The following is a 56,196-nucleotide window of genomic DNA, read 5'->3' as shown; positions in this document are numbered from 1 at the left end:
ATCGCGTCCGCTCGCCAAGTAGCGCAGCGCCTTCGTACACCTTCCAGGAGGATCACACGCACATGGACAAGCCACGCTACATCGTCGATATCGTCATTGCGGCGCCGGGAACACCGCTTCTCGACCCGGTAACGCAGCAGCCGCTGCGTAATCCGGATGGTTCCCCGCAGACATCCGGGCCGGGGCACATGTTCTACGTCCTGCGAGCACCGGGAAAAGATCCGGCGAGCTACGGCTTTGCACCGATCGAGCACGGCAGCGTGAACGGACCGGGCGACATCGTGGACAGCGATGCAAAGACCTACAAGAACCCGCATTACACGCGCTCTCTGGAAATCACCGAAGCCCAGTACAACAAGCTCAGAGCGTTCGGCGACGATCCAGTGGCGCACGGCTTCAGCAAGCACTATGCCGACGTGCGTCACAACTGCGTGGACTTCACCTGGGACGCATTGAATCATGCCGGCATCCAGCGCAAGCACAGCCTGGACGTGAACAGCATCGGCGGCCCCGTCGGCCAGTTGCTGCCCGATGTCCGCATTCCGCTGGGCATCCAGTCACAGGGCAAGGACGGCTATCGTCCGCTGCGCAACATCCATGGCGTGGACAGCATTGAGCCCCCTTTCCCCAACAGCGAACTCAACCGCACCATCACTCATCCCCTGCCCGAGCGCACCCTGAAGCAGCACCTGCTCAGCGAAGTCGATAATGTCGATGGTCGCATCGGCGAGCGCCTGGCCGCGGACGCGCGCGCACCGGGGCATAGCCTTCATGCCTTGGACCAGAAAGTGCGTACCGCACTCGACCAGGCCAGCGAACAGCAGGGACTGCCCCCCGGACAGGAGCATGAACGACTGGCCGGCCATCTGACCCACGCGGCAGTGCAGGCCGGCTTCAGCGAAAAGGACACGCTGCAGGTGGCATTCAGTTCAAACAGCACCGCCGAGGCACCCGGCTACGTATTCCTGCATCGCAGCGGCGACACCGCCTCGCCGGACCCTGCCGCCAATCGCCAGCGCCTGTCCCTGCTCGATACGCAGCAGGGCGACGCGGATACGCTGTATCAGCAGGCCAACGTGCAGCAGCAATCCCGCGACGCAAGCCGGCTGGCGCAGGACGAGCAACAGGCACAACAGCAGGCGTCGCCGCGCATGGCCTGACCCAGCCGCATCAGGCGCAGACACCGTTCCCGCATCAACTCACGTACTGCGCCTGACCGTTCCCGAACGACCAGTTCTCCTTCTTCACTTCCACCAGATTGATGAACACATCCTCGCGGCGGATGCCCACCGCCGCATGCAGGCCATCGGCAATGCCCAGGTACAACGCCTTCTTCTGCTCCAGCGTGCGCCCTTCGTTCCAGGTGATCTGGATACAGATGAAGTCGTCGGTGCGATCCACGCCCAGGTAACCGGGGTCGTAGATCAGCGTGCCGGGCGCGTGTTCCTGGAAGATCTGGAAGCGATCGTTTTCCGGCACGCCCACCGCGCGCATGGCCTGGTAGATGGTTTCGCCGACGCGTTGCAGGTAGTCGGCGGATTTACCTTTGCGAAGATCGATGCGGGCGAGCGGCATGGTGGCACTCCAGAGTGGATGGGCACGGCAACGGGCTGAGACTACGCCTGCCCGGGGCGGCGGGACAGCGCAGGGATGGAACCCTCTGGCTCCATGCGTGGCATGGTCCCGCCTCAGCCGCGCGGGGTGACGCGATTGCCGTGGCGGCGTCGCTCTGGAGTCATCTCGTGCACGGTTGGCAGGGGCGGCGATGTGCGCCATCAGTGATGGGCCGCACTACTCGCAGGTGTCGGACGGCACACAACGGGAAATGTCTGGCCTGCCTAGGGACGGTTGATAACTTTCCTTACAGACCGATGTGATTGCCCGGCCAGATGATCGCCGCGCCGAGGCAAGACGCCTTGGCCGGGATTGGCGTCTCGAATAAACGAATGAACACCCATCGCTGCGGTTTGCGCCGCAGCAGAGAGAATGTATCGATTGCCTCCATGGCGGCCGGTGCGTGGGGATCGACAGATCCGCCAGGCCTTCTTCTCGATGGGAGTTCGTTTGCCTTGGCACGCCAACCCGCACCGTCCGCCACCTTCACTCCGGAAGGTGGCCCTACGCCAGTGAGGGTTTCGCCATGACCAACCGCACCGCCGTCCATCCCCGCCTGCACACCCTGATCGGCGACGTCGCGGCCGATGTGCCGGAAGACCTCGCACGCGAGATCGAGTGCGCCCTGAACGAACAGAACCTTCCGGCGCAGTCGGCCACGTTCTTCGCCCGTCTCAATGCGATCAACCATGCCGACGGTGATGACGGACAGCCGTGCATCAGCCTCACCCTCGGCGCCAGCAATCACGCTTCGTTGCGCCGCTCGCTATCTGGGCTCGGCGCGTTGCTCGATCTGCTGCAGGCCGCCGACCATGCGCGCAACGAAGGCGGCCCGGACGAACAGTTGGGCGCCTTCCATATCGACGGACTGATCGTGGCCGCACGACAACTGGTGCGCGAGGCACATCATTGCCTCTCCAGCGGCGACGCCTGACCGGCCCGGATACGCTCCCGCTACAATCGCGCAGGGAGCGCAGGAGACCGCAATGGACGCCGAACACCTGGAGTACTTCAAGGCCGCACTGGAAGGCCGCGCAACCGTGGGCTGGAACGTCTGGTTCGCCGCCAACCAGCACGCGCTGGCACAACAGCTGAGCCGCCCTGCACTGCTGCGCCTGAAGTTCAGCACACTGGATGAAGCCGAACGCCTGCTGGCCGAGGCCGGCATCGTGCCCTGCAGCACAGCGGGCAAGCGCTACGAAATGTACTGCGCGCAGTTCTCGCCGGAAGTGGTGGACGCGAACGGTCGCCCGCTACCGGCGATCTGGCGCGCGGCGCACGGCGGTGCCATCGGCCTACTGGCCGAGGGCGAGCCGGAGGCCGGCCAAGCGAAGCTGCTCGCGGAGTTCCGCCGCGTCCGCAAGCGCGGGCTGCAGCAGGCCCACGAATGGTTGGCCGATCTGTGCTTTGAAGGCGAGATGGAGCTGACCGGCGGCAATGCCGAGGTGGGCCGTAGCCTGCTGGCGGTGGTGGTGCAGGCCGGCAGCGGCCACGACCTGCTGGATGCCACGGCGATGATGGCGCGCGAGCTGCTGGAGGAGCATGGCTGAGGCCGCGTGATGCCTACGAGGGTGGCTTACAGATGTGCACCATCTACATGCACGAGTCCGTGTCGATCCAGCTGCTGAAGGAACGGACACCGAGTAAAGGTCGGGGCAAGCCGGCGGTGGCCCTGGCAATACCGGCAGCGTGGGCGGCGCCAGCGCGGGCAGCGTCCTCAGCGTCGTGACCACGCGACGGGAGGGTGGAGGTCGAAAGTTGGAGAACGTCCCCCTCGACACGCCCCCCTCTTCTTCGCGCTTCCACAGAATTCAAATTTCAGGCCTGTACAAGAACCGTTCCGAGCCGGCCAATCCCGACTCTATCGGCACGCCCTACAAAGGAATGACCGCCGCCCGGGCCAGGGTCTGGAAAGAGTGCGCCACAAACATGCCCTGGCTCAACGCCCCGCACCGCCTGCTGCTACGCCAGGTCTGCATCCTGGCCGCGCGCATGGAGACGGGCAAAGACCTCAGCGTATCGTCCACGCATGCCCTTAGCGCGATGCTCTCCAAGCTGGGGCGACGCCAACCGATGAATCCAAGGTCTGCCATCCACCTACGGAGGAGGACGCGGACGAATAGCCCTTCCACTGAGGGCACGCGGCGGCTCCCCATGGCAGAATCGACTCCAACATGGACAAGGGGAAGGCGCGATGGCGATGTGTCCGCTTTCAATTGATTGGGGTAACGTTGCGGACTGGGCTGCCGTAGTGGTCGCGGCAATTGCTGCGGGCGCTACACTTTGGGCGGTGGTTGTCGCTATGCGTACAAGCAGCACGGCAGTGGAGGAAGCACGCCGTATGCGCCAGGAAGACCGCCACGTTCGAACCAAAGCCGAACGCGACAGGGCGTTAGCACGAGCCATCGTACTCGACCACGAGCTCTATATTCTCGGCGGGGAGATCCGACGTATTGCTGATGGGCTTGCTGCTCCTGTGTCGCAAGCAGATCCGGTGCAAGCGCGAACCTGGGCCGCCAAGCAAATGCCAGTAGATCCCCTCCCAATGCTCACGCGCTTCGCTGACGACCTAGATGCGTTCGGCACAGAGGGAGCGGCTGATTTACTGTCCGCCCTTAGCAGCTGGTACGTCAATCGAACGTTACTTGAGGAGAGCCGCTTTGATGGCGAAGAAGCACCTCAGATAGGCAGAGACCTAGTTTCCATCGTGAGTGCATTCCGCACTTTCCTTGCGGTGCTTCGAGTAGCCCGTAATCTGACGCATCACTGGGCGACTGAAGGAAAAGGCGGCTTGGCCGAGACCGACTTCTGAGATTCGGCTCATACCGCTACCTCCGTAGCCCCTGAATCTCGCCGAGTCTGGCCAGCTGGACCTGAGTCTTGTTGCTGGTTGAGCGCCTAGGCCTCATGCTCTTCCCCACAGGACTATGAAGGGAAAACGCATGTCCGAAATATTTGCTGCGGTGCTAGGCGCCCTGGTGGTGTGGATCACCACTTACTTTTCTGAACAAAGGAAATCTTCCGCCGTCAGGAAGAAAGACGCATCGCACCTCGGCGTGCTGGTGCTTGTCCGTCTAGAGAGATTCATCTCTGAGTGCTACGCCGCGTCGAGAGACAACGGAACGGCATTGGGACAGGCGGCGGGAAGGCATGCCAGTGGCGAAGACTACTTCTATCCTCAGACTGAAGTTCCTCACTTTCAGATTGACGATTTGGGAGTGGAGTGGCGATCAATCTCGTCGACGCTCATGTATTCAGTTCACTCGATACAGCTGCTCCTTCGGGATGCCGAAACGTATCTCGCTCATGTGCAAGAGATGGGGGACTTCGAAGGAACGGATTACATGGCAGCGCGCCAGGAAAGGTACACGGAGATCGGGGTGAAGGCGGCTGACATAGCCGGAGCGCTCAGAATGGAAACGAAAATACCCGCAAAGCCTTACGGGAAATGGAGCGCGGAGAGCCAACTGCGAGAGCAGCATGCTGTGTACGAGGCACAGAACGAAGCCCAGAGGGAAGCCCATGCTGACTTCCTCGCCCAATCCAACCCTTGAATTGCTTGCTGATCCTTGAGCAGCCGTTTCCCGCGTGCACCGGCAGGAAAGAGATCCTTGACAATTCGACGGACGCGACGAAGGCATCACCGCGCGTGTAGTAACCGGGATGCCAAGCAGGAGAGTAGTCGGCAACAGCTGGCACCCACCCAGAGGGCTGAGGCACCGGAAACCCAACAACGACCGCAGCGTCTGTTGGGACGTGTAACAGGTGGGGTTGGACCACATGAAGCTCGGCGAGCTAATCCACTGGAGGCGCACAGCAGGATGATCACCTCACAACTAAAAAGGCCCCGTCAACAATAGACGGGGCCTTCTCTACACAACTAGGGCAGCAGCGTCTTTAGATGCTCGCGCGCTCGCTCTTGACATGGTTCATAGGATTCTCCAGTGGGCTTATCAGGTGTGGGGGGCCAGATTCTTTACACCACCAGCGTGCTTGGCCCTTTTTGCACGCTGCTCCTCACGCTCGGCTTCTACGCGATCTTCTTCAATCCACTTATCGGCCAATCTCTCAAATTCAAGATAGAGAGTACTGTTGCGTTGCTGATGATGCGCCAAGAGTGGCTTAAAAACTGTGTAAATTCTGTTAATTCTTGACTTTTCCAAAGCCTTCACATAGGCGGCATCAATCACACCGCAATTGACGGCTCCGCACAGTTGCTCGAAATCGTCCAGATACAAGGCGATGACTTGGCTGTCCGAGGGAGACAGCACAATGGCTTGCACGTGCTCGGCGAGAATTGCAGTGCCTTCGCTCAAATGACTCGATGCCTGAATTCTCTCCATCACAGCAAACATATTGGCTCGTCTCTCAGAGCTTGGACAGTCTGCGAAGAACTGATGGTACGAGTGAAGCTTGTTCCATCGCGCAGTGTCTTTGCTCTGCTTCCACATCAAGAGCAAGGAGGTCAAGCCTAACGTAACGACGATGAACTGACCCAGCTGAAAAGCTTGCTCGAAGCTCAATGGCTTTTCTTTCGGCCAATACGTGTCTACGAGGAAAATGGACACCCGAAGGATCACGAGCACACAAGCTATGACGGCCAAGGCGATGACCGCTCGCAGAACATTCCTTTTCCAGCGTTCGCTCATCCGGCTCCCCCTGCCAGGCTCAGGCTAAGTCTTAACCACAGGACTACAATTGCGCAACCGCCGCCGATCCTATGGCCGTTCCGCTACTACCTTGCAGTTACGAAAAAACCGGCATAAGCCGGCTTCTTCTGCAACACACTGAATTTAAATGGTGGGCGGTACAGGGATCGAACCTGTGACCCTTGCCGTGTGAAGGCAATGCTCTACCGCTGAGCTAACCGCCCGGTGTGTTGCTGAGCCGCTCATTATAGGGGCTTTTCAGAGGCCGTCAACAGTTTTTCACATTCGTGTTCACGGGTGTTTCGAGGTCGCCGTCGGGCATGGCCCGGCGCCCCTCACATCGTATGGGTCGGCTTGTCCGAGCCGGTCAGGCCGGCCAGCAGGGTCTCGATCTTGTGGCGTACGCCCTCGCCTTCGGCACCGTCGGCCAGCTGCACGCCGATGCCGGCGGTACGGTTGCCCTGCGCGCCGGCCGGGGTCACCCAGATCACCTTGCCGGCCACCGGCAGGCGCTCGCTGGAATCGGGCAGGGTCAGCAGCAGGAACACCTCGTCGCCCAGGAAATAGCGCTTGGGTGTGGGCACGAAGATGCCGCCATTCTTCACGAACGGCATGTACGCGCTGTACAGCGCGGCTTTGTCCTTCACAGCCAGGGACAGGATGCCCTGGCGGGCGTTGCTGGCACTCATCGATTTCCCCTTGCGGCAGGCCGCTCGTTCACCTTGTTCCAGGCCAGCAGCAACTCGACCACCGCAAGGTCTGCACGCACCGTGGTGCGCAGCAGGTCGCGGGTGCGGTTGGCCGCATCGAACCAGGCTGCAAGCTTGTGCAATCGCTCCGGCGCGGTCAAGGCATCGGTGCTGGCCTGGGCCAGCGCCAGGTCGGCAGCGAAGCGCAGGCGCAGCGCCGCGTTGTCATCACCACACCACTTCTGCGCCAGCTCCACCGCGCCGGTCTTGCCGGCGGCCAGCTGTTCCAGATCTCGACCGACTTCGCGGCGCAGGCTCAGGCCGTCTTCGCGCAGCCAGTTGTCGGCCTGCCCGGGATGGCCGCGGGCGGCCTCCAGCGCTTCGCGCGCCGATGCTTCGCTGTGGCCCTGCTGCTGCAGCCAGGCCAATGCTTCGTGCTGCGGCGGCAGCTTGAATTCCAGGCGCTGGCAACGGCTGCGGATGGTCTGCGGCAGGCGTGCCGGGTCGCTGCTGATCAGCCACAGGTAGCGTCCGGGCTGCGGCTCTTCCAGGGTTTTCAGCAGCGCATTGGCGGCCGAACGGTTGATCGCATCGGCCGGATCGACGATCACCACCTGCGCCACGCCGTACTGCGGGGTCAGCGCGAGCTTGTCGGTGATCTCGCGCACCTGCTCGATGACGATCTCGGTACGCAGCTTGTCGCCGCTCTTGTTCGGAATGAAGCTGACCAGCTGCAGGTCCGGATGGGTGCCGGCGGCGATCAGCTGGCGCGTACGCGTGGCGTGCGTTGCATCACCCTGCGCCAGCACGTGGTCGGCCAGCGCCAGCGCCACCTCGCGCTTGCCCAGCCCGGCCGGGCCGCAGATCAGCAGGCCATGACCGAGGCGACCCGCATCGAGCGCGGCCACGGTCTGGTCGAACGCGCGCTGCTGCCACGGCGAAAACGTGCTCATGCGCCCTCCCCGTCCTGCAGCCAACGCTCGATACGTGCGACCACATCGGCGGCCACGCGTTCCTGCACCTGGCCGGCGTCGATCAGCGCGAAGCGCTGCGGGTCCTGCTGTGCGCGGCTGCGGAACACTTCGCGCACGCGCTGGAAGAAATCGTCCTGCTCGCTCTCGATGCGGTCCGGCCACAGGTCACGACCGTTGGCGCGCGCGCGGCCGACGGCCACATCCACGTCCAGCAGCAGGGTCAGCCCTGGCAGCAGGCCGACCGCGCGGCGCTCCAGGTCGGCAATCCACTGCGGGTCAAGCCCGCGGCCACCGCCCTGGTAGGCATAGCTGGAATCGGTGAAGCGATCGCTCAGCACATAGGCACCGCGCTGCAGCGCCGGTCGGATCACCTGGCGCACATGCTGGGCGCGTGCGGCGAACACCAGCAGCAGCTCGGCTTCGGCGCTGAGCGGCTCAGCGGCGATTTCGGCATCGGGCTTCAGCACCAGGCCGCGGATGCGCTCGGCCAGTGGCGTACCGCCCGGCTCGCGGGTCAGCACCACCTCGTGGCCGTGGCTGCGCAGGCAGTCACGGATGGCATTGATGGCGGTGGTCTTGCCGGCGCCTTCGCCGCCTTCCAGGCTGACGAAACGCGGGTGGCGAAGCAGCGCGGGACTCATTGCGCCGGGGTCTCCTGGGTACGTTGCTGGCGCAGCTGCTGCAGGTAGCGGGCTACGGCGGCGTTGTGCTGGTCCAGGCTGGGCGAGAACACGTGCGCGCCGCTGCCATCGCCCACGGCGACGAAGTACAGCGCGTCGCCCGGTGCCGGCTGTGCGGCCGCCATCAGCGCATCGCGGCTGGGCATGGCGATCGGGGTCGGGGTCAGGCCGGCACGGGTATAGGTGTTGTACGGCGTATCGGTGGTCAGGTCGCGACGGCGGATGTTGCCGTCATACGCAGCACCGAGGCCGTAGATCACGGTCGGGTCGGTCTGCAGGCGCATGCCGATCTTCAGGCGGCGCGTGAACACGCCGGCGATCTGCGGTCGTTCGCTGGCCAGCGCGGTTTCCTTCTCGATGATCGAGGCCAGCGTCAGCAGCTCGTAGGGCGTGTTGATCGGCAGGTCCGGCGCGCGGCTTTCCCAGGCTTCGTCCAGCGCCTTTTCCATCGCGGCGTGGGCGCGCTTGAGCACGTCCAGATCACTGTCGCCGCGCTGGTAAACGTAGGTCTCCGGCAGGAAGCGGCCTTCCGGATGCTGGCCACCGAAGCCGAGGCGCTGCATCAACGCAGCGTCATCCAGGGTATCGGTGGTGTGCAGCAGCGGCTCGGCGCGCTTGAGCGCGGCACGCAACTGGCGGATGTTCCAGCCCTCGACAATCGTGACCCGGTGCTGCAGCACCTTGCCGGCACGCATGCGCAGCAGCAGCTCGCGCGGGGTCAGATCGCCACTGAGCGCATACTCGCCCACCTTCAGTTTGCCGGCCGCATCGAGCTGGCGCGCCAGCAACTGCCACTGGGTATCCTGGCCCTCGTCCACGCCGGCCTCGCGCAGCTTGCGCAGCACGCTGTTCATGCCATCGCCGCTGGCGATGACCACGCTCTCGGCGGTCGGGGTGATCGGGGCATCGGCGAACCGGGTCTGCTGGTAGAAGAACCACGCGCCCGCGCCGGCCACGACGGCGCCCAGCACCACCACCAGCGTTACCACGAACAGACACCCGCGCTTGGCTCCCGCCATGGACTACCTCTGAACTCGATTCCGTCGTGCAGGATACCGTGCCGGTGGATTGGGGTCATGACCGGGGCCACACACCCGTGCCGACCAACGGTCGGCACCCACCACAACACTGGCACCCACCGGTTCGGTAGTGCCGGCCGCTGGCCGGCAAGCGCGTGGATCGTGGATGAATAAGGTTGCCGGCCAGCGGCCGGCACTACCCCTGCTGGCCGAGCGCGCGCAGCAGGCCTCGGGCCTTGGCGCGGGTCTCGTCCAGTTCCTTGTCCGGGTCCGAATCGACCACGATGCCGGCGCCGGTGCGGAAGCTGACCTGGTGGCCATCCACTTCGGCGGTGCGGATCAGGATGTTCAGGTCCAGGTCGCCGTCGCGGTTCAGCCAGCCGAACGCGCCGGTGTAGGCACCGCGCGGCACCTGCTCCAGCTCGCTGATGATCTGCATGCAGCGCACCTTGGGGCAGCCGGTGATGGTGCCACCGGGGAACGTGGCGGCGATCACCTCGCCGGGGGTGACCTCCGGGCGCAGGTGGCCGCTGACGTTGCTGACGATGTGGTGCACGTGCGCGTAGCTCTCCACGGTCATCAGCTCGTCGACCACCACGGTACCGGGCAGGCAGATGCGGCCCAGGTCGTTGCGCTCCAGGTCGATCAGCATCACGTGTTCGGCGCGCTCCTTGGGGTGGCCGACCAGCTCCTGGATGCGCGCGGCATCATCGTCCCCCTCGAAGCGCGGACGCGTGCCGGCAATCGGACGGGTCTGCGCATGCCCGGCATGCACCGACACCAGCCGCTCCGGCGAGGAACTGACCACATGGCGGCCGTGCGCGCTGAACAGGCCGGCGAACGGTGCCGGATTGGCGCGGCGCAGCTGCGCGTACAGCGCCTGCGGGCTGACCGGCGCGGCAAACTGCGCGCTCCAGCGCCGCGACAGGTTCACCTGGAACACATCGCCGGCACGCAGGTACTCGATTACCCGGCGCACACCGTCGGTGAAACGTTGCGGCGCATCCTCGCCTACCGCCTGCGGCGGCTGCCAGCCCTGCCCGGCTTCGGGCAGCGCGGCCGTGGCCAGTGCCACCAGCGCATCCAGCAACGTCTGCTCGCCGCCTTCTGCGATGACGAAGCTGGCGTCGTTGTGGTGGTCGTGCAGCACCGCGGCCGGGCAGCGCAGCGCCAGCGCGGTCGGGCGGCCATCCTCGCGTGCGCGCGCCGGCAGCACCAGTTCGATCTGGCTGGCCACTTCGTAATCGAGCATCAACGCCCAGCCGCCGCGGAACGGCAGGCTGTGGCTGCCGTCATGCGGCAGGCGGTCGCGCTGCCAGGCACGGTCCAGCACCTGCAGGAAGCTGCCGGCGTGCACCGCGTCGTGCTGGTCGCGCACCTGGCCATCCGCATCCAGTCGCAGGCCATCGCCCTGCGCGGCCAGCAGCAGGCTCCAGCGGCCCTGCGCGGTGCCCGAGGCAGTGGATTCCATCAGCAGCGGGAAGCGCGCCGGGTCATGCTGCTGCAGGGCCAGCAGATCGATCGGGTGCGGCAGCGGGTGGATCAGCGGTGCGTGGGTCATGGCAGCCAGTTCTGGGGTTCAGATGCACGGAAGCCGCCTTGCGGCGGCTCCGTAGAACGCGGCGTCGAGCATGGCCCGACGCTACACCTCGGTCAGACGCGCTTGAAGACCAGCGTGCCGTTGGTGCCGCCGAAGCCGAAACCATTGGACATCACCACGTCGACCTTGGCCTGGCGTGCTTCGTTGGGCACATAGTCCAGGTCGCAGCCTTCGCCCGGCTGCTGCAGGTTGATGGTCGGCGGGATGACGTTGTCCTGCAGTGCCATCACCGAGAAGATCGCTTCCACGCCGCCGGCAGCACCCAGCAGGTGGCCGGTCATCGACTTGGTGGAGCTGACCATCATCTTGTAGGCGTGGTCGCCGAAGGCGGTCTTCATCGCCATCGTCTCGCCCAGGTCGCCCAGCGGCGTGGAGGTGCCGTGCGCGTTGAGGTAACCCACCTGTTCCGGGGTCACGCCCGCGTCCTTCATGGCCATGGCCATGCAGCGCGCGGCGCCTTCGCCGTTCTCGCTCGGTGCGGTCATGTGGTACGCGTCGGAGCTGGCGCCGAAGCCGGCCAGTTCGCAGTAGATCTTCGCGCCACGTGCCTTGGCGTGCTCGTACTCTTCCAGGATCAGGATGCCGGCGCCGTCGCCCAGCACGAAGCCGTCACGGTCCTTGTCCCACGGGCGCGAGGCCTGTTCCGGGGCGTCATTGCGGGTACTCATGGCCTTCATCGCGCAGAAACCGCCCACGGCGGTCGGCGACGAGCCACGTTCGGCACCACCGACCACCATCACGTCGGCGTCGCCGTACTGGATCATGCGCATCGCGGTGCCGATCGAGTGGTTCGAGGTCGCGCACGCCGACACCGCCGAGAACGACGGGCCCTTCAGGCCGGTGATGATGCTCAGCTGGCCCGGCAGCATGTTGATGATGGTCTTGGGCACGTAGAAGGGCGAGATCTTCTTGCCCTCATGGAACTCGATGGTCTGCTCTTCGATGCCGAGCAGGCCGCCGATGCCGGCGCCGACGATGGCGCCGATGCGCTCGGCATTGGCGTCGGTGATCTCCAGGCCCGAGTCGTGCAGGGCCATGAACGAGGCACCGAGGCCGTAATGGATGAACGGGTCCATCTTCTTGGCATCCTTGCCGCTGACCCGGAACTTGCCGAACAGTTCATTGTCGGCGGTGATGTCGAATCCCTTGACCTCACCGGCAATCTTGGTGGTGAACCGATCCAGATAGGCATCAGAAACGTTGGTCAGCGGACCGATGCCCGAACGACCGTGGGTGATGCCTTCCCAGCTGCTGGCCAGATCATTGCCCAACGGCGAGACGATACCCAGGCCGGTTACGACGACGCGACGCTTCATTGCTGATTCTCCTGGCCCGGCTGATTTCAACGGGCAACGCGGTTTGCTTCGGTGTGATGCCCAAACACACGGGGCCGCAACAGCGGCCCCATGGGGTGCGGTGCGCGGCGAGCGTGGCCCGCGCGCGCACTGCCGTCTGACATCAGGCCTTGACGTGGGCCTTGATGTAGTCGATGGCGGCCTGCACGGTGCTGATCTTCTCGGCTTCTTCGTCCGGGATCTCGCACTCGAATTCTTCTTCCAGGGCCATCACCAGCTCGACGGTGTCCAGCGAGTCAGCGCCCAGGTCATCGACGAACGATGCGCTGTTGGTGACTTCTTCTTCCTTGACGCCAAGCTGTTCGACGACGATTTTCTTGACGCGTTCTTCGATGGTGCTCATGGGATCTCGCTCCAGATGGAGTTGTGGTTCAAAAGTGGTCGCCATCAAGGGCGATGGCCGTGGGATAGTGTAGTGGAAACCGGCGCGGCCTTGCATTGCAGCAAAAACCTCCGCAGATCAACCACTTGCGGCGCAATCCCTGCGCCCCTTGCTTACGGCATGTACATGCCGCCGTTCACATGGAGGGTTTCGCCGGTGATGTAACCGGCAGCCGGGCTGGCCAGGAAGGCCACCGCATGGGCGATGTCTTCCGGCGATCCCAGGCGTTCGAGGGCGATGTCGTTGATCAGCGCGGTGCGCGCTTCTTCCGGCAACGCCTTGGTCATGTCGGTGTCGATGAAGCCAGGTGCGACAACATTGACGGTGACGCCGCGCGAACCGATTTCCTTGGCCAGCGACTTGCTGAAGCCGATGATGCCGGCCTTGGCCGCGGCGTAGTTGGCCTGGCCGGCATTGCCGGTCACGCCCACCACCGATGCGATGTTGATGATGCGGCCCTTGCGCGCCTTCATCATGCCGCGCATCACCGCCTTGCTGGTGCGGAACACGCTGGTCAGGTTGGTGTCGATGATCGACGCCCAGTCCTCGTCCTTCATGCGCATCAGCAGGTTGTCGCGGGTGATGCCGGCATTGTTGACCAGGATCGAGATCGGGCCGAATTCCTTGGCGATGCCATCGAGCACGCTGTCCAGCGCGGCGGCATCGGTGACGTTCAGCGCGCGGCCGTGACCACCGTGGGCGGCCAGGCGTTCGCCGATCGCGGCAGCGCCGGATTCGGTGGTGGCGGTACCGATGACGGTGGCGCCCTGGGCGGCCAGCAGATCGGCGATGGCGGCACCGATGCCACGGCTGGCGCCGGTGACCAGTGCGATTTCACCCTGCAGGGGCTTGCTCATGATGTTTTCCTCAGGCTGGGGCGACCGCCGCACCCGTGCCGCTTGCAGCGGCGACCGGCACGGTCGGCAGGAACAGGGGAATCAGGCCGACCACGCCTCGCGGGCGGCTTCGAAGTCGCCCGGAGTGGCCAGCGGACGGCCGTCGATGGCCTTGTCGATGCGCTTGACCAGGCCGGTCAGCACCTTGCCCGGGCCGCACTCGGCGATCCGGGTGACGCCACGGGCAGCCAGCGCCTGCACGCACCCGGTCCACTGTACCGGCTGGTACAGCTGCTGGACCAGCGCGGTGCGGAGGGCGTCCACGCCGTCGTGCACCCGGGCATCGACGTTCTGGATCACCGGCAGCTGCGGCGCCTGCCAGGACAGGCCGGCCATCACCTCGGCCAGGCGGTTGGCGGCTTCGCGCATCAGCGGGGTGTGCGAGGGCACGCTGACGGCCAGCTTGACCGCCTTGCGCACGCCCTTCTCGGCCAGCAGCGCCAGCGCACGGTCGACCGCGTCGGCGTCGCCACCGATCACGATCTGGCCCGGCGAATTGAAGTTGGCCGGCACCACCACCTGGCTGCCCGCCGCTTCGGCGCAGACGTCCAGCACCAGCTGGTCTTCGGCGCCGAGCACGGCGGCCATGGCGCCGACACCGGCCGGTGCGGCTTCCTGCATCAGCTGGCCGCGCAGGCGCACCAGGTGCGCACCGTCATGCAGGCTCAGCGCGCCTGCGGCAACCAGGGCGGTGTACTCGCCCAGGCTGTGGCCGGCCAGCACCGACGGGCGCGGACCGCCCACGGCGTTCCAGGCGCGCCACACGCCGATGCTTGCCGCCAGCAGGGCCGGCTGGGTGTATTCGGTACGGTTGAGCATTTCCTCCGGGCCACCCTGGGACAGCGCCCACAGGTCGACGCCGGCACCATCGGATGCCTCGGTGAAGGCTTCACGCACCTGCGGGTGCAGTTCGGCCAGCTCGGCCACCATGCCCACAGACTGCGAGCCCTGGCCGGGGAAGACAAAAGCGAGGGTGGATACGGTCACGCGGTCATCCGCTTGTTGCAATCGAAGCGGGCCATGATAAGGGCGAATCCGCTGTGTCGTCTGTACGTGCGCGTATGCAGGCGTATGGAGCGCGGCCGGGCAAGCGCAACGGGGTCAGATCCCTTTTCCGCAGGAAAAGGGATCTGACCCCTGTCAGCCATCAGCAGAACAGCTGCAGCACGTCCAGATCGCCGTCGGCGAGGAAATCCACGCACAGCCCCACCAGCATCAGCACCCCGGCCGTACTGGCGCCGTGGGTGATGAAGATCGAATGGGCCAGCGCGCGCGCTGAACGCCCCAGCTTCATGCAGACCCGGGCCAGGCTGCGCAGGCGGCCACTGACCGCATGCACGTGCTCGCGTACCGGCGCCTGAACGTCGCCCATCGCTTCGGCCATCATCGCCTGCAGGTGCTCGGGGCGGTCGGCGTAGTACTTGGCCACGCCATAGCCGAACATCAGCCAGTCACGGGCCTGCGCTTCGGACAGGTCCATCACTTCCAGCGGATCTTCCTCGAAGTCGATGAAGCCGACCTTCTCGCCATCCCAGGTGAGGTTGCGCGGCAAGGGCTGGCCGAAATAGGCCCCGCGCGCATGCGCCTGGGCGATGGACTGCATCGCCGCCATCACCAGCCGATCGCGGCCGGCCTCATCGGCTTCACGCAGGCAGGTATTGAACGAGCTGCCGTTGTCGCCGATCACCAGTGCAGCGTGGCCGGTGCCCAGCACGTCGGGCACGTTCACGCCCTGTGCCTGCAGTTCCCCCAGGCGCCGGGCTTCGGTTTCGCGTGCCGCATCGCCGCCGCGATGCGGTGGCGGGCGCAGCGCATCCAGATGGAAACGGCGCGCAACAAAATTGAGCAGGCCCAGGGCCATTGCCCGGCTTCCCTTGCCGTACTGCTTCAGCCAGGCACGTTGCCCTTCGATGACGATGGGCTCAACCATGACAGGTCCTCCTTAAACGCGTTACGGCCCCGGAGGGGCCGTAACGACAAGACTTCACATTGTCGTAACTTGCACTATCAATAGCGCAGCAGGGCCGAACCCCACGTGAAGCCGCCGCCGAAGGCCTCCAGCAGCAGCAGCTGGCCACGCTCGACCTTGCCCGAACGCACCGCGGCGTCCAGCGCCAGCGGCACCGAGCCGGAGGAGGTGTTGCCGTGCTTGTCGACGGTCACCACGACCTGGTCCATCGACATCTCCAGGCGCTTGGCGGTGGCTTCGATGATGCGCAGGTTGGCCTGGTGCGGGATCAGCCAGTCCAGGTCGGACTTGTCCAGGCCGTTGGCAGCCAGGGTCTCGTCCACGACCGAGTCCAGCGCCTTGACGGCGTACTTGAACACGTCGTTGCCCTTCATGTTGATGGTGCCACCGCCGTTGGCGCCGTCCTTGAAGCCGGTCGAAACACCGACCGGGTTCCACAGCAGTTCCTTCTTGCTGCCATCGGCATGCAGGTGGGTGCTGAGGATGCCGGTCTCTTCGTCGGCCTTCAGCACGACAGCGCCGGCGCCATCACCGAACAGCACGCAGGTGGTGCGATCGTTCCAGTCGACCATGCGGGTCAGCGTTTCGGTGCCGATCACCAGCACGTGCTTGCAGTCGCCGGAGCGGATGAACTTGTCGGCCACGCCCAGCGCGAACACGAAGCCGGAACAGGCCGCATTGACGTCGAAGGCAGGGCACCCCGCCACACCGAGCTTGGCCTGGATCAGGCACGCGGTGGACGGAAAAATGAGGTCAGGCGTGGTCGTACCGACCACGATCATGTCGAGCTGCGAGGCATCGATGCCTGCGGCTTCCAGCGCGCGCAGGGCGGCGTTGTAGCCGAGGTCGCTGGTGGTTTCGCCTTCGGCCGCGATGTGCCGTTCACGAATGCCGGTGCGCGACTGGATCCACTCGTCCGAGGTTTCGACCATTTTTTCCAGGTCGGCGTTGGTCAGGACTTTTTCCGGCAAATAGCTGCCGGTGCCCGCGATCCTCGAGTAGATCCGCTTGCTCATCATGTTTCCTGTTGCGCGGGCCGCCGATCACCGGCACGCCCGGGAAAGAAGGCAAAGGCCGCTGCCCGGAGGCAGCGGCCTTCCCGGCACATCAATCTTCTTCGACGGCCGAGGTCTTGGTCTGGATGACCTTCTTGCCGCGGTAGAAACCATCGGCAGTGATGTGGTGACGCAGATGCACTTCGCCGGTGGTCGGGTCGGTCGACAGCTGCTTGGCGCTCAGGGCGTCATGCGAACGGCGCTGGCCGCGGCGGGACGGGGTAACACGGGATTTCTGCACAGCCATGGGATTGCTCCAAACTCGGTTCGTTTTGCTTCGTCGTATCGTCGCGCAGGACGCCAGCGCCCAGCACACTTTCGCTTTCGCCGCAGCCGCCGACGACAATCCGGCTGCTATTGTTTCTTCAGTGCCGCCAACGCCGCGAACGGGTTGGCCTTCTTCGTTTCTTCTTCGCTCGGTGCCCAGTCCTTGTCGACTGCTTCACCGTCGGGCGACAGCGGCACCACAGGCACCGCCAGCACCAGCTCGTCCTCGACCAGGTCCAGCGGACGCAGCTGGCCGTCTTCCGGCACCAGCAACGCCTCGTATTCCTCCGGCAGGGACGATTCCTCGTCCTCGTCGCGGATCAGGCCAAGCCTCTGGGTCACCTTCACCGGCAACAGGAATCGCTGCATGCTGCGCTGACAGGTCAGCGGCAACGCGGTGTCGATGGTCAGTTCCACATAGGATACCCGCAAGACGTCGTCGCGACCGAATTCAAGCGAGTAGACACACTCGCCGTCGGTATCTGCGACCAACCCTTGCAGGCGGGTCAATTCAGCCAGGGGCACCTGACCGTCGAAGCGCCTTCGCGCTACAACCATCCGCCAGGCATCCAGCGTTTCGGGCACGTTCGCGGACATAAGCCGCTGAATACTAAGGATCGCGGTGTCTGCTGTCAAATGCCTGCCCTGCAGGACTTGCCGCGGGCGGCGCAGGCGGGCCAGACTGCCGCGCCCTGCCCCGGTATTGTCACATGCCACTGGTCCTGGCCTCCACCTCCCGCTACCGCCGCGAACTGCTGCAACGGCTGGGCCTGCCCTTCGACTGCGCACGCCCGAAGGTGGATGAAACCCCGTTGAACGGCAAAGCTCCGCTGGCGCTGGCCACGCGCCTGGCGGCCGCCAAGGCCGCCGACGTGGCCGCCCGCCATCCGGGCGCCTGGGTGATCGGCTCGGACCAGGTGGCCGACCTGAACGGCCAGCCGCTGGGCAAGCCGGGCACGGCCGAGGCCGCCTGTGCGCAGCTGGCAGCGATGTCCGGGCAAACGGTGCGCTTTCACACGGCAATCAGTCTCAGGCGCGATGGAGAATCCTTCGCCGCAGTGGATCTGACCGAAGTACGCTTCCGCGCGCTGGACCCGCTGGAGATCGCCCGTTATGTCGCCGCTGAGCAGCCACTGGACTGCGCCGGCAGCTTCAAGTGCGAGGGCCTGGGCATCAGCCTGTTCGAGGCGATCGACAACCGCGACCCGACCGCGCTGGTCGGCCTGCCGTTGATCGCGCTGTGCGGACTGCTGCGCAGGGCCGGATTCGCGGTGCCGTGAACGGTAGAGCCGAGCATCGGCTCGGCTCGACAGGACCAGAGGACGTCAGCGCACCTCGAACGGCTGCTCCTGCCACGCCTCCACGCTGCCATCGCGCCCGTACAGGCGCAGGCCGAGCCAATGCCGCCCCGGTGCCAGCGTGGCGGTATCCAGCGAGGCATCAAAGCCCACCGACGGATGCTGCGGGTCGGTACTGCCCGGCCAGGCGGGGCGGACGTCGAACACGCGCCCGTAGCGCGCATCACCGATCGGGCGGCCGTCGACCAGCACTTCGATGCGTGCCAGGCCGACGCCATCCTTGAAGGCCCAGCCCTTGATCGCCAGCGTTCCGGAAACCGTCTGACCATTGGACGGCGCATCCAGCCACGCCATCGCCGGCGTCACGCACGGCCCCGGTGCACGCTGCGCCGGCAACCGGAACAACAGGAACCGCTGGAAACCATGGTCGCTGCTGACCACGCGCGGCGCGGGCAACGGCCCGACCTGCTCGCAGATGGTGTGATAGCGCGCCAGCAGATCGCGGTAGCGCTGGTCGCTGGGTGACAGCACCAGCAACATCGGCGTATTGCGCGGGCCTTCGTGCAGCAGGTTCCACTGCGCCAGCTGCGCGGTCCGCCCATGCTTGTCATTGAGCGGATGCGGCAACACCTGGATATCACCGTCGCCCAGCTGGAAGCCCAGTTCGGCACCGACCTTGAAGTTGCCCGCCAGGACACGCGTGCCGGGCGGCATCTGGCGCAGCTCGTCGCGCACCGCCACGGCCAGCGGTTGCCAGCCGGCGAAGTTGCGCGGGTAGTACTTGCTGCCCGCCATCTGCTCGCGCAGCGCCGGCGTGGACGCCATCAGGTAGTAGCCGAAGGCCAGCACGGTACCCGCCGCCGCCAGCCACCAGCCGGTACGGCGCAGCCAGCGCGGCCAGCCATTGAGCACCACCGGTACCGCCACCAGCAGTGCCAGGTAGCCCGGCAGCGGCCAGTGGAAACTGATGCGTTCGACATCGGTGAAGAAACCCAACAGGAAAATGCCCGCCGTCGATACACCGCCCACCAGGCCGAAGTAGCGCCACTGCACCCGCGCGCCGCCGCCGCTGCGGGTGCCGGCCAGCGCGACCTTCCACATCGCGATGCACAGGATCGGCGTGACCAGCATCGGCTGGATCACCAGGAACCACAGTCCCTCCCACTCGAACGCCCACGGGTGGCGCTCCACCACCTGGAACTTCAGGCCGGCATCATGGTTGTCCGCGTTCCAGGCCAGCAGCGGCAGCCAGGCCAGCACACCCACCGCCAGCGCCACCCATACGCGCGGATCGGCCAGCATGCGACGCCCCTGCGGCAACGCCAGCAGCGCGATGAACCCGACGCCGATGACACCGATGAAGCGGTAGTGGCTGAGCGCACCGATCAGCAGGCCCAGCGCCAGCTTCATCGCCGATGATGCATCCACGCTGTGCAGCAGGCGTGCGCCGGCGTGCAGGCAGATCACTGCGGCCAGCGCCATGGGCACGTCCGGCACCGCCAGCAGGCCCAGCGTGGCCGACAGCGGCATCAGCAGGGTCAGGCTGCCCGCCTGCCACCCGGCAACGTTGCCGAACCAGCGTGTGGCGATGCGCACCACCAGCAACGGCAACAGCGCACCGATGGCCAGGAACGGCAATCGCAATGCGAGTACGTGATGACCGCCGATCTCCACACCCAGGCGTGCCAGCCAGGCGGTCAGCCCCGGCAGATCGGAATAGGCAGCGGCCAGGTGCTGGCCTTCCTGCCAGTAGAACGCTTCGTCGACGAACAGCGGCAGGCGCGCAGCCACCACCAGCTTGGCCGCTGTGACCAGCGTCCACAACCAGAGAAATATCGTCCGCGCGCGCTGTTCGCCTTGCATTGCTCTATGGATAATCGAATGGATTCCAGACCTGAGACGATCATGCCAGCCTCGTCCCCCAATCCCAGCATGCTAACCGATCAACTGCGCCAGGCCCTGCGGGAGGCACAGGATCAGGTGAACGCACTGGTGCTGGGCAAGGTGCCGGAAGTCAGGCTGGCCTTTGTCGCCCTGCTTTCCGGCGGCCACCTGCTCATCGAGGATCTGCCTGGCCTGGGCAAGACCACGCTCGCGCATGCGCTGGCCAGCAGCCTCGGCCTCAGCTTCCAGCGCGTGCAGTTCACCTCCGACCTGTTGCCGGCCGATGTGCTTGGCGTATCGGTGTACGAGGCCGGCAGCCGCCAGTTCCAGTTCCATCCCGGCCCGGTGTTCACCCACGTGCTGCTGGCCGATGAAATCAACCGCGCACCGCCGCGCACGCAGAGCGCGTTGCTGGAGGCGATGGCCGAGCAGCAGGTCACCCTGGACGGACAGACGCATCCGCTGCCCGATCCGTTCTTCGTCATCGCCACGCAGAACCCGGTCGACCTGTCCGGCACCTTCCCGTTGCCGGATTCGCAGCTGGACCGTTTCCTGCTGCGCCTGGCAATGGGCTACCCGAGCGCGCAGGCCGAGCGCGAACTGCTGCGTGGCAGCGATCGCCGCGACCTGATCGCGCGCGCGGTGCCGAAGCTGGACGACACCCAGGTGCGTGCGTTGCGTGAAGCGGTTGGCCAGGTGCACGCCAGCGACGCGCTGGTCGACTACGTGCAGGCGCTGCTGACCCGCAGCCGCCAGCATGCCGGGGTCCGCGTGGGCCTGTCGCCGCGTGCCGGGCTGGCCCTGCTGCGCGCCGCCAGGGCGCACGCGCTGCTGCTCGGCCGCGGGCACGTGGTTCCCGAGGACGTGCAGACCCTGTTCGTGGCGGTGGCCGGCCATCGCCTGGTGGCCGAGGCCGAATCCAGTTCCGGGCCGGCACTGGCGCGCGCGATCCTGCAGACCGTCGCGGTGGACTGAAGGTGGCCACTCGCTGGGCACGCATGCAGCTGCTGGCACGCCCACGCAGGCCCGAAGCCCTGCCGCAGCGACTGGATCGCCATCGCATCTATGTACTGCCGACGCGCTTCGGCCTGTTCGTCGCCACCCTGCTGTCAGCGATGTTGCTGGGCGCACTGAACTACAACAACAACCCGGCCCTGCTGCTGGCGCTGCTGTTGGCCGCAGCGGCGATCGCCAGCGCCATCGCCGCGCACCTGCAGCTGTCCGGCCTGCAGATCGATGCAATCTCCGCCGAACCGGTACCGGCCGGGCAGCCGCTGCGCCTGCGCGTGGACCTTTCGCTGCGCGACCCGCGCGCGCGCCATGGGCTGCACCTGCAGCTGGCGGGAAGCGAGGCCTGGGTCGCGCTGCCGGCGCAGGGTCGCGGCGAAGTGGAGCTGGATGTCCCCAGCGAGCGCCGCGGCTGGCTGGAACTGCCCCGCATCCGCCTGTCCAGTACGCAACCGCTGGGGCTGGTGCGCGCGTGGTCGTGGGTGTGGCCGGAACAGCCGCTGCTGGTTTACCCGCTGGCCGAGGCCCAGGCACCGCCCCTCCCGGAAAGTGGCAGCGATCCCCTGCACACCCGCGCCCACGCCACGGGCGAAGAGCTGCATCAGCTGCGCCCCTATCGTGCCGGCGACGCCCCGCGCAGCATTGCCTGGAAGCACTCGGCACGCCGTGACAGCCTGCTGGTGCGCGAGTACGAGAAGCCGATCGGCATCGAAGTGGTACTGGACTGGCGCACGCTGGCGCCGCTGGCGCATGAGGCGCGCATCGCGCGGCTGGCACGCTGGGTCGACATGGCCGAGCGCGAGGGCCGGCGCTACACACTGCTGCTTCCGGCGCATCCGCCATTGGGTCCCGGCCAAGGCGCCAGCCACCACCACCTGTGCCTGCGCGCGCTGGCGTTGATGCCCCATGACTGAGCCCGCCGTCCTGCTTGATCGCAACGCCCGCAGCTGGACCCTGGCCAGCGCTGCGCTCGCGCTGTTGCCGCTGCTGCTGCAGCTGCCACCGGTGCTCGCCCTGGTGATCGCGATCGCCGCCGTACTGACCGCGGCACTCGCGTGGCGGCGGGTGCTGCCGATGCCGGTGCGCCTGCTGCTGGTACTGGCCATGCTGGCAACGATCGTCTGGCAGATGGGCATGGTGCGGCCGGGGCGTGACACCGGCTGTGCGCTGCTGGCGGCGATGCTGGCGATCAAATCCAGCGAACTGCGCAACCTGCGCGATGCACGCAGCCTGCTGGGGTTCGCACTGTTCTCGCCGTTCGCGGCCTTCCTGCTCGACCAGGGGCCGCTGACCACGGGGCTGGCGGCGCTGGCCGCCGTTGTCGCGCTGTTGGCCCTGCAGCGCCTGGCCCAGGACGAAGGCCGCAGCCCACGCCAGCCACTGCGTGGACAACTGCGTGGTGTCGGCCGCTTGCTGGGCATCGGCCTGCCGCTGGCACTGGCCTGCTTCTGGCTGTTCCCGCGCTTGTCCACGCCGTTGTGGGGCGTGCCCGAACGGGCGGTGGGCACGCCGGGCCTGGCCGACAGCATGGCACCGGACCAGTGGCTGGACCTGATGGCCGACGACACCCCGGCGCTGCGCGTGCAGTTCTTCGGCGCGGTACCCGAGCCCGCGCAGCGCTATTGGCGCGGCCCGGTGCTGACCTCCTTCGATGGCCACCGCTGGAGCCGCGACCACGCCGCGGCCCGGCGGTCCGCTCCCGTGGTCCAGGCGGCGGCACCGGGATGGGACTACCAGATCGACTACGAGCCTACCGACCGTCGCCTGCTGGTGGCACTGGACCTGCCCAGCCGCGCACCGGAGGGCAGCAGCTTCGATGCCGACATGAGCCTGCGCAGCGACCGCACGCTGTCCGCGCTCAGCCGCTGGCGGCTGCATTCGGCGCCACCGCAACGGTTCGACACCGATCTTTCGCCCTATCTGCGCCGCGCCGCGTTGCAGCTTCCGCCGGGCTTCAATCCACGTACCGCCCAGCTCGCACGGCAATGGCGGCAGGAGGCTGGCAACGATGACGAGGCCATCGTCCGTCGCGCGCTGCAGTGGATCACCCGCGATTTCTCCTACACGCTCGATGCCCCGGTGGCCGGGCGCGATCCGGTCGACGATTTCCTGTTCAACTACAAGGCCGGCTTCTGCCAGCACTTCAGCTCGGCCTTCGTGGTGCTGATGCGCAACGCCGGCATTCCGGCTCGGGTGGTGACCGGCTTCGCCGGCGGCACCCGCAACCGCATCGGCGACTACTGGGTGGTGAGGCGCATGGATGCCCACGCCTGGGCCGAAGTCTGGCTGCCACAACGCGGCTGGGTCCGGGTCGACCCGACCGCGGCCGTGGCGCCGGAGCGCATCCTGGACACGCTGGACGACCGCCTGCAGGCCGACACCGATACCCCGCTGCAGCAGCGCTGGCTGCAGCTGGGGCAGATGGGCGACTGGCTGCGCCGCGGCTGGAACGACCTGGTGCTGTCCTTTGACGCGCGCCGCCAGCAGCAGCTGCTCAAGCCATTCGGGCTGGATGACCTCGGGCCGGCGCAGCTGGTGGCTGGCCTGGTGGTGGCTGCGCTGCTGGCGCTGGCGTGGATGGCCTGGCTGCTGGCCCGCGGCGAGCGCGAACGCGACCCGCTGCTGCGCGCCTGGCACCGGCTGGGTCGGCGGTATGCGCGCCTCGGGCTGGCTCGCGAGCCCTGCGAGACCGCGCGGGACTGGGCACGGCGGGTGCACGCCCGGCGCCCCGATCCGGCCCTGCTCGCGCTCAGCCAGCGTTTCGCCGACGCGCGCTACGCTGGAACTTGCACCGACCTCGCTTCATTATTGCGGGACCTGCGCAGGCATCGCCCGACTTCCGGAGCCTCCCCATGAACACCAAGTTCCTCCTCACCGCTGTGGCCACGCTGGCCCTGTCGGCCTGCGCCACGGCCCCCAAGCCGCTGCAGGGACAGTTCAGCCTGGTTTCCCCGCGCGACTCGGTCGCCACCCAGCAGGTCGGCACGCCGGTCCGATGGGGCGGCCGCATCATCGAAACCAAGCCCGGCCAGGGCGAGACCTGCTTCCAGATGATCTCGCGCCCGCTCAACGCCAGTGGCCGCCCGAACACCACCTCGTCCGATGCCAGCGATGGCCGCTTCATTGCCTGCCGCGCCGGTTTCTACGACCCGGCCGTGTTTGAAGCCGGCCGCGACGTGACCTTCATCGGCAAGATCGACGGCTACCAGAACACCCGCATCGGCGAGTACGACTATCGCCTGCCCAAGCTGTCGGCCGATGTGATCTACCTGTGGCCGGAACAGCGCCAGGTCGATGTGGTGCCCTACCCTTACGGCCCGTGGGGCCCGGGCCCGTATGGCCCGTACTGGGGCGGCTATGGCCGCTGGGGCTGGTGGTGATCTGATCGCCAACCGCCACGCGTGATCGGAAAAGGCCGCCTTCGGGCGGCCTTTTTTCATCCGTGCATGGCGTGGCTCTACTGCGGGGCAAGGGTGGAGGCCGGGCGCATCAGCGCCCCGGCGCGCCGAAATGGCCCAGCGGGGCACCCGCCAACAGGTGCATGTGGATGTGGAACACGGTTTGCCCGGCATGCTCGCGGCAGTTCATCACGATGCGGTAGCCGTCCTGCGCGAACCCTTCGCGGCGCGCATATTCGGCGGCAGCCAGGGCGAGCTTGCCGATCAGGTGCGCCTGCGATGGCTGCAGGTCGTCCAGGGTCGGGATGATCTCGTTCTTCGGAATGAACAGGACGTGCACCGGCGCCTGCGGTGCGATGTCCTTGAAACCGAGCACCTCGTCATCCTCATAGACGATGGTGGCCGGGATCTCGCGACGGATGATCTTGCTGAAGAGGGTTTCGTTGCTCATGGTCGGCCTCGGCGGGAGTGTCTTCCGCATTGTAGGCCGGTCGCGCCGGGCGCTGCCCGGCGCCTGCTCAATCGCGGAATTCGCTGCGCGTTCCAAACGCGTGCGACAGCGTGCCGCGGTCAACGTATTCAAGCTCGCCGCCCAGCGGCAGGCCCTGCGCCAGCCGGCTGGGCTGCACCTTGCGCGCGCGCGCCAGCTGCGCAAGGTAGTGCGCGGTGGCTTCGCCTTCGACGGTGGCACTGGTGGCGATGATCAGCTCCTGCACCTCACCTTCGGCCAGCCGTTGTTCCAGCTGCTCCAGGCCCAGCTCGCGCGGGCCGACGCCATCGAGCGGCGACAACCGGCCCTGCAGCACGAAGTAGACACCGCGGAAGCCGGTGGCGTTTTCGATGGCCAGGCGGTCGGCCGGCGATTCGACCACGCACAGCTGGCTGCGCTCGCGGCTGCTGTTGGCGCAGGTCGGGCACAGCTCGGTTTCGCTGAAGTCGCGGCACTGCGCGCAGTGGCCGATGCGCTCCACCGCCAGGGCCAGCGTCTCGGCCAGGCGCTGGCCACCTTCGCGCTCGCGTTCGAGCAGGTGGTAGGCCATGCGCTGTGCGGTCTTCTGGCCTACGCCAGGCAGCACCCGCAGCGCGTCGATCAATTGTTCAAGCAGGGGTGCGGACACGGCGGCGTGCTTTCATGGCGTCGAGCAAGCTCGACGGCTACAGATTCCGTGGCACCCGCTTGCACGGGTGCCACGCTGGCAATCAGAACGGCAGCTTCATGCCCGGCGGCAGCTGCATGCCGGCGGTGGCCGAACCCATCTTCGACTTCGACTCGGCGTCGATCTTGTTCGAGGCGTCGTTGAAGGCGGCGGCGATCAGGTCTTCCAGCATCTCCGGGTCGCTGGTCAGCGACGGGTCGATGCGCACCTTGCGGCATTCCTTGGCACCGGTCAGGGTCACGCTGACCATGCCGCCGCCGGCGCTGCCGGTCACTTCGATCCGGGCGATTTCTTCCTGGGCCTTCTGCAGGTTTTCCTGCATCTTCTGGGCCTGCTGCATCAGTTGGGCGATGTTTCCGCGCATGGTGTCTTACTCGTCAAAAGAACGGATGGAATCGGAAACAACCCGCGCGCCGTGCTGTTGGATCAGCACCTGCACTTCCGGGTCGTCCATGAAAACGGCCTCTGCCACCTGCTGCCGCTCGCCGCGCTGGCGGTCGGCCCGCTGATGCAGGGTCTCGGCCGGAACGTGTTCGGTTTCCACGGTCTCGACCACGATCTTCGGCGCCTGGCCGAGGGCCTTCTGCAGCATCTCGCCGAGGGCAGCCAGCGCGCGCTCCGAGCGCAGGTATTCAAATCCGGGCGAAAGGCCCAGTTTCAAGGTCCCGTGCTGGCAGCTGATGAACGCGGCGTTGGCAGCCAGCTGCCGCGAGGGGCCGCTGAGGCCACTGGTGGCCACCAGGTCCAGCCAGTCTTCGGCAGTGGCCAGCTCGCTGACACCGTCCGGCGGCGCTACATCACGCACCGGGGCGGGTTCGACCGGCGCAATGGCAATGCCTTCGGCGCGGAACGGACGCTCCGGCCGCGCAGGCTCGCCAGCGACTGCGGCGGGAGCCGGAGGCTCATGCCAGGGCGCGACCATGGCCGCGTCCGGGCCCGCCATCTCCGCGGCCAGCGCCTCATCACGCGCCTCCGCGTCCTGGGTGGCCCACGGTGGCAGGTCGTCGCTTGCCGCCTCCGCCTTCACTGGCGGCGGCGACTCGGGTTCCTCCACCGGAACCGGCTCGGGCTCAGGCGTCGGATCCGGCTCCGGCTGCGGGGCCGGCTCCGGTTCGGGATCAGGTTCGCGCGGAACGGCCTGTACCGGAGCGGCCACCTGCGCCGCCACGGCCGGGCTGGCCGAAGCAGCGGCAGCGGCCGGCGTCGCTTCGTGGCTACCGGCACCGCCGCCGCCACCGGCAGCGTTGCCACCTGCCGTGCCGCCCGCCGCACCGTCGATCGCCTTCGGCACCGGCGGTACCGCTGCGGCCGGACGGAACGCCAGCATGCGCAGCACCGCCATCTCGAAGCCCGCGCGCGGGCTCGGTGCCAGCGGCAGGTCGCGACGGCCGTTCAGGGCCATCTGGTACCAGAGCTGCACCACTTCCGGGCGCAGGCGCTCGGCGAATGCCGCCACATCCAGGCCTTCCGCAACAGCGGCGCCCGGCACCAGCTGCTGCACCTGGATGCGGTGCAGCCCTTCGGCCAGCGCTTCCAGCACGCCACTCCAGTCCGGCGAGAACTCGGCCAGCGCCGCGACCACCTGCAGCAGCCACGGGCCATCGCCCTCGGCCAGCGCATCCAGCATCGCCGCCACCTGGGTGCGGTCCACGGTGCCCAGCATGGTGCGCACCACGTCCTCGCGCAGCGCGCCGCCGGCATAGGCGATCGCCTGGTCCAGCAGCGACAGGCCATCGCGCAGGCTGCCGTCAGCAGCCTTGGCCAGCTGCACGATGGCACTGCCGTCGGCCTCGATCGCTTCGGCCGCCAGGATGCGGGTCATCTGGCCCTGGATCTGGTCTTCATCCAGGCGCTTGAGGTTGAACTGCAGGCAGCGGCTGAGCACGGTGACCGGCAGCTTCTGCGGATCGGTGGTGGCCAGCAGGAACTTGACGTGCTCCGGTGGCTCTTCCAGCGTCTTCAGCAGCGCGTTGAACGCCGCCTTGGACAGCATGTGCACTTCGTCGATCAGGTAGACCTTGTACTTGCCGCGCGAGGGCATGTACTGCGCGTTCTCGATCACCTCGCGCACGTCGTCCACGCCGGTGTTGGACGCGGCGTCGATTTCCAGCAGGTCGATGTAGCGGCCGGCGTCGATGTCCAGGCAGGCTGCACACTGGCCGCAGGGGTCGGCGCTGGTGCCCTGCTCGCAGTTCAGCGACTTGGCGAAGATGCGCGCGATGGTGGTCTTGCCCACGCCGCGGGTGCCGGTGAACAGGAACGCGTGGTGGACCCGGCCGCTGTCCAGCGCATTGCTGAGCGCACGGACCACGTGTTCCTGGCCCACCAGCTCGGCAAAACGCTTCGGACGCCACTTGCGGGCAAGGACGAGATAGGACATCAGGCCACCGTTTTCCATCGGATGTTCCATTGTGCCATGCCTGTCCAGCCCCCTCGCCAACATCGCCCCCGGATGTGTTGCCTGGCCGGGGTGCTTGTGTCCGGCCGCGCCGCCCGCTAGAATCTGCGCCCCTGCTGAGGCGTTTGCCGATGGCAGGATCCGGAGAGGTGTCCGAGTGGTTGAAGGAGCACGCCTGGAAAGTGTGTAAGCGTCTAAACCGCGCTTCGGGGGTTCGAATCCCCCTCTCTCCGCCAGCATTACATAAGCCCCTGTTTTTACAGGGGCTTTTTTGTTGGCGGAGAAGTCGCGGGCAGGGCACAAATCGGGGCACATCCCGATGGCTTTCCCTCACTACCTCACCCGCACCGCGTCGGGCCGTTTCGTGTTTCGTATCCGCGTCCCTGCTGACCTGCGGGCCGCTGTCGGGCGCGACTTCATCAAGCGCCCACTGGGTGCCAACCTGCTGACCGCACGCCTTGCCGCACTTGAATTGTCGGGCCGCTATGCTGCGGTTTTCGATGAGTTGCGGGGCGGCATGGAAAAGAAAATCAGCGTGGCCGACGTGGTGGCCAGCGTGGCTAAAAACGGGGCCAAGCGGTATGAAATCGACCTCCCTGGCGGCGGCAGACTGCGCGCCAACGATGCCGCTGACCATGCCCGAGCGATGGAAGCCTTGGAAGCTATCGGGCGCTTCGATTTCGCTCCGCGTGCCGCCTTGGTTGAGCCAGCTGCCCCGCCGCCCGTCGCCGAGACCATCACACTGGCTAAAGCAGGCGAGGCATGGCTAAAGAGTTTGGAGGCCACTACCCGGCCAAAGACCCTGACCATCAAAAAAACTGCCGTGACAGCGCTGGCGGACTATCTAGGTGTAAGTCGGCAAGTTCACACCATCGCGCGCCCGGATATGGCGCGTTTCTACCAACACCTGCGCGATGGCGGAGCGGCTACGCCCACGGTGTTCAACAAACAGTCTTACCTCGGCGGCGCTGGCGGCTTTTTCGCGTGGGCGCAGGCGTCGGGCCATTACCCGGCCGGTGACAACCCTGCGCAGGGCCATATCCGCTACACGACAAAAGAAAAGCGGCAACGCAAGAAGTTAGGGTTCAAGCCGTTCGATCAGCAGCAAATCGGCGCCCTCTACTCTCCTGCGAACTTTGCCCGATTGTCACCGGGAGCAAAATGGGCGGCCCTGATCGGCCTTTACACCGGTGCGCGGGCCGGCGAAGTTGGGCAACTGCTGACCCTTGACGTAGCCGAGGTGGATGGCGTCCCCTCCTTTCGTTTCTGCGACGAAGGAGACCACCAAAGTGTAAAGACGGAAGTGTCGAACCGCGTGGTTCCCATCCACTCGGATCTGCTTTCGTTAGGCTTTCTCGAATATGTGGACAGCTTGCGTGGCCGGGGCGACTGGCGCGTTTTCCCGCAAGCTTCCGCAACCGCTAAAAACGGCGCAGGAAACTGGATTAGCAAAGCGTTCGGCTACTACCTCGGCAACCTGTCGGGCGAATGGAAGCCAGCAAAGCGAGGGTTCCATAGCCTGCGCAAAACAGTCATTCAAGAAATGCAGGGGGCCGGTGTGCCGTCGGAGCTTCGCGTTCAAATCACCGGGCACGAACTCGACGACGAACACCACAGCACCTACAGCCGGGACTTTACCGCAGCGGAGAAACTCGCCGGTGTGGGTAACTCGCCAGGGCTGTCAGTGCTGGCTTACGGCTTGGACTTGGACGCGCTGCGCCCGCTACTGACTGAAGCCGTGAGTAGGCGACAGGCAAGGACGCCGGGGCGCAAGCCTTCGGCAGCAGCAACAGCACGCAAACGCTCGGCGACCTCTGGCGGTAAGTAGAGGTCAAGCCGTTTGAGGGTGGCGCGGCGGCGACGGATATGCTCGGCGGTTGGCATGTGCCTAACGTAGCGGGCAATCCGGAAACGGCAAGGGGGTGTCTTGCCAAGTTCCGGATTCATGGTTGCATGGAGGTATAGCCTTTCCATCAGAAACCGCCCGCCAATGTTTTTTAGTCGTAAATCAGCCAAGCCAAGCTCTTCCCCATTGTCGGTCACGAAAGTGACCGACAATGGGGGGAGTGACCGAAATGGTGCAAACCATTTTGGGCGCTCCCGTGTCCGTAGCGGGAGCGAAGGACACACGGCCCGGAGCGAAAGCGTAGGGACGGCGGAGCGTGCGGGAGCACGCGGAGCGCAGCACGGCGGGAGCCGTGCGGCTCGTGCGCCCGAGGCCCAACCGGCGGCCGTGGCCGACGGCTGGGCGAGGACGCACGACGCGGCGCTGAGGCAGCGGGAGCGGTCAGCACGGCAGGCGGCGCAACGCGACGGCAAGCCGTGGACCCTTCACGCAGATCAGCAGACGCGGGCCGTGCTGGCCGAGTGCCCCCGGCGCGAGGTCGGCACGGACACAGCGGTCAAGTATCGGCGAGCCTACGACAACCTGCGAGCCTCCGGCCTGACAGCGCTGGAGGCGGCTAGCACACGCGCACACTACGACTTTCTGCGCACGGCCTGCCGGTTCTGCATGGCGGAGGACGCGCGGGAATGGCGGGCAGCGAGTGAGCGGGCGATGAAGCGTGGCGACCTCGCCAGCGCCCAGCGTCGCACGGAACGCGCTTTCCGGCTGGCGGCGGTGCTGGATGAGATGTTCCTTCAGCCGGGCCGTCTGACGTGGAAGGACAAACCGGAAGCGGAACGTAAGCCTTCAAAATCGAAGCGCAACACGCGCGCGCCGTCGCCAGACTTGGCGGCGGGCGCGCTGCTGGGGCAGCAACAGCGCGTCCAGGAGCGCCATGGCGAGCGGTTGATTGTGCTGGCCTTGACCGGCTGCCGACCTGCTGAACTGCGCAACGGCGTGCGGCTGGAAGCCTTGCGCAGCAAGGGCGGACGGATGGTACTCCGAGCTACTTTGCTGGGTGCGAAGTGGAACGGCGGGAACCGGGGCCACCATGACCGCGTGCTTCAATTCCCCGCAGATAGCGGGGCGGCGGCAGTGCTGGCGGCTCAGGTGAAGGCGGCGGGCGGAAAATGGGCATTGAAAACGACGGACGCGGACGTGCGCAGCCTCAATCGCGCCCTGCGTGCGGGAGTTGGTATGTCGTGCTACTCGTTCCGCCATCAGGTCGCCAGCGAGCTAAAAGAGCAGGTGGCCACCGGTCAAAAGTCAGCGGAGGAGGCGGCGGCGGCCATGGGCCACGCCAGCACTGCGTCGTTGGCCTTCTATGGCAAGCGGTCGCATGCACGGGGTGGCCGGAAGCTGCGGGCGGTGGCGTCGGACAAAGTGCGTTCGATGCCGGTGACGTTCGCCGCCAAAGCAGCGGCCCGCGCTGCGCGGGCCGCAAGAGCGGGGATTGGGGCTGCGCCCCGTCCAGCCGCAGCGGCGGCACCGCCGCCGCCACGGGCGGCCATGTCCAAGCCGGTCGGGCCGCTGGCGAAGGGGCCAAGGCCACCAGGTCGATAGACCTAGTGGCCGGTGGTCGGCTACACTGCGCACCCGGTGGCACACAGCAGGGCACAATTCGGTTTGTGTTTTGCCAGCGAGAACAGGGGGTTAGGCTGGACTCAACTGCCTCCCCCTCTCTCCGCCAGATAAATGAAGAAGCCGCCCCCTGGGCGGCTTTTTTATTGGGCTGGCGGGAAGCGCCGCAGGTACTACCGGACTGAACAGGCCCTGCCGCCGTGGCCGGTCCAACGGCCCGCCCGCCGACGCCGCGCGATCCGCCGCGAGTCATCTGCGCCGGAGCAGTCCGCGCACGCAGGCGCCGACGAACGCCAGCCCCAGCAGCACCCACACGACCGTCATTCCCCACAGCGCACCGAACGTATCCAGGACCGGCTCCAGCCGCGGTTGCGCCGGGTCGTACAGCACGCGTACCGGCTGCCCGGGCTCATAGCCGAAGATCATGCCGCCCTGCGGGTACGAGACGCGTTGGCCGGTCGCGGTGGTGAACGCGACCTGCGGATGCGATCCGCCGGCGTTCAGGCGCTCGACCTGGCCATCAACGGCCTGCGCGACCTGCAGGAACTCAAGGCGATGCGTCACCTCGAAGGCGGCCACGGCAAGGATCAACAGACCCACCGTGCCAAACAGCAGGCCGCGCATGATCGGGGCAGGCCGGAAAAAAGAAGGTTCGGGCATCGCTGGGCAGCTCCGTTGCAGGCGGGAACACGAATGGGGCCGGCGGATCCTGCCGCGCGGTCAGTCCCACGTGTCGACAGCATAGCCCAGAAGCCATCGCGCCCCACTGCACGCCATCGCGACCGGATGCGCCTCGCCATTGCCCGCCACCGACGCACCCGCCTGGTAAAGGCGCCTGCGTTCCGCACGGTCATTCGAGCGGGGAGACGTCAGCTGTAAAAGGATCGGCATCGCTCCATGTACCCTGGAACGCTTCGCCCCCTCCCAACGCCTGGATGGTTGAAATGCAGCCGGGCAACTCCATGGCCTTTCCCATGAACCTCCGCCTCTACCGCCCCGCAGATGCCCGCGCCTGCCTGTCGATGTTCGACAGCAACGTGCCCACCTACTTCGCGCCCGAAGAGCGCAGCGACTTTGAACGCTTCCTGCGCGAACAGGCCGTGGACTGCGCATTCCAGGTCATCGAGCGCGACGGCAGCATCGTGGCCTGTGGCGGCCTGTCGCGACGCGGCGACAGCAGTGCCGGCTTCTGCTGGGGCATGGTGCAGCGCGCGCTGCACCGGCAGGGACTGGGCCGCGAACTGGCGCTGGCTCGCCTGCGCCAGGCCGAAGCGGATCCCTCGATCAAGCGCATCACGCTCAGCACCAGCCAGCACACCCAGGGCTTCTATGCTGGCCTGGGCTTCCAGGTGACGCGGATCGTGTCCAATGGCCACGGCGCCGGGATCGACGCCGTGGAGATGGAGCGGAGGGTCTAGCCCTCCGCCCGCTCTGGATCCACGCGAGCCTGGATCCAACGTCGCCGCGCTTTCCTCAGAAGCCCACGCGCAGGTTGATCTGCCCACCCACATCGCGGCGGCCGTCGCCATGCTGGCCCTGTACGAACATCGACAGCTGGCTGTTGCGGCCAAGGCCGACCGCCACGCCAAGCTGGCTGACCAGCGCATTGCGTGCCATCACCGCACTGTAGACATCGAAGGCATTGCCGCCCACCGCGAAGCGGTTGCGGCTGGCCACATCGGTGTCACCCGAGGCGTGCTGCCAGCCGAGGCCGACGGTCAGCTGCGCCGGGAAGCGCTCGCCGCTGCCCACGTCCCAACGGCCGCGCACGCCCACCGTGCTGACATTGAGCGTGTCCTTGCCGCCTTCCAGCACCAGTGCGGCGCTGCCGCCCTGCTCCACGGCACGATCACTGTCGACCCAGTGCCGGGTGAACTGCACATACGGCTGCAGTTGGGTCCTGCCATGGGTCCAGGTCCAGCTGCCCTCCACCTGCGCAATGGTCACGTCCGAATCCTGGCGGCTGTACAGGGTCTGGCTCAGCAGCGGCACCTCACGCGTGGTGCGCGTGCGGTAGTCACCGCGCGACACGCTGCCACCGACCGCGAAGCCGTTGTTCCATTGTCCCTGCGCGTACAGGCCGAACGTGTTGCCACGCAGGCGGGCCCGCGAACTGCGATCGTACAGGCGCGTATCCAGCCGTTCGTTGCCGGCCGCCGCACCCAGCACCACGTGCTCGCCCAGCTGCCAGTCCACGCCCGCCATCACCGCATTGCGGTTGGAGCGGATGTCGGCACCGTTGCCGTCACCGTCCTGGCGGAACACCTTGCCGCTGCCGGCCAGCCAGGCCGAAGCGCGCTCGCCCCGCACGGTCGGCAGTTCGCTGCCCAGGCGCTGGCGGATGCCCTCCTCCAGGTAGTTGTCATACAGCAGCACCGCGCGGCTGGCCGCATGCACTTCGCCTGACAGCTGGTCGAAGGCGCTGCGCGCAGTGGCCGCGTCGTAGAGCAGCACCGTGTTGTACAGGCCCAGCGCCGGGCCACTCTGCGGCAGGCTGTCCAGCGCTGCGGCAGTGTTGTACTGGTTGCGCGTCGTCGCTGCGGTGGTGAATGCCGCAGTCTGCGCCACGTCGATCTGCAGGTTGGCGGTGTTGGCCGTATAGACCGGCGTGATCGTCAGGAAGGCCGACGGCGAGGTTGCCGCAGCGAACTGCCCGCTCACGCCACCCCCAGCATTGACCACCGTGTACTGCTGGCCCTGCTGGTAGCTGGTGCTCGGCGAGATGGTGTTCACCCGCACCGTACTGCCACCCACATTGGCACTGCCGCCCACCTTTACCGTGTCGCTGCCGGTGGCCCCCAGATCGATGCCCAGCGTGCTGCCCGGCGACAGCGTCAGGTTGCCGCCGACGGTGATCGTTCCGGTGCCATTGCCGGCACCGCCGCCATTGCCCGGGCCATTGCCCGGCGACAGCACGCCACCGCTGGATACGGTCACGCCACCGCCGGTACCGCCGATGGTGCCGGTGCCGGAGAGCGTGGTGCCACTGCCGATGGTCCACTGGCCGCCGATGTTGCCGGTGACGTGCAGGCCACCGCCGGTGACCTGGCCCGTGCCGCTGAAGCCAGCACTGTTGCCGCCCAGATTCAGGCTGCCCGGGCCGGCCTGCACGATGCTGCCGCCACCACTGATGCTGCCGCCGAGCGTGGTGGTGCCACCGGTGTTGATCACCAGGCCACCGTTGTTGGTGATGTTGCCGGTGATCGCGCCGCTGGCGCCACCGTTGCCGACCTGCACGGTGCCGCCGGCATTGATGGTGGTACCGCCGGTGTAGGCGTTGTTGCCGGTCAGGACCAGGGTGCCGGCACCTGCCTGGGTCAGGCCACCGCTGCCGCTGATCGTGCCGCCCACCGTGGTGTTGCCGCCGACGTTGAACACCAGGCTGCCGTTGTTGGCAACGTTGCCGGTGATCGCACCGCTCGCGCCACCGTTGCCGACCTGCAGCGTGCCGCCGGTGTTGATGGTGGTGCCACCGGTATAGGTGTTGTTGCCGGTCAGGACCACGGTGCCGGTGCCGGCCTGGGTCAGGCCGCCGCTGCCGCTGATGGCGCCGCCGACGGTGGTGTTGCCACCCACGTTGAACACCAGGCTGCCGTTGTTGACGACACTGCCGCCGATCGCACCGGTCGCACCGCCATTGCCGACCTGCAGGGTGCCACCGGCATTGATGGTGGTCGGGCCGGTGTAGGTGTTGTTGCCGGTCAGGGTCAGCGTGCCGCTGCCGGCCTGGGTCAGCCCGCCACTGCCGCTGATGGTGCCGCCCAGCGTGGTGTTGCCGGCCACGTTGGAGAGCAGCGTGCCGTTGTTGATGACATCACCGACGATCGAGCCCGTCGCACCGCCATTGCCCAGCTGCAGCGTACCGCCGGCGTTGATGGTGGTGCCGCCGGTATAGGTGTTGGTCCCGGTCAGCAGCAGCGTGCCGCTGCCGGCCTGGGTCAGGCCGCCGCTGCCACTGAGGGTGCCGCCCAGCGTGGTGTTGCCGGCCACGTTGGAAATCAACGCGCCATTGTTGGTGATATCGCCGGCGATGGCACCGGTCGCGCCGCCGTTGCCCACCTGCAGCGTGCCGCCGGCATTGATGGTGGTCCCGCCGGTGTAGGTGTTGTTGCCCACCAGGGTCAGCACACCGCTGCCGGCCTGGGTCAGGCCACCACTGCCGCTGATCGCGCCGCCGACCGTGGTGTTGCCGCCGACGTTGAACACCAGGCTGCCGTTGTTGGCAACGTTGCCGGTGATCGCGCCGGTCGCACCGCCATTGCCCACCTGCAGGGTGCCACCGGCATTGATGGTGGTGCCGCCGGTATAGGTGTTGTTGCCGGTCAGGGTCAGCGTGCCGCTGCCGGCCTGGGTCAGGCCACCGCTGCCACTGATGGTGCCACCGAGCGTGGTGTTGCCGGCCACGTTGGACACCAGCGCACCGTTGTTGGTGATATCGCCAACGATCGCACCGGTCGCACCACCGTTGCCGATCTGCAGCGTGCCGCCGGCATTGATGGCGGTCCCTCCGGTGTAGGTGTTGTTGCCGGTCAGCACCAGCGTGCCGCTGCCGGCCTGGGTCAGGCTGCCGCTGCCACTCACCACTGCGCCCACGGTGGCCGTCGTGCCCAGGTTGTAGACCAGGCTGCCGTTGTTGGTGATGTCGCCCAGCACCGAACCGCTGCTGCCGCCGTTGCCGATCTGCAGCGTGCTGCCACCGTTGATGGTGGTGCCTCCGGTATAGGTGTTGTCGCCACTCAGGGTCAGCGTGCCGGTACCGCCCTGCACCAGGCCGCCGGTACCACTGAGCACGCCGGCAAAGGTCGTGCTGGCATTGTTGCCGCCGGTGGTCAGGGTTGCACCGCCCAGCACCACGCTGGAACCGGTCACGCCGGCCAGGCCTCCGATGCTCTGGCTGCCACCGGCGCTGATATCCAGCGTGCCCGCACCGGCCAGGTTGACCGTGCTGGCACCGGACAGGCTGCCGCCGGCCGCAACTGCCAGCGTGCCGCTGTTGATGGTGGTGGTGCCGGTATAGCTGCTGGCACCGCCCAGGGTGACTGTCGCCGCGCCATCCTTCAGCAGGCCACCGGCACCACTGATCGGGCCGTTGAAGGTCAGCGCGTTGCTGCCAGCCAGGGTCAGCGTGCCGCTGGCCAGCTGCACGGTGTTGGCCAGGGTCAACGCGCTGGTGCCATCCAGGCTGGCGTCACCGCCTACGGTCAGCGCGCCGGTGCCCAGCGATCCGTCGTTGCCCAGCAGCAGGCCACCGGCGTTGAGGGTCACGCCGCCGGTGAAGACGTTGACGCCCGTCAAGCCCTGGATGCCTGCGCCGTTCTTTACCAGGCCACCGGCCCCTCCGATGGTGCCAGCGAACGTGGTATTGCCCACGCCATTGAGGGTCAGCGTGCTGCCGCCCAGCGCCACGGTCGAACCTGCCACGCCTGCCAGCGAACCGATCGCCTGCGCACCACCCGCGCTGATGTCGAAGGTGGTACCGGCGTTGGCCAGGGTGACCGCACCGGTCGCGGCCAGGCTGCCGCCGGCACCGATCGCCAGCGTGCCGGCGTTGATGGTGGTGCCACCGGTGAAGGTGTTGGTACCGGTCAACGTCTGCGTTCCCGAACCTTCCTTGATCAGGCCACCGGAGCCGGCCACCGAACCACTGAACGTACCGTTGGTGGCATCACCGATCGTCAGCGTGTTGGCACCCAGGTTCACCGTACCGTTGCCGACCAGCGTGCCGAACTGCTGCGTGCCGCTGCCCGCTGACAGATCGAAGGTCGCACCCGAGGCCAGGTTGACGATGCCGCTGGCGTGCAGGCTCGCGCCCGCGCCCAGTGCCAGCGTACCAGCGTTGATGTTGGTGCCACCGGTATAGGTATTGGTGCCGTTCAAGGTCAGCGTTGCGGCGCCCTCCTTGGTCAGGCTGCCAGTGCCGCTCAGGTTGCCGTTGAGGGTGAGGTTGTTGCTGCCGAGGACGGTCAACGCGTTGTTGAGGGTGAAGTTGTTGGCGAGGGTGACCGCGGTGTTCGAATCGAGCGTCGCAGCGCCTGCGACCGTCACCGCACCGGTGCCCAACGCAGCATTGTTGCCCACCACCAGGCCGCCGGCGTTGAGCGTTACGCCGCCGCTGAAGGTGCTGACGCCGTTGAGCGTCTGCACGCCTGCGCCGTTCTTGACCAGGCCGCCGTTGCCACTGATCGCACCGCTGAAGGTGCTGTCCACGGTGCCGCCCAGGGTCAGCGTGCTGCCGCCCAGCGCCACCGTACTGCCGGCGACGCCGGCCAGCGAGCCGATGGCCTGGTTGCCCGCCGAAATGTCGAACGTGCCGGCACCGGCCAGGTTCACCGCGCCGGTCGCGGCGAGGCTGCCACCGGCGCCGATCGCCAGCGTGCCGCTGTTGATGGTGGTGCCACCGGTGTAGGTGTTGGCGCCGGTCAGGGTCACGGTGGCCGCACCGTCCTTGATCAGCCCGCCCGTGCCGGAGATCACGCCGCCCAGGGTCAGCGCCTGGCTGCCGAGCAGACCGAGGTTGGCGCCGCCGGCAAGCCCGATGTTGTTGGCCAGGCTGACGCCGGTCGATGCATCCAGCGTCGCGTTGCTTCCCACCGTCAGCGCACCGCTGCCGAGCGCAGCGTTGTTGCCGACCACCAATGCGCCGCCATTGAGCGCGACGCCGCCGCTGAACAGGTTGGCGCCGCCCAGCGTGAGGCTGCCGGCGCCGTTCTTGACCAGGCCGCCGGTGCCGGAGATCGCGCCATCGAAGATGCTGTTGCCAACGCCGCCCAGGGTCAGCGTCTGCGCCCCCAGGCTCACCGTCGAACCCGCCACGCCGTTCAACGCCCCGATGGTCTGGTTGGCGCCGGCGGCGGAGATATCGAAGCCTGTGCCTGCCGCAGTGAGCGTCACCGCACCGGTCGCGGCCAGACTGCCGCCGGGGCCGATCGCCAGGGTACCGGCGTTGATGAACGTGCCGCCGGTGTAGGTGTTGGCACCGGTCAGCGTCTCGATGCCGGCACCGACCTTGGTCAGGCCACCGGTGCCTGCGATCGAGCCACTGAAGGTGCCATCGGTGGCACCGCCGACCTCGATCGAGTTGGCGCCGAGATTCACCGTACCGTTGCCGACCAGCGTGCCGAACTGCTGCGTGCCGCTGCCGGCCGACAGGTCCAGCGTGGCGCCGGTGGCAAGATTGACGGTACCGCTCGCGGCCAGGCTGGCACCGGCGCCCAGCGCCAGCGTGCCCGCATTGATGGTGGTACCGCCGGTATAGGTGTTGGCGCCGTTCAAGGTCAGCGTCGCGCTGCCATTCTTGGTCAGGCTGCCGGCCCCGGAAAGGACGCCGTTGAGTGTGAGTGCCTGGGTCCCGAGCACGGTCAGCCCGGCATTGAGCGCAATGTTGTTGGCCAGCGTTGCCAGGCCGGTGGTATCCAGCGTGGCAGCACCACCGACGGTCAATGCGCCCGTGCCCAGCGCTGCGTCATTGCCGAGCACCAGTCCGCCTGCATTGAGCGTCACGCCGCCACCGAAGGTATTGGCGCCGGACAAGGTCTGTACGCCCGCGCCCACCTTGATCAGGCCACCACCGCCGCTGATCACGCCATCGAACGCGGCGTTGCCGGCCGTACCGAAGGTGAGCGAACTGCCGCCCAGCGTCAGCGTGCTTCCCCCCGCTCCGTTGAGTGCACCGATGGTCTGGTTGCTGCCGGCGCCGGAGATATCGAAGCCAGCGCCGGCGCCCAGCGTGACATCGCCCGCTGCAGCAAGGCTGCCTCCGGTTCCCAGTGCCAGCGTGCCAGCATTGATGGTGGTGCCGCCGGTGTAGGTGTTGGCACCGGACAGGGTCAGCGTGGTGGCACCATTCTTGACCAGGCTGCCGTTGCCGCCGATCACGCCCGAGAGCGTCAGCGCGTTGCTGCCAGGTACGGTCAGCGCGACACCCGAGCCCAGCGTGACCGCATTGCCGAGGGTGACTGCAGCGCCTGCATCCAGCGTGGTGCTGGTAGTCACTGCCAGCGTGCCGGTACCCAGCGCGCCATCCGCACCGACGACCAGGCCACCACCGTTCAGGGTCAGGCCGCCACCGAAGGTATTGGTGTTGTTGAGGGTCAGCAGGCCCGTACCGTTCTTGACCAGGCTGCCATTGCCGGCCACCACGCCACCGAGCGTGACATCGTTGCTGCCGCCCAGCGTCAGCTGCGTGCCCGCACCGAAGTTCACTGCATTGGCCAGGTTCAACGCCACCGTGCTGTCCAGCGTGGTGGTGCCACCGATGCCCAGCGCACCGGTGCCGAGCGCGCTGGCATTGCCGAGGATCAGGCCACCCGCGTTGAGTGCAACTCCGCCACTGAAGGTGTTGGCACCGGACAGCGTCTGCACGCCGGTACCCGTCTTGACCAGGCCGCCAGTGCCACCGATCACACCGGCAAAGCTGCCGTTGCCGGCGCCGCCAAAGGTCAGCGACTGCGCGCCCAGCGCCAGCTGGCTGCCGGCGACGCCGTTGAGTGCGCCGATGGTCTGCGCGGCACCGGCTGCCGAGATGTCCAGCGTCGCACCGGCGCCGGCAAGATCCACCGCACCGGCCGCGGCAAGGCTGCCACCGGCCCCCAGCGCCAGCGTGCCGGCGTTGACGGTGGTGCCACCCCCGAACGTGTTGGCGCCAGACAGCGTGAGGCGCGCCGCGCCATCCTTGATCAGCCCGCCGGCGCCGAACACCGGACCGGTCAGCGTCAGGTCATTGCTGCCCAGCACGGTGAGGTTGGCGCCCGCAGCGAGGCCGAGGGTGTTGCCCACCGAAAGCGCCGCAGTGGCATCCAGCGAAGCGTTGCCGCCCACGTCCAGCTGGCCGGTACCCAGCGCCTGTGCGTTGCCAAGCTGCAGTGCGCCCGCGTTGAGCCCGACGCCCCCGCTGAACGTATTGGCGCCGTTCAATGCCAGTGTCGCCGTACCGTTCTTGACCAGCCCGCCGGTGCCGCTGATGACGCCCTCCAGCGACACGTTCTGGCTGCCCAGCAGATCCAGCACCGCACCGGCGCCGAGGTTGACGTTGTTGGCCAGGTCCAGCGCCACCGAACTGTCCAGCGTGGTATTGGCCCCCACCGACAATGCACCGGTACCCAGCGCGCCGGCATTGCCCAGCAGCAGGCCGCCGCCGTTGACGGTCAGCCCGCCACCGAAGCTGTTGGCGCCATTGAGGGTCAAGGTGGTGGCACCGTTCTTCACCAGCCTGCCCGCACCGGACACCACCCCACCCAGCGTGATCGCCTGCGAACCCGGCAGCGACAACGCAGCGCCTGCACCCAGTGCCACGTTGTTGCCCAGGTTCAGCGGCGCACTGCCGTCGAGCGAGACGTTGCCACCGATGCCCAGCGTCCCGCTGCCGAGTGCGCCGCTGTTGCCCAGCAGCAGGGCGCCAGCGTTCGCGCTCAGTCCACCACTGAAGGTGTTGGTACCGTTCAAGGTCAGTGTCGCCGCGCCGTTCTTGACCAGGCTGCCGGTGCCCGTGATGTTGCCGGCCAGGGCCAGGTTCTGGCTGCCCGGCAGGGTCAGGGCCGCGCCGAGGTTGATCGCATTGCCCAGGTTCAGCGCTGTCGTGGCATCCAGCGAGCCGTTGCCACTGACCGTCAGCGCGCCGCTTCCCAGCGCACCGGCATTGCCCAGCACCAGGCCACCGGCCGCAAGGTCCAGGCCACCACTGAAGGTATTGGCGCCGGTCAGCGTCTGCACGCCGGTGCCCTGCTTGATCAGGCCACCGGTGCCGCCGATCACGCCGGCGAACGTCTGGTTGGTGGCATCACCGAAGGTGAGCGTGCTGCTGCCCAGCGTCACCGTGCTGCCGGCAATACCGGACAGCGCGCCGATGGTCTGGTTGCCGCCGAGCGAGATGTCCAGGTCCGCGCCAACGCCAGTCAGGCTGACCGCACCGCCGGCGGCCAGGCTTCCGCCGCTGCCCACCGCAACCTTGCCGGCATTGATCGCCAGGCCGCCGGTGAACGTGTTCGCACCGCCCAGCGTCAGCGTGGAAGCGCCGTTCTTGACCAGGCTGCCGCTGCCGCCAATGACACCGCCCAGCGTCAGTGCGTTCGAGCCCAGCACATTGAGCGAGCCACCCGCGCCCAGCGTGATGCCATTGCCGACCGCAAGCGCCGCGCTGGTGTCGAGCGACACCACGCCACCAACATTCAGCGCACCGGTTCCCAGTGCTCCACCGTTGCCCAGCACCAGGCTGCCGGCATTGAACGCCACGCCGCCGCCGAAGGTATTGGCGCCATTGAGCGTCAGCGACGACGCACCGCTCTTGACCAGGCCACCGGCGCCACCGATCACGCCGTTGAACGTCAGCGCCTGTCCGCCAAGCAGATTGAGGCTGGCGCCCGAACCAAGGTTGACCGCGTTGGCCAGTGCAAGCGGCCCCGTGGTTCCATCGAGCGTCACGTTGCCACCGACACTGAGCGCACCGCTGCCCAGCGCAGCAGCATTGCCCAGCAGCAGGCCACCGGCGTTGAGTGCCACGCCGCCACTGAGGTTGTTCACGCCCGACAAGGTCTGCACGCCGGTGCCCAGCTTGACCAGCCCCCCCGTGCCTGCGGCGAACGTGCCGCTGTAGCTGGTATTGCCCAGCCCCGCGAGGGTGAGCGTGCGGCTGCCCAGGTTGACCGAACCGCCGAGGCCCGCCAGCGAACCGATGGTCTGGTTCGCGGCCGCCGACAGGTCCAGGGTGGTACCGACGCCGACCGTGACCGCACCGGTGGGCGACAGGCTGCCGCCCGCGCCCAGCGCCAACGCGCCTCCGGCCAGGTTGAAACTGCCGGTCAGCGCATTGGCGCCGTTCAAGGTGAGCGTGCCGGCGCCGTTCTTGGTCAGGTTGCCGGCACCGGAGATCGAACCATTCAATGACAACGCATTGCTGCCCAGCAGGTTCAGCGAGCCCCCGCCATTGATCACCAGATTGTTGCCCAGGGTGAAGCCCGCCGTCGTATCCAGTGAGGCGCTGCCACCCACGGTCAGGTTGCCGCTGCCCAGTGCACCGGCGTTGCCCAGTACCAGGCCGCCGGCATTGAGGTTGACGCCGCCGGAGAACAGGTTTGCGCCGCCGAGAGTAACGATGCCGGTGTTGTTGACCGTCAGCCCGCCAGTACCGGACAGCACGCCCCCCAGGCTGAACGCATTGGTCCCTGCCAGGGACAGATTGCCACCAAGGCTGAAAGCATTGGCCAGGTTCAGACCGGCCGTGGAGGAGGCGATGGCACCGCCGTTGGCGGTGAACAGCCCGGTGCCGAAGGAACCGGCATTGTTGAAATTGACCAGGCCATCATTGAGCGTGGTCGTACCCGCACCCGCCCACGCACCCTGCAGGTTCCAGGTACCGCTGTTGACGGTGAGCTTCTGGAAGTTGAGGTACTGGTTCCAGCCCAGCGTGGTCACCGCGCCGCCGGTGCCGGACCCCGGGCCGCTGACGACGTTCTGCAGCACCAGCGTGTTGTTGGCCGCACCACTGCCGGTACCGGCGTCGACCGATCCCGCAGCCGCAACCTTTACCCCGGTGACACCGGTAATCACGCCGGCAAGAGCGGTGCCGCCGCCACTCACAACGCTGGAACCCGACACGGCGGTGAAGGTGTTGCCGCCGGTTGAATCACCCAGGTGAACGCTGCCACTGACCGCCCCCGCATTGAGGAACGTGTTACCGCCAGAAGCCCCCAGGCCGACGCGTCCGTCGATGGTGCCGGTGTTGGTCACAGCGGCGGCTGCACCACCATAGGTCACCACCGTGGTCGCGTCGGAAACGCTGCCTGCACCGATCAACGACGTGCTGATCAGGCCGGCGTTGTTGATGGTGGTGGTGCCGTTGACATTCTGTGCCACCAGCGCCTGTCCACCGAAGCCCAGCAGCGTTGCGATGTTGACGACACCCTTGATCTGTCCGCTCGCGTTGTTGTTGACGACGATCGCGCTGTTGTTGGAAGAAGCATTGCCGATGACCAGGCCGGGCGAGGCGAGGATGATCGAGCTCGGATCGATCGTGCCATTGTTGTTGACCGTCACGTTGTCGCCGGTCAGCGTCGCTGCGTTGCCTCCACCTACGACCGGCGGCGTACGCAGCAATGCACCTGCGGCGATGTTCAGCGTGAGGCCGTTGGTCGCGTTGGAGTAGTTGTTGATGTTGGTGGTGCTGTCGCAGTTCACGGTTGTGGTGCCCGTGCACGCTGCGAATGCCGATCCGCTGGCCAGTGTGGCGGCCAAAGCCGCCGCCAGCTGGTGTGCCCGCAATCGCGGCGCCCGCCCTGCGCTGACCGCGCTTCCGCCGGGATTCTGGGCGACCTCCGAAGCAACCTGCATTACCCCAAGGGCACGATTGAAAACCAGACGGTAAATGCGGTTCATCGGTAAATCTCCATGAAAAGACCGGATGGCACAGCTGGCAGGTTTTTTGGAGACAATGCGGCCCACCCCGGCTCCCCGAACGGGAACAAGGCCTGAAGGCATTAACTCCTGAAAATCTTCACATCTTCACGCGATCGCACCCGCGGACAGGTGCGCCAGCGCGTCCGTCAAGGCGAAAACTCCCCGGTTTCGCCCGACGAATGGCGGCACTGTGCGACCGACGGTGCCAGCGGCATGTGAATCACGCGCGCTATTTTTATGACGTGCGTCAAATAATAGGGGCGGACAAAATGGTTTTGCCGAAAATGCATATTGCTGCATGCGGCGGAGAATCCATTCCCCGCCATGAGTAAATAAATTCAGCTGCTGGAGAGTTTCATCAGCACCAGGCCGGAAACGATCAGCACCGCCGCACCGATCCGCATCGGGCTGACCTGCTCGCCCAGAAACACGATGCCCACCACGAACGCGCCGACCGCGCCGATGCCGGTCCAGATCGTGTAGGCGGTGCCCAGCGGCAGGCTGCGCATGGCCACCGCCAGCAGCCAGAAGCTGGCGACCATGCCGATGATCGTGACCACGGTGGGGGTGAGCCGGGTGAAGCCTTCGGACTGCTTCATGGATACGGCCCAGACGATTTCCAGCAGGCCGGCAAACAACAGATAGATCCAGGCCATGACGGCCCTCCTCTTGGTAGGGCCAGGCCGTCCTGGTCATTGGTTCCCGATGTGGGGGAGGTCGTTCCTCCTGGCCGGCATTCTAGCAACGGGGGTGGGTGCCGGCCGCTGCCGGCGGCGACGGGTTACAGCCGATTCAGTGCGTGAAGCTGGCATCGACGCACCCGCCTGCGCTAGAATGAGCGCCTGCCATCGGCCAGCCGATGTGCAGTCCGGCTGTGGTCTCCGGCGCATCGTGCGCTGCTTCCCCTGTTCCGTGAACTGGCCGCCTACCGGGCGGCCAACGTCTCTATGGTGGCCCCGTCGGCCCCTCGCGACGCTAGGTCGAAAACCCCGCCAGGGCCGGAAGGCAGCAACGGTATCGATCGACGCGGGCGCCGAGGTCAGCCGGCGGGGCCATCGCCTTTTCTGCACTGGGGTCAGATCCCTTTGCATGGCAAGGGGCTCTGACCCCGGCTTCGCATTCTTTGCCCGGCATGGCCCCGCGCCAATCTGGCTCGGGCGTGCCTGGTGGAACACCCGGCGCCACAGCGAACTGCGCAGCACCCCGTGCTGCAGCGGCCTATCGAAGTGACAGCGGCTGCGGTAGCGCACCTGGGGCCAGCCCCTCGGCCAACCGTGCATTCCAGCGCCTCCAGTCCAGCGGCCAGCACCGTATCGGCGGGCTGGCCGCTCCTGCTCAGGGCGGATCCTGCGCCAGTACGTGCGGCGCGGTCGGGCTCGCCAGCGGCACGCACTGCCCTGGCTGCGCGACGCGGTGCCCGCGCGCGGCCAGCGCCTGGCCATCGGCCGCGCTGGCGTAGTGGTACAGCATCATCCGCGCCTGCAGGTCGGTGCTGTATTCACGCTCCAGGTCGTCCACGCCGGTGTGCGACGGATTGCCGTGCAGGCCGCAGTCGTGGGCGATCAGTTCGTTGTCGTTGGCGAAGCGGGCCAGCATCTCCGGAATCGGCCGGGTGTCGCCGCTCCAGGTCAGCGCGCCCTGCAGGCGCAGGCCGTAGGCGGTCTCCGGCCAGTGGTGGCGCACCGGGAACACCTCCAGGCGCACCCCCTCATGCCAGAACGCCTCACCCACCACGATCAGCTGGAAGGCATCCCAGAAGTTCGCACCGCCTTCGGCCAGCACGTTCGGGTAGTCACCGATGCGCTTGTGCAGCAGCGGCACCACCGTGGCGGGCACGTACAGCCGCACCTTGCCGCGCCGGTGCGCATTGAAGAAGGTGTCCACGAACAGGCGCTCGAAGCCGGCTACGTGGTCCAGGTGCACATGGGTGACGAACAACGCCTGCGGCATCTGCCCATAGTGCGCCTTGAACGCGGTCAGTCCTTCGCCGCCGCAATCGATGGTCAGCCACGGGCGACCATCGCGCTCGATCACCGACATCGGCGACCCCAGCTCGACCGCCGACGCATTGCCGACGCCGAGGAAACGCAACGACCAGTCCATCAGGTGCCCCGGTTCCAGGCCATGTCATAGGCGCGGCGCAGCCGCGCGTAGTCCTTCTGCACGTCTTCCACGCTGCGCTCGCCGCGCAGCTTGATCAGCGAGCGCAGCAGGCGCTTGAGGTTGCGCTCGCGCCAGGCGGTGGCCGGGATGCGGATCACCCCGCGATCAAAGTCGATCAGCCAGCCATGGCCACTGCCATCGAACAGGATGTTGTGCGCGTTGAGGTCGGCATGGTCCAGGCCGGCACGGTGGAAGCGGGCGATCAGCCGCCCGGTTTCCTCCCAGGGGGCGCCGCGGCCGGCGACCAGTGCGCGGTCGGCCAGCGAGCGCACGCCCTCGATCCGCTCCATCAGGATCGCCGCCCGGTAGCGCAGGCCCTCGCGCATGTAGAACGCGGCGATCGGCCGTGGCACCGGCAGCTTCTTCTCGCGCAGCGCGCGCATCAGGCGGAATTCGGCGAAGCTGCGGGTCCGGTCCGAGCCGCGCCAGAGATACTGGTCGTGGCTGATACGGGCGGCCATCCCGCCGCGCAGGTAGTGGCGCAGCACGCTGGCCCCGAACGGCGCATCGACGAACCAGGCGCTGCCGCGGCCGCCCTCGCCCACCGGCCGGGCCCTGCTGCCCCAGTGCTGGGGCGAGAACAGGCCGATCTCGGCTTGCCGCAGCCGCTCGCGGTCGAACAGAATGGCCCCGATGCCGCGACCCTCGCGGCATGGCGTCAGCGCTTCATTGGCGTCGAATGCGACCATTTCATTGAGTCTAACAACACATGGCATCAGCGTCCTCCTCCTTGTGCCTCCTGCGCCTGTCCGCACTGGGCGACGTCACCCACGTGGTGCCCCTGGTGCGCACCCTGCAGGCTGCGCGCCCGGACACGCCGATCCACTGGATCATCGACAAGGTCGGCCACAAGCTGCTCGACGGCCTGCCCGGCGTCACCTTCCATGCCTACGACAAGCAGAGCGGCATGGCCGGGGTCAAGGAACTGCGCAGGCAACTGCCGCCGGGGCGCTTCGAAGCGCTGCTGCAGATGCAGGTCGCGTTCCGCGCCAACCTGCTGTCGGCCTTCATTCCGGCCGAGCGCCGCATCGGCTACGACCGCAGCCGTTCGAAGGACCTGCATGGGCTCTTCATCAACGAGCGCATCCCCGACCGCCCCGGCATCCATGTGCTGGATGCCATCGGCAGCTTCTGCGAACCGCTGGGCCTGCGCCAGACCGAGGTCAGCTGGGACCTGGCCGTGCCGCCGTCCGCCTTCGAGTGGGCCGCCGCGCAGTGGCAGGACGATGGCCGCCCGGTACTGATGATCTCGCCCTGCTCCAGCCACGTGCGCCGCAACTGGTACGCCGACCGCTACGCCGCCGTGGCCAACCACGCCGTGCAACGCGGCTGGCAGGTGGTGCTGTGCGGTGGCCGCAGCGAGCTGGAACGCAGCATGGCCGACGCCATCCAGGCCCAGCTGCAGACGCCGGCACTGGATCTGGTCGGCAAGGACACGCTCAAGCAGCTGCCCGCGCTGCTGGCCCGCGCCAACCTGGTGATGACACCCGACTCCGGCCCGATGCACATCGCCAATGCGATGGGCACCAAGGTGCTGGGCCTGCATGCGGCCAGCAACCCGAACCGTAGTGGCCCGTACTCGGACCGTCGCTACTGCGTGGACCGCTACGACGATGCGGCACGCAAGTACCTGGCCAAGCAGGCCGCCGATCTGAAATGGGGCACCAAGATCGAGTTCGACGATGTGATGGAACTGATCACCGTGGAAGACGGCATCGCCGCCTTCGAACGCTACGTCGCCGACCACCTGGGGTGAGCGGCGAGCAGCGCGGGATTACGCGCGCTGCGCGTAATCCTGGTAGGACTTTTCTTCCACGTACGCCGAACCCAGCGCCAGGTTGATCGCCTTCTTGATGCGCGCGCGTTCGTCGTTGCGCAGGTAGACGCTGCGCGCCAGGTCGACGAAGCCCTGGTCGAACGCCTGCGCCTTCTCCTTCAGGCGGATGTCGTCCTCGATGTCCCACAGCTGTTCGTTGACGGCCTTCAACTCGGCACGCAGCTTGGCGATGTCCTTCACCGCCGCCGGGTGTGCCATCCAGGTCTTCTCCAGCGCCGACAGCTCCCTGCGCACATTGGCCAGCTTGCCCTCGTCGCTGATGCGCTCGGACTTGATCTGCAGGATCGAGATCTTGTCCAGCAGCTCGCCGAAGGAAACGGGAACGAGGATTTCAGCGGTCATGGGGAAAGGCTCCAGCAGGTGATGCAGGCAGTTTAACCCGCAGCTCGCAATGAAACGGGTAGATCCACGCCATGCGTGGATGGTCCAGCTCGGCAGGAACAGCATCCACGCATGGCGTGGATCTACTGATCCATCGGGGCGGGGAGAGGCAGGCAAAGGGAGGGGCCACGCGTTGCGCAACGCGCGTCGCGTCCCGCGCCAGATAAAGAAAAAGGGCTGCCTTTCGGCAGCCCTTTTTCTTTATCTGGCGGAGAGGGGGGGATTGTCGGGTGCATCCATGCACCCGACCCTTCCGCGCTACGCGCTCCAGGGCCAGCCTGCGGCTGTCCGGTTCTGCTCCTGCAGAACCGTCGAACCCCGTCGGGGGTTCTCATCCCCCCGCATCAGAGGTGTCGATCACTACTACAATCACCTGCACGCCCCAAACGCTGGACAAGAAAAAAGCCGCCCAGTGGGCGGCTTCTTTCTTTATCTGGCGGAGAGGGGGGGATTCGAACCCCCGAGGCGCTATAAACGCCTGCCTGATTTCGAGTCAGGTACATTCAACCACTCTGCCACCTCTCCGGGTGGTCCCCGGCGGACCGGGGACGCGCATCATACGAGGAAGTGAGCCCGACGACAAGTCATTCCGGCCCACGAAGTGAAAAATACCTGAGTACATGCCTTGCCGGATGGCGGAAGCCCCCCGATGATGCCTGTCTCCCCCGGCAATACCCGCCCTGCACACCATGATCGAATTCGGACACCTCACCCATCCCGGCCTGCGCCGCGAGCTCAACGAGGACACCTACTACGGTGACAGCGAGCTGGCCCTGTGGCTGGTGGCCGACGGCATGGGCGGGCACGCCTGCGGCGAGGTGGCCAGCGCGCTCGCGCGCGAAACCATCGTGCGCGAGATCCGCCGTGGCGCGCCGTTGGCCCAGGCCATCCGTACCGCCGACGAAGAGATCATCCGTGCCTCGCGGCGGCGCAACGACACCCTGCCGATGGGCACCACGGTGGTCGCGGCGCGCGTGCAGGGCAATCGCTACGAAGTGGCCTGGGTCGGCGACAGCCGCGCCTATCTGTGGCGCGACGGCCAGCTGGCGCAGCTCAGCCAGGACCACAGCGTGGTGCAGGAACTGGTCGCGCAGGGCAACCTGACCGCCGAACAGGCGCGCGCGCATCCGCATCGCAACGTGGTCACCCAGGCACTGGGCGTGACCGACCCGGCACACCTGAACGTGGCGACCACCAGCGGTGAGCTGCGCCCGGGCATGCAGCTGCTGCTGTGCAGTGATGGCCTGACCGAGGAAGTGGACGACCGCAGCATCGCCCGCACCCTGGCGTTCGAGGACGCCAGCGCGCAGGAATGCGTGGACACGCTGGTCGCCGCCGCGCTCGACGGCGGTGGCCGCGACAACATCAGCGTGATCCTGGTGCGCTGCCACTAAGCGGTAGATCCACGCCATGCGTGGAGGCGGTAGTGCCGGCCGCTGGCCGGCTCACCGGGAAAACGTGTTGCACGCAGATGCCGGCCAGCGGCCGGCACTACCTCATTGCAGGCATTACGCGCTGACGGGTTCTTCCACCTTCGGGCCATCCCACAGTGCGTGACCGGCCTTCTTGCGCAGCCGCTCCAGGCGTGCGGCATGCGCTTCCAGCTCCGACGGCGTGGCCACCACGCGCGGGCGCGGCAGCAGCTTGCTGGTGTCGAACGCGTGCAGCGCCGCACCGGCGCTCCCGCCCTCCTCGTCGCCCAGACCGAAGCCGATCTCTTCCTGGCCGGAGGTCAGCGCGATGTAGACATCGCCGAGGATCTGCGCATCAAGCAGGCCGCCATGCAGGGCACGGTGCGAGTTGTCCACGCCCAGCCGCTTGCACAGCGCGTCGAGCGAATTGCGCTGGCCCGGGAAGCGCTCGCGCGCCATCACCAGGGTATCGATCACCGTGCAGCGGTCGGTGATCTTTCCGTACTGTGGGCCCAGCAGCGACAGTTCGTTGTCGAGGAAGCCCAGGTCGAACGCCGCGTTGTGGATGATCAGCTCGGCGCCATCGATGAACGCCAGGAACTCATCGGCGATCTGCGCGAAGTCCGGCTTGTCCTCCAGGAACTCCAGCGTCAGCCCGGTGACTTCCTGCGCGCCCTGCTCGAACTCGCAGTCCGGCTTGATGTACTGGTGGTAGTTGTTGCCGGTCGGGCGGCGCTTGAACAGCTCCACGCAGCCGATTTCGACGATGCGGTTGCCCTTCTTCCATTCCAGGCCGGTGGTTTCGGTATCAAGGATGATCTGACGCATGGGCTCAGTTTACCGGGCTGGCGTCGCGGATCTGGATGGCCGCGTTGCGCGCCAGGGTGTCCACCCGCTCGTTGTCCGGGTCGCCGGAGTGCCCCTTCACCCAGCGCCAGTCGATCTGGTGCCGCAGCGTGGCTGCATGCAGGCGCTCCCACAGTTCGCGGTTCTTCACCGGGTCACCACCGGCGGTCTTCCAGTTCTTGCGGATCCAGCCGGGCATCCACTGGGTCAGGCCCTGCCGCACGTACTGCGAATCGGTGTAGAGCACGATGTTGCACGGCTCGGTCAGCGTCTCCAGCCCGGAAATGGCCGCCATCAGCTCCATCCGGTTGTTGGTGGTATGCGCTTCGCCGCCGCTCAATTCGCGCTCATGGCCCTTGTAGCGCAGCAGGGCGGCCCAGCCGCCGGGGCCAGGATTGCCAAGGCAGGAACCGTCGGTGTGGATTTCGATGGTTTTCAATACAACTCCAGATCAGGTGACAACGGTGCCGTGCCAGCGCACCGGCAGCGGTTTCGGCCCGGGCAGGGCCAGCGTGCGTTTTTCGGCATGGAACAGGCAGGCCGCGCGCAGCGGCGCCCACCCGCCCGGCCGGCGGCTGCCGGCGCCGCGCCAGAGTGGGCCGAGGAAACGCATGTCGTCGCACTCCAGGCCGTGGCGGCCAAGCAGCAGGCGGATCCGCTGCGGCGTGCGCACCACCAGCCCATGCTGGCGCCAGTGCGTGCGGTAGGGGCTGAACGGGTTGAGGCTGCTCAGCCACAGGTGGCCGCCCGGCATCAGCACGCGTTCGCACTCGTCCAGCAGCTGGTCGGCATCGCCGGTGGTGACATGCTGCAGCACGACCGCATTGACGCTTTCATTGGCCAGCGGCAGCGGCAGTGCGCAGCGGGTATCGCCGGCATACCCCGGCCCCTGCCGGAACAGGCGCAGGCCACGCCCGCCCAGCTGTGCATCGTCCAGCCAGCCTGCGCTGGGCGCGATCCACAGCCACGGCTGCACCGGCAGCGCCGACAGCTGCGGCAGCAGCTGCTGCCGCTCCAGCACGCGCAGGGACGCCGCCGGTTCACTGTCGAACCACGGAGCCTGGCTCGCTTGACGGGTGCTCTGCAGCGCGGGCATGGTCCAATTCTATGCGACTGACTGCCCTGCCCGCATTTGCGGACAACTACATCTGGACGTTGATCGACGACGATGGCGCCGCCGTGGTCGTCGATCCCGGCGATGCCGCGCCGGTACTCGCGCTGGCCGATCAGGGCCTGCGCGTGGACACGATCCTGCTTACCCACCACCACGACGACCACATCGGTGGCGTGCCCGCACTGCGGGCGCGTTTTCCCGGCGCACGGGTCATCGCACCGGTCGACGAGCGCATCCCGGCGGCGACCGAGCGGGTCGGCGAAGGTGAACGCGTTCAGGCAATGGGCCAAACATTCCACGTACTATCCGTGCCCGGGCATACCCGCAGCCACATCGCGTTTCACACCGCTGAACATCTTTTCAGCGGAGATTCGTTGTTCAGCCTGGGCTGTGGACGCCTGTTCGAAGGTACGCCGTCCCAGCTTCTGGCATCGATGCGCAAGCTGGGTACCTTGCCCGCGCAGCTGCTGTTGTGTTGCGCCCACGAGTACACCGTGTCAAATGCCGTCTTCGCGCGGCATGTCGACCCCGCCAACGCTGCCCTGTGGCAGCGCCAAGAGGAGGCTTTGGCCATGCGCCGCGATGACCGTTCCACCCTGCCGGTAACCCTGGCCAGCGAATTCGAATGCAATCCGTTCCTGCGTGTGCACACGGCGCCGATCCGCGCGTCGGTGTCGGCACACTTGGGCCGCGACGTCGTTGAAGACGTCGACGTCATGGCCGGTCTCCGGCATTGGAAAGACGGCTTCCGCGCATGATGCGCCGAAGTCTGCCGCTGGCCCTGGGCCTGGTCCTGGGGCTGGCCGGAACCGCAGGCGCGCAGTCGCTGGGCGCCGGCATCAGCCAGAACCTGACCGCCGCTGCGGCCCTTCCGCTGGATCCGGCCGCGCTGCCGGCCGCGTCGGTGCGCAACGGCCAGGAGATCTTCTCCAGCTTCCGCGATGGCCTGGCCGAGCCTACCTGCGACGCCGAGGCCACCAGCCCGCGCTGGCAGAAGCAGTTTGCCCACGCGCCCTCGCGACTGGCCAACCAGGATGACGATGCGCTGGTGCTGTTCGGTTACGTGGTCGAGGAACTGCGCAAGGCCAACCTGCCCACCGAATTCGCACTGATCCCGTTCGTGGAAAGCGGCTACCGGCCCAACGCCCGCAACGGCAGCGGCCCCACCGGCCTGTGGCAGTTCATCGCCACCACCGCGCGCAACCACCGCGTACCGATGGCCAACGGCTACGACGGCCGCCTGTCGGCGGTCGATTCCACCCAGGCCGCAGTGCGTTACCTGAAGACCCTGCATGGCATGTTCGGCGGCGACTGGCGCCTGGCCACCATGGCCTACAACGCCGGCGAGTACCGCGTGCTGCAGTCGCTGCGCAAAGCCGGCATGAATGCACAGAATGCCAAGCCGTCGGCCCTGCCCGGCCTGTCGCCGGTCACCTATGCCTACGTCGAGAAGCTGCACGCCCTGGCCTGCGTGCTGGAAGACGTGGAAGACCAGCCGGGCGTGATGGCCTCGCTGGACCGCACCGTGCCGGTGCTGAAGGACCACACCCTGCCCGCCGGCACCAGCATCCAGCAGTGGGCCGCACAGCGCGCCCTGGACCCGGCCAGGATCGCCCGCCTGAACCCTGCCCTGGCGGGCGGCGGCCGCGCCTCGTCGGGCACCACCCGCGTGCTGGCGCCGGTCTCGGCTGCCAATGTGGCCGTCGCAGACGCCGCCACCGTGCAGGTGGCCAATGCCGCACCGGTGGCCACCACCACGCCAGCGCCGCAGGTCGCCAAGACCGTCGCCGCGATCGCCGATCGTCCGCGCAGCCGCCGCCACACCGTGCGTGACGGCGAATCGGCCTGGACCATCGCCCGCCGCTACGGCATGCCGGTCAAGGCCCTGCTGTCACTGAACGGCCTGAGCGGCAGCAGCGTGCTGAAGCCGGGCGCGGTGCTGCGCGTCGAGGATTGACGCGCAGGCCAAGCGCCTCCCGTGTAGAGCCGAGCCCATGCTCGGCTTTTTTCTTGCCTGCGACTTGTCGCGGTTCATGGCCCGCCGGGCATGGGCTTGGCGCTACAGTTCAATTCCAGCAGCGCTCCAACAAAGAAGGCCCGGCATTGCCGGGCCTTTTCATACCTGCAGCCGATGGGCTTACAGGTTCGCTTCGGTGGTCTGGACCACGAACTTCTTGCGCATCGCCTCGATGTAGGCCTTGGCCGCGGCCATGCCGTCGATCTGGCTCAGCTGTTCCTTCAGCTGCTTCTGCTGCTCTGCGGTCACTTCCTTGATGTCGCCCGGATTGACCTTGTTCACCGCAAACAGCAGCGCGTGGCCGTTCACGTCGACCTTGCCATAGCTCGGCTTGCCCTCGGCCGGCACCGGCGCGCTGAAGATCGCGCGGTTGATTTCCGGGGTCGGCACCGGCTGGCTGCGCGGCAGGCCCGGCATCGGGCTCAGCTGCAGCTTCTCGCTGGCGGCAAGCGACTGCAGGGTGGCACCGGCCTTCAGCTTGGCCAGGATGGCGTCGGCGGCCTTGTCGCTGGCCTGGCGCTGGCGATCGGCGCGGATCGCAGCAATCACCTGCTCACGGGCCTTGTCCAGCGGCAGGGCCTGTTCCGGCGTGTGCGCAGCCACACGGATGACCACGCTGTGGTTGGTCGCGCCGCCCAGGGCGATCGGGTCACTGGCGGTACCGTCCTGCACCAGCACGTCGGAGAAGGCGGCACGCAGCACGGCCGGATCGGCGGCGATGCCACTGGCGGTCGCGCGGGTGATCGGGCCCAGCGTCTGCAACGGCAGGTTCACTTCCTTGGCCGCCGCAGCCAGGTCGCTCGGGCTCTTGTTGATGGCATCGACCAGGCGACCGGCCAGCTCGTTGAAGCCGCGCTCACCATCGGCCTTGAGCTGTTCGGCGGCCAGCGTGTCACGCACTTCCTCGAACGACTTGCCCTGGCCACCGCGCACAGCAGCCACCTTGATGATGTGGTAACCGAACTCGGTCTTGACCGGGCCAATCACGTCACCGGCCTTGGCCGCAAACAGCGCGTCCTCGAACGGCTTGACCATCGCACCACGCTCGACCCAGCCCAGGTCACCGCCCTGGTCCTTGGAGCCCGGATCTTCCGAATTGGCCTTGGCCAGCGCGCCGAAATCGGCACCGGCCGCCTTCGCTTCGGCAGCGATCCTGTTCGCCTTGGCCTCTGCACCGTCACCGGTGATCAGGATGTGCGAAGCCTGGCGCTGCTCCGGCGAGGTGAACTTGGCCTTTTCCTCTTCATAGCGCTTGCGCAGGGTGGCTTCATCGGCCGGGGTCGGTGCCGGCAGGTTCGCGCCGTTGATCTCGACGTATTCCAGCGACACGCTCTCGGCCTGGCGGAAGTCCTTGCCGTGGCTGTCGTACCATTGCTTGATCTGCGCGTCGGTGACCGGCGCGGTATCGGCCGGCACCGGCGGCAGCGCAGCCAGCTCGACGTCGCGGGTTTCGCCCAGCAGCTTCAGCAGGCGCTCGGTCTCGGCCTGGGTGACGAAGCCGGAGCTCTGCAGGCCCGACGGGATCACCGACTGCTGCAGGCTCTCACGCACCAGTTCCTGGAACTGGGTCGGCGTACGCGGCGGGTTGCCGCCGGCCAGGGCCAGGCGATAGTTGTTCTCGTTGAACTTGCCGTTCGAATCCAGGAACGCCGGCATGGTCGCGATGTACTCGCGCACGGCGCCGTCGCCGATCACCACGCCCGCCTGTTCACCAACCAGGCGCACGACCTGCTCGTCGATCAGCTGATCGAGCACGGCCATCTTGTTTTCGGTGCTCTCGAACGCCCGCGGGTCGAAGTTGTCGCCCTGCTGCTGGCGCTCACGCATGCGCTCCTGCTCGAAACGCGTGCGGAAATCCTGCGAGCTGATCTCATGGTGCTGCCACAGCATGCGCACCGGCCACCACGACGGTGCCGAACGCCACCAGGTCGGCGGCGCGGATACCCTGGCCACGTTCTGTGCGCCGACGCCACCGAGGTAGCTGTTGTCGATCACGAACAGGAACGGAATCATCAGCAGCCCCAGGATCACGGTGACGATCCAGCCTGAGGTCTTGTCGCGGAGTTTCTGCAGCATGGTGAGGAATCACAAGGCCTGATTGGCGAGCCCGGCAGTGTAACCCGCTTCGCCGCAGGGACCAAAAGCAACCCCGGCGCGGCCCGCGCCCGCCTCCGCGGGGGTGCGTGACCCGCGCACTGGCAATGTCCGCGCATGACGCAAAGAAAAAGCCCCCGGCTTGCGCCGGGGGCTTTTGAAGTTGGCGGAGCGGACGGGACTCGAA

48 protein-coding genes, 4 tRNA genes and 1 other RNA gene (2 of these 53 running past the window's edge) are annotated in these 56,196 nt (G+C 66.9%); 20 read left to right on the top strand and 33 right to left on the bottom strand.

Translation table 11 applies throughout. The features are described 5' to 3' along the window. Both BLS66_RS17180 and BLS66_RS17175 read left to right on the top strand, forming a co-directional pair. Positions 1-22: the 3' end of a hypothetical protein gene (locus tag BLS66_RS17180; RefSeq protein ID WP_074726397.1), read on the top strand. 554 nt of this gene lie to the left of the window's left edge; only the last 22 of its 576 coding nucleotides appear in the window; its start codon lies beyond the left edge, outside the window; its stop codon occupies positions 20-22. A gap of 40 nt (positions 23-62) precedes the next feature. Further along, entirely contained in the window at positions 63-1,160 is a 1,098-nt protein-coding gene (locus BLS66_RS17175) for an XVIPCD domain-containing protein (RefSeq protein WP_074726396.1), read from the top strand. Between the two features lie 34 nt (positions 1,161-1,194). On the opposite strand, the gene BLS66_RS17170 is transcribed toward BLS66_RS17175, so the two are convergent. Then, positions 1,195-1,575, bottom strand: a complete 381-nt coding sequence (locus BLS66_RS17170; RefSeq protein WP_074726395.1) for a tautomerase family protein — start codon at positions 1,573-1,575, stop codon at positions 1,195-1,197. 565 nt (positions 1,576-2,140) lie between these two features. Between BLS66_RS17170 and BLS66_RS17165 the strand changes: the two genes are divergently transcribed. The 4 genes from BLS66_RS17165 (at position 2,141) to BLS66_RS17150 (ending at position 5,168) form a co-directional block, all read left to right on the top strand. Next, positions 2,141-2,548 (top strand): hypothetical protein, encoded by a 408-nt coding sequence (locus BLS66_RS17165; RefSeq protein ID WP_074726394.1) that lies wholly within the window; start codon positions 2,141-2,143, stop codon positions 2,546-2,548. Between the two features lie 52 nt (positions 2,549-2,600). Further along, positions 2,601-3,164, top strand: a complete 564-nt coding sequence (locus BLS66_RS17160; RefSeq protein WP_074726393.1) for a hypothetical protein — start codon at positions 2,601-2,603, stop codon at positions 3,162-3,164. Positions 3,165-3,808: 644 nt separating this feature from the next. Beyond that, positions 3,809-4,426, top strand: a complete 618-nt coding sequence (locus BLS66_RS20640) for a hypothetical protein (RefSeq protein WP_143025188.1) — start codon at positions 3,809-3,811, stop codon at positions 4,424-4,426. Between the two features lie 130 nt (positions 4,427-4,556). Then, entirely contained in the window at positions 4,557-5,168 is a 612-nt protein-coding gene (locus BLS66_RS17150; RefSeq protein WP_074726392.1) for a hypothetical protein, read from the top strand. A 399-nt stretch (positions 5,169-5,567) separates the two neighbouring features. Here the strand turns inward: BLS66_RS17150 and BLS66_RS17145 are convergent, their stop codons facing one another. From BLS66_RS17145 to BLS66_RS17075, 15 genes are all read right to left on the bottom strand, one after another. Further along, entirely contained in the window at positions 5,568-6,263 is a 696-nt protein-coding gene (locus tag BLS66_RS17145; protein WP_074726391.1) for a DUF4760 domain-containing protein, read from the bottom strand. Positions 6,264-6,412: 149 nt separating this feature from the next. Beyond that, positions 6,413-6,487 (bottom strand) — tRNA-Val (locus BLS66_RS17140). A 111-nt stretch (positions 6,488-6,598) separates the two neighbouring features. Continuing rightward, complete coding sequence (locus BLS66_RS17135; RefSeq protein ID WP_005412452.1) at positions 6,599-6,952, bottom strand: PilZ domain-containing protein; 354 nt, start codon at positions 6,950-6,952, stop codon at positions 6,599-6,601. Then, positions 6,949-7,905: a DNA polymerase III subunit delta' gene (locus BLS66_RS17130; protein ID WP_074726390.1), complete on the bottom strand. Its 957-nt coding sequence runs from the start codon at positions 7,903-7,905 to the stop codon at positions 6,949-6,951. Before BLS66_RS17130 ends, BLS66_RS17135 begins: the two co-directional genes overlap by 4 nt. Then, complete coding sequence (gene tmk / locus BLS66_RS17125) at positions 7,902-8,567, bottom strand: dTMP kinase (RefSeq protein ID WP_049469126.1); 666 nt, start codon at positions 8,565-8,567, stop codon at positions 7,902-7,904. Before tmk ends, BLS66_RS17130 begins: the two co-directional genes overlap by 4 nt. After that, positions 8,564-9,625: an endolytic transglycosylase MltG gene (gene mltG / locus BLS66_RS17120; protein WP_074726389.1), complete on the bottom strand. Its 1,062-nt coding sequence runs from the start codon at positions 9,623-9,625 to the stop codon at positions 8,564-8,566. Before mltG ends, tmk begins: the two co-directional genes overlap by 4 nt. 196 nt (positions 9,626-9,821) lie before the next feature. Next, complete coding sequence (locus tag BLS66_RS17115; RefSeq protein WP_074726388.1) at positions 9,822-11,186, bottom strand: aminodeoxychorismate synthase component I; 1,365 nt, start codon at positions 11,184-11,186, stop codon at positions 9,822-9,824. 92 nt (positions 11,187-11,278) lie between these two features. Further along, entirely contained in the window at positions 11,279-12,541 is a 1,263-nt protein-coding gene (fabF, locus tag BLS66_RS17110) for a beta-ketoacyl-ACP synthase II (protein ID WP_049471064.1), read from the bottom strand. A gap of 142 nt (positions 12,542-12,683) precedes the next feature. Then, complete coding sequence (acpP, locus tag BLS66_RS17105) at positions 12,684-12,923, bottom strand: acyl carrier protein (RefSeq protein WP_005415509.1); 240 nt, start codon at positions 12,921-12,923, stop codon at positions 12,684-12,686. Positions 12,924-13,075: 152 nt separating this feature from the next. Beyond that, on the bottom strand, positions 13,076-13,819 hold the full coding sequence (gene fabG, locus BLS66_RS17100) for a 3-oxoacyl-ACP reductase FabG (RefSeq protein ID WP_005408312.1): 744 nt from the start codon (positions 13,817-13,819) through the stop codon (positions 13,076-13,078). An 81-nt stretch (positions 13,820-13,900) separates the two neighbouring features. Further along, positions 13,901-14,845, bottom strand: coding sequence for an ACP S-malonyltransferase (gene fabD, locus BLS66_RS17095; protein WP_074726387.1), 945 nt, complete (start codon positions 14,843-14,845; stop codon positions 13,901-13,903). A gap of 160 nt (positions 14,846-15,005) precedes the next feature. Then, positions 15,006-15,788, bottom strand: a complete 783-nt coding sequence (locus BLS66_RS17090) for a BUD32 family EKC/KEOPS complex subunit (RefSeq protein ID WP_049471060.1) — start codon at positions 15,786-15,788, stop codon at positions 15,006-15,008. Between the two features lie 77 nt (positions 15,789-15,865). Further along, positions 15,866-16,843 carry a beta-ketoacyl-ACP synthase III gene (locus BLS66_RS17085; RefSeq protein WP_053462315.1) on the bottom strand — a complete coding sequence of 326 codons (978 nt, stop codon included), beginning with the start codon at positions 16,841-16,843 and terminating at the stop codon, positions 15,866-15,868. 91 nt (positions 16,844-16,934) lie between these two features. Beyond that, positions 16,935-17,129, bottom strand: coding sequence for a 50S ribosomal protein L32 (gene rpmF, locus BLS66_RS17080; protein WP_005408308.1), 195 nt, complete (start codon positions 17,127-17,129; stop codon positions 16,935-16,937). Between the two features lie 107 nt (positions 17,130-17,236). Next, positions 17,237-17,746 (bottom strand): YceD family protein, encoded by a 510-nt coding sequence (locus tag BLS66_RS17075; RefSeq protein ID WP_049471056.1) that lies wholly within the window; start codon positions 17,744-17,746, stop codon positions 17,237-17,239. 113 nt (positions 17,747-17,859) lie between these two features. On the opposite strand from BLS66_RS17075, the gene BLS66_RS17070 reads away from it, so the two are divergent. Then, complete coding sequence (locus BLS66_RS17070; RefSeq protein WP_074726386.1) at positions 17,860-18,429, top strand: Maf family protein; 570 nt, start codon at positions 17,860-17,862, stop codon at positions 18,427-18,429. Positions 18,430-18,474: 45 nt separating this feature from the next. On the opposite strand, the gene BLS66_RS17065 is transcribed toward BLS66_RS17070, so the two are convergent. After that, complete coding sequence (locus BLS66_RS17065) at positions 18,475-20,310, bottom strand: glycosyltransferase family 39 protein (RefSeq protein WP_049471054.1); 1,836 nt, start codon at positions 20,308-20,310, stop codon at positions 18,475-18,477. A 42-nt stretch (positions 20,311-20,352) separates the two neighbouring features. On the opposite strand from BLS66_RS17065, the gene BLS66_RS17060 reads away from it, so the two are divergent. Genes BLS66_RS17060 through BLS66_RS17045 form a run of 4 tightly spaced genes read left to right on the top strand, consistent with a single transcriptional unit; the run spans position 20,353 to position 24,719 of the window. Beyond that, positions 20,353-21,306, top strand: a complete 954-nt coding sequence (locus BLS66_RS17060) for an AAA family ATPase (protein ID WP_074726385.1) — start codon at positions 20,353-20,355, stop codon at positions 21,304-21,306. 23 nt (positions 21,307-21,329) lie between these two features. After that, positions 21,330-22,253, top strand: a complete 924-nt coding sequence (locus BLS66_RS17055) for a DUF58 domain-containing protein (RefSeq protein ID WP_049471050.1) — start codon at positions 21,330-21,332, stop codon at positions 22,251-22,253. Beyond that, positions 22,246-24,195, top strand: a complete 1,950-nt coding sequence (locus BLS66_RS17050) for a transglutaminase TgpA family protein (protein ID WP_074726384.1) — start codon at positions 22,246-22,248, stop codon at positions 24,193-24,195. Before BLS66_RS17055 ends, BLS66_RS17050 begins: the two co-directional genes overlap by 8 nt. Beyond that, positions 24,192-24,719, top strand: a complete 528-nt coding sequence (locus BLS66_RS17045; RefSeq protein ID WP_014036182.1) for a Slp family lipoprotein — start codon at positions 24,192-24,194, stop codon at positions 24,717-24,719. Before BLS66_RS17050 ends, BLS66_RS17045 begins: the two co-directional genes overlap by 4 nt. A 109-nt stretch (positions 24,720-24,828) precedes the next feature. Here the strand turns inward: BLS66_RS17045 and BLS66_RS17040 are convergent, their stop codons facing one another. From BLS66_RS17040 to dnaX, 4 genes are all read right to left on the bottom strand, one after another. After that, positions 24,829-25,188: a histidine triad nucleotide-binding protein gene (locus BLS66_RS17040; RefSeq protein WP_005408300.1), complete on the bottom strand. Its 360-nt coding sequence runs from the start codon at positions 25,186-25,188 to the stop codon at positions 24,829-24,831. 67 nt (positions 25,189-25,255) lie between these two features. Then, positions 25,256-25,855, bottom strand: a complete 600-nt coding sequence (gene recR, locus BLS66_RS17035) for a recombination mediator RecR (RefSeq protein WP_005415496.1) — start codon at positions 25,853-25,855, stop codon at positions 25,256-25,258. Between the two features lie 82 nt (positions 25,856-25,937). Further along, the gene (locus BLS66_RS17030) at positions 25,938-26,258 is read right to left on the bottom strand and encodes a YbaB/EbfC family nucleoid-associated protein (RefSeq protein ID WP_019659509.1); all 321 of its coding nucleotides are present in this window, start codon (positions 26,256-26,258) and stop codon (positions 25,938-25,940) included. Positions 26,259-26,264: 6 nt separating this feature from the next. Further along, on the bottom strand, positions 26,265-28,274 hold the full coding sequence (dnaX, locus tag BLS66_RS17025) for a DNA polymerase III subunit gamma/tau (protein WP_074726426.1): 2,010 nt from the start codon (positions 28,272-28,274) through the stop codon (positions 26,265-26,267). Positions 28,275-28,435: 161 nt separating this feature from the next. On the opposite strand from dnaX, the gene BLS66_RS17020 reads away from it, so the two are divergent. The 3 genes from BLS66_RS17020 to BLS66_RS17010 all read left to right on the top strand — a co-directional run bounded on the left by BLS66_RS17020 (position 28,436) and on the right by BLS66_RS17010 (position 31,740). Then, positions 28,436-28,528, top strand: a tRNA-Ser gene (locus BLS66_RS17020). Between the two features lie 83 nt (positions 28,529-28,611). Then, complete coding sequence (locus BLS66_RS17015; protein WP_074726425.1) at positions 28,612-30,120, top strand: site-specific integrase; 1,509 nt, start codon at positions 28,612-28,614, stop codon at positions 30,118-30,120. Positions 30,121-30,849: 729 nt separating this feature from the next. Further along, positions 30,850-31,740, top strand: coding sequence for a site-specific integrase (locus BLS66_RS17010; RefSeq protein ID WP_143025187.1), 891 nt, complete (start codon positions 30,850-30,852; stop codon positions 31,738-31,740). A 267-nt stretch (positions 31,741-32,007) separates the two neighbouring features. Here BLS66_RS17010 and BLS66_RS17005 read toward each other — a convergent pair whose 3' ends face one another. Continuing rightward, a complete protein-coding gene (locus tag BLS66_RS17005) occupies positions 32,008-32,382 on the bottom strand; it encodes a DUF3592 domain-containing protein (protein ID WP_049471081.1) in 375 nt (124 codons plus the stop codon). A gap of 350 nt (positions 32,383-32,732) precedes the next feature. Here BLS66_RS17005 and BLS66_RS17000 point away from each other — a divergent pair, with 350 nt between their 5' ends. Beyond that, entirely contained in the window at positions 32,733-33,176 is a 444-nt protein-coding gene (locus BLS66_RS17000; protein WP_074726424.1) for a GNAT family N-acetyltransferase, read from the top strand. Between the two features lie 55 nt (positions 33,177-33,231). Here BLS66_RS17000 and BLS66_RS16995 read toward each other — a convergent pair whose 3' ends face one another. Both BLS66_RS16995 and BLS66_RS16990 read right to left on the bottom strand, forming a co-directional pair. After that, on the bottom strand, positions 33,232-44,124 hold the full coding sequence (locus BLS66_RS16995) for an autotransporter-associated beta strand repeat-containing protein (RefSeq protein WP_074726382.1): 10,893 nt from the start codon (positions 44,122-44,124) through the stop codon (positions 33,232-33,234). Positions 44,125-44,483: 359 nt separating this feature from the next. Continuing rightward, positions 44,484-44,801 carry a DMT family transporter gene (locus BLS66_RS16990; RefSeq protein ID WP_049466375.1) on the bottom strand — a complete coding sequence of 106 codons (318 nt, stop codon included), beginning with the start codon at positions 44,799-44,801 and terminating at the stop codon, positions 44,484-44,486. A gap of 300 nt (positions 44,802-45,101) precedes the next feature. On the opposite strand from BLS66_RS16990, the gene ffs reads away from it, so the two are divergent. Beyond that, an RNA gene (gene ffs, locus BLS66_RS16985) (signal recognition particle sRNA small type) lies at positions 45,102-45,198 on the top strand. A gap of 282 nt (positions 45,199-45,480) precedes the next feature. Here the strand turns inward: ffs and BLS66_RS16980 are convergent. Next, positions 45,481-46,248: an MBL fold metallo-hydrolase gene (locus tag BLS66_RS16980; RefSeq protein WP_074726381.1), complete on the bottom strand. Its 768-nt coding sequence runs from the start codon at positions 46,246-46,248 to the stop codon at positions 45,481-45,483. After that, on the bottom strand, positions 46,248-46,997 hold the full coding sequence (locus tag BLS66_RS16975; protein ID WP_032958195.1) for a 3-deoxy-D-manno-octulosonic acid kinase: 750 nt from the start codon (positions 46,995-46,997) through the stop codon (positions 46,248-46,250). Before BLS66_RS16975 ends, BLS66_RS16980 begins: the two co-directional genes overlap by 1 nt. A gap of 20 nt (positions 46,998-47,017) precedes the next feature. On the opposite strand from BLS66_RS16975, the gene BLS66_RS16970 reads away from it, so the two are divergent. Then, positions 47,018-48,064, top strand: a complete 1,047-nt coding sequence (locus tag BLS66_RS16970) for a glycosyltransferase family 9 protein (protein ID WP_049466380.1) — start codon at positions 47,018-47,020, stop codon at positions 48,062-48,064. A gap of 18 nt (positions 48,065-48,082) precedes the next feature. Here BLS66_RS16970 and BLS66_RS16965 read toward each other — a convergent pair whose 3' ends face one another. Both BLS66_RS16965 and BLS66_RS16960 read right to left on the bottom strand, forming a co-directional pair. Beyond that, a complete protein-coding gene (locus BLS66_RS16965; protein ID WP_053462297.1) occupies positions 48,083-48,487 on the bottom strand; it encodes a DUF6165 family protein in 405 nt (134 codons plus the stop codon). A 473-nt stretch (positions 48,488-48,960) separates the two neighbouring features. Continuing rightward, positions 48,961-49,051 (bottom strand) — tRNA-Ser (locus BLS66_RS16960). A 164-nt stretch (positions 49,052-49,215) separates the two neighbouring features. Between BLS66_RS16960 and BLS66_RS16955 the strand changes: the two genes are divergently transcribed. Further along, complete coding sequence (locus BLS66_RS16955; RefSeq protein ID WP_053506497.1) at positions 49,216-49,920, top strand: PP2C family protein-serine/threonine phosphatase; 705 nt, start codon at positions 49,216-49,218, stop codon at positions 49,918-49,920. A gap of 114 nt (positions 49,921-50,034) precedes the next feature. On the opposite strand, the gene dnaQ is transcribed toward BLS66_RS16955, so the two are convergent. Genes dnaQ through BLS66_RS16940 form a run of 3 tightly spaced genes read right to left on the bottom strand, consistent with a single transcriptional unit; the run spans position 50,035 to position 51,880 of the window. Beyond that, positions 50,035-50,766 carry a DNA polymerase III subunit epsilon gene (gene dnaQ / locus BLS66_RS16950; RefSeq protein WP_049466387.1) on the bottom strand — a complete coding sequence of 244 codons (732 nt, stop codon included), beginning with the start codon at positions 50,764-50,766 and terminating at the stop codon, positions 50,035-50,037. Between the two features lie 4 nt (positions 50,767-50,770). Continuing rightward, a complete protein-coding gene (gene rnhA / locus BLS66_RS16945) occupies positions 50,771-51,223 on the bottom strand; it encodes a ribonuclease HI (protein WP_005408275.1) in 453 nt (150 codons plus the stop codon). 12 nt (positions 51,224-51,235) lie between these two features. Continuing rightward, on the bottom strand, positions 51,236-51,880 hold the full coding sequence (locus tag BLS66_RS16940; RefSeq protein ID WP_074726380.1) for a methyltransferase domain-containing protein: 645 nt from the start codon (positions 51,878-51,880) through the stop codon (positions 51,236-51,238). Between the two features lie 11 nt (positions 51,881-51,891). Here BLS66_RS16940 and gloB point away from each other — a divergent pair, with 11 nt between their 5' ends. Both gloB and BLS66_RS16930 read left to right on the top strand, forming a co-directional pair. Beyond that, positions 51,892-52,656 (top strand): hydroxyacylglutathione hydrolase, encoded by a 765-nt coding sequence (gene gloB / locus BLS66_RS16935; protein WP_074726379.1) that lies wholly within the window; start codon positions 51,892-51,894, stop codon positions 52,654-52,656. Further along, entirely contained in the window at positions 52,653-53,855 is a 1,203-nt protein-coding gene (locus tag BLS66_RS16930) for a lytic transglycosylase domain-containing protein (RefSeq protein ID WP_074726378.1), read from the top strand. Before gloB ends, BLS66_RS16930 begins: the two co-directional genes overlap by 4 nt. Positions 53,856-54,035: 180 nt before the next feature. On the opposite strand, the gene BLS66_RS16925 is transcribed toward BLS66_RS16930, so the two are convergent. Both BLS66_RS16925 and BLS66_RS16920 read right to left on the bottom strand, forming a co-directional pair. Further along, positions 54,036-55,991 carry a peptidyl-prolyl cis-trans isomerase gene (locus tag BLS66_RS16925; protein WP_074726377.1) on the bottom strand — a complete coding sequence of 652 codons (1,956 nt, stop codon included), beginning with the start codon at positions 55,989-55,991 and terminating at the stop codon, positions 54,036-54,038. A 182-nt stretch (positions 55,992-56,173) separates the two neighbouring features. Beyond that, a tRNA-Asp gene (locus tag BLS66_RS16920) sits at positions 56,174-56,196 on the bottom strand (it continues 54 nt past the right edge of the window).

The sequence above is a fragment of the Stenotrophomonas pavanii genome, assembly GCF_900101175.1.
In the GTDB taxonomy this organism is placed as follows: domain Bacteria; phylum Pseudomonadota; class Gammaproteobacteria; order Xanthomonadales; family Xanthomonadaceae; genus Stenotrophomonas; species Stenotrophomonas pavanii.
This window is presented reverse-complemented; position numbering and strand designations above follow the sequence as displayed.

What these genes read in the sequence shown, in the direction of transcription:
- BLS66_RS16930 (WP_074726378.1), top strand. Translation starts at nt 52,653, where the DNA reads ATGATGCGCCGAAGTCTGCCGCTGGCCCTGGGCCTGGTCCTGGGGCTG.
- BLS66_RS17130 (WP_074726390.1), bottom strand. Translation starts at nt 7,905, where the DNA reads ATGAGCACGTTTTCGCCGTGGCAGCAGCGCGCGTTCGACCAGACCGTG.
- BLS66_RS17030 (WP_019659509.1), bottom strand. Translation starts at nt 26,258, where the DNA reads ATGCGCGGAAACATCGCCCAACTGATGCAGCAGGCCCAGAAGATGCAG.
- BLS66_RS20640 (WP_143025188.1), top strand. Translation starts at nt 3,809, where the DNA reads ATGGCGATGTGTCCGCTTTCAATTGATTGGGGTAACGTTGCGGACTGG.
- BLS66_RS17090 (WP_049471060.1), bottom strand. Translation starts at nt 15,788, where the DNA reads ATGGTTGAGCCCATCGTCATCGAAGGGCAACGTGCCTGGCTGAAGCAG.
- BLS66_RS17040 (WP_005408300.1), bottom strand. Translation starts at nt 25,188, where the DNA reads ATGAGCAACGAAACCCTCTTCAGCAAGATCATCCGTCGCGAGATCCCG.
- BLS66_RS16970 (WP_049466380.1), top strand. Translation starts at nt 47,018, where the DNA reads ATGGCATCAGCGTCCTCCTCCTTGTGCCTCCTGCGCCTGTCCGCACTG.
- BLS66_RS17005 (WP_049471081.1), bottom strand. Translation starts at nt 32,382, where the DNA reads ATGCGCGGCCTGCTGTTTGGCACGGTGGGTCTGTTGATCCTTGCCGTG.
- gloB (WP_074726379.1), top strand. Translation starts at nt 51,892, where the DNA reads ATGCGACTGACTGCCCTGCCCGCATTTGCGGACAACTACATCTGGACG.
- rpmF (WP_005408308.1), bottom strand. Translation starts at nt 17,129, where the DNA reads ATGGCTGTGCAGAAATCCCGTGTTACCCCGTCCCGCCGCGGCCAGCGC.
- BLS66_RS17175 (WP_074726396.1), top strand. Translation starts at nt 63, where the DNA reads ATGGACAAGCCACGCTACATCGTCGATATCGTCATTGCGGCGCCGGGA.
- BLS66_RS17015 (WP_074726425.1), top strand. Translation starts at nt 28,612, where the DNA reads ATGGCTTTCCCTCACTACCTCACCCGCACCGCGTCGGGCCGTTTCGTG.
- BLS66_RS16940 (WP_074726380.1), bottom strand. Translation starts at nt 51,880, where the DNA reads ATGCCCGCGCTGCAGAGCACCCGTCAAGCGAGCCAGGCTCCGTGGTTC.
- BLS66_RS16980 (WP_074726381.1), bottom strand. Translation starts at nt 46,248, where the DNA reads ATGGACTGGTCGTTGCGTTTCCTCGGCGTCGGCAATGCGTCGGCGGTC.
- BLS66_RS17075 (WP_049471056.1), bottom strand. Translation starts at nt 17,746, where the DNA reads ATGTCCGCGAACGTGCCCGAAACGCTGGATGCCTGGCGGATGGTTGTA.
- BLS66_RS17010 (WP_143025187.1), top strand. Translation starts at nt 30,850, where the DNA reads ATGAAGCGTGGCGACCTCGCCAGCGCCCAGCGTCGCACGGAACGCGCT.
- BLS66_RS16975 (WP_032958195.1), bottom strand. Translation starts at nt 46,997, where the DNA reads ATGGTCGCATTCGACGCCAATGAAGCGCTGACGCCATGCCGCGAGGGT.
- dnaX (WP_074726426.1), bottom strand. Translation starts at nt 28,274, where the DNA reads ATGTCCTATCTCGTCCTTGCCCGCAAGTGGCGTCCGAAGCGTTTTGCC.
- BLS66_RS16965 (WP_053462297.1), bottom strand. Translation starts at nt 48,487, where the DNA reads ATGACCGCTGAAATCCTCGTTCCCGTTTCCTTCGGCGAGCTGCTGGAC.
- tmk (WP_049469126.1), bottom strand. Translation starts at nt 8,567, where the DNA reads ATGAGTCCCGCGCTGCTTCGCCACCCGCGTTTCGTCAGCCTGGAAGGC.
- dnaQ (WP_049466387.1), bottom strand. Translation starts at nt 50,766, where the DNA reads ATGCGTCAGATCATCCTTGATACCGAAACCACCGGCCTGGAATGGAAG.
- BLS66_RS17145 (WP_074726391.1), bottom strand. Translation starts at nt 6,263, where the DNA reads ATGAGCGAACGCTGGAAAAGGAATGTTCTGCGAGCGGTCATCGCCTTG.
- fabG (WP_005408312.1), bottom strand. Translation starts at nt 13,819, where the DNA reads ATGAGCAAGCCCCTGCAGGGTGAAATCGCACTGGTCACCGGCGCCAGC.
- BLS66_RS17085 (WP_053462315.1), bottom strand. Translation starts at nt 16,843, where the DNA reads ATGAGCAAGCGGATCTACTCGAGGATCGCGGGCACCGGCAGCTATTTG.
- mltG (WP_074726389.1), bottom strand. Translation starts at nt 9,625, where the DNA reads ATGGCGGGAGCCAAGCGCGGGTGTCTGTTCGTGGTAACGCTGGTGGTG.
- BLS66_RS17070 (WP_074726386.1), top strand. Translation starts at nt 17,860, where the DNA reads ATGCCACTGGTCCTGGCCTCCACCTCCCGCTACCGCCGCGAACTGCTG.
- BLS66_RS17115 (WP_074726388.1), bottom strand. Translation starts at nt 11,186, where the DNA reads ATGACCCACGCACCGCTGATCCACCCGCTGCCGCACCCGATCGATCTG.
- acpP (WP_005415509.1), bottom strand. Translation starts at nt 12,923, where the DNA reads ATGAGCACCATCGAAGAACGCGTCAAGAAAATCGTCGTCGAACAGCTT.
- BLS66_RS16995 (WP_074726382.1), bottom strand. Translation starts at nt 44,124, where the DNA reads ATGAACCGCATTTACCGTCTGGTTTTCAATCGTGCCCTTGGGGTAATG.
- BLS66_RS17065 (WP_049471054.1), bottom strand. Translation starts at nt 20,310, where the DNA reads ATGCAAGGCGAACAGCGCGCGCGGACGATATTTCTCTGGTTGTGGACG.
- BLS66_RS17150 (WP_074726392.1), top strand. Translation starts at nt 4,557, where the DNA reads ATGTCCGAAATATTTGCTGCGGTGCTAGGCGCCCTGGTGGTGTGGATC.
- BLS66_RS17000 (WP_074726424.1), top strand. Translation starts at nt 32,733, where the DNA reads ATGAACCTCCGCCTCTACCGCCCCGCAGATGCCCGCGCCTGCCTGTCG.
- BLS66_RS16990 (WP_049466375.1), bottom strand. Translation starts at nt 44,801, where the DNA reads ATGGCCTGGATCTATCTGTTGTTTGCCGGCCTGCTGGAAATCGTCTGG.
- BLS66_RS17050 (WP_074726384.1), top strand. Translation starts at nt 22,246, where the DNA reads ATGACTGAGCCCGCCGTCCTGCTTGATCGCAACGCCCGCAGCTGGACC.
- BLS66_RS17165 (WP_074726394.1), top strand. Translation starts at nt 2,141, where the DNA reads ATGACCAACCGCACCGCCGTCCATCCCCGCCTGCACACCCTGATCGGC.
- BLS66_RS17060 (WP_074726385.1), top strand. Translation starts at nt 20,353, where the DNA reads ATGCCAGCCTCGTCCCCCAATCCCAGCATGCTAACCGATCAACTGCGC.
- BLS66_RS16955 (WP_053506497.1), top strand. Translation starts at nt 49,216, where the DNA reads ATGATCGAATTCGGACACCTCACCCATCCCGGCCTGCGCCGCGAGCTC.
- fabF (WP_049471064.1), bottom strand. Translation starts at nt 12,541, where the DNA reads ATGAAGCGTCGCGTCGTCGTAACCGGCCTGGGTATCGTCTCGCCGTTG.
- BLS66_RS17135 (WP_005412452.1), bottom strand. Translation starts at nt 6,952, where the DNA reads ATGAGTGCCAGCAACGCCCGCCAGGGCATCCTGTCCCTGGCTGTGAAG.
- BLS66_RS16925 (WP_074726377.1), bottom strand. Translation starts at nt 55,991, where the DNA reads ATGCTGCAGAAACTCCGCGACAAGACCTCAGGCTGGATCGTCACCGTG.
- BLS66_RS17160 (WP_074726393.1), top strand. Translation starts at nt 2,601, where the DNA reads ATGGACGCCGAACACCTGGAGTACTTCAAGGCCGCACTGGAAGGCCGC.
- BLS66_RS17045 (WP_014036182.1), top strand. Translation starts at nt 24,192, where the DNA reads ATGAACACCAAGTTCCTCCTCACCGCTGTGGCCACGCTGGCCCTGTCG.
- BLS66_RS17170 (WP_074726395.1), bottom strand. Translation starts at nt 1,575, where the DNA reads ATGCCGCTCGCCCGCATCGATCTTCGCAAAGGTAAATCCGCCGACTAC.
- BLS66_RS17055 (WP_049471050.1), top strand. Translation starts at nt 21,330, where the DNA reads ATGCAGCTGCTGGCACGCCCACGCAGGCCCGAAGCCCTGCCGCAGCGA.